Raw genomic sequence first — 57,671 nt, 5'->3', positions numbered from 1 at the left:
GTGGCACCGGCAAAGAGCTGGTCGCGGCGGCTATCCATCGTAGCAGTCCGCTGGCCGATTTTCCCTTGGTAACGGTCAACTGCGCGGCCCTGCCGGAACAGCTTTTAGAAAGCGAAATGTTTGGCCACGAGAAGGGAGCGTTCACCGGAGCAACCGCCGCGAAACCAGGGCTTTTCGAGGTCGCCGACGGGGGCACTTTGTTCATTGATGAGATCGGTGAACTCGCGTTACCGCTGCAAGCAAAGCTGTTGCGCGTGCTGGAAGATGGCTCTTTTCGGCGGGTTGGTTCCATTCAGGAACGCCGCGCCGACGTTCGCTTGATTGCTGCCACTAATCGCGATTTGGCTGCGGCGGCTCACGCCGGCCAGATTCGCGAAGACCTTTATTATCGCTTGAACGTCATCACGATTACCTTGCCTCCCCTGCGGCTGCGTCAGGGAGATTTGGCGTTGCTCGTGGCTCGCTTTGCTGGGCCAGAATGGACGCTAGAGCCCGGGCTGATCGAGGCCCTTTCGCGCTACGATTGGCCCGGCAACGTCCGGCAACTTCGCAATGCGGTGGAACGCGCCAAAATCTTAGCGGATGGCCAACAACTGGAACTGGCAAACTTCCCTGAGGAAGTCGCCCTGGCCGAGGAACACGCCACGGGTTCCGCCGAACTACCTGCCGACCTGGGACAACTCACGCGGCAACACATCGAGCAAGTTTATCAGGCCCATGCTGGCAATAAGACAAAAGCCGCCCAGGCGCTGGGAGTCAGCCGACGAACGCTGTACCGGCTGTTAGAGAAGTACGATATCGCCCATCTGTGATGCGCGCCTTTTCGCACGGTACCGTGCGGTTCTGTCACATTTTTGCGCAACCCTTCGTGGCACAAAGAAACTTATTCGAAAATTTCTACCCAAAATTCGCTTCGGTTTACCGTATCTGTTGCTGGTATGCGGGAAAGACCTGGAAGCGGTCTCTGCAAAAGACTACGTTTTGCCGAGGTATTTAGCATGGTGGCGATATCACGCGTCGCCCAACTTGAAGGTGCGACATTTTTGACAGCATGCATCTTCAAGTTCGGCACAATGGTTGCCAATAAGGGATTGCGTAGTCACCGCGATCAACTTTCTAGGGAACGTTCCGACGAGAACTCACAATGAGTGTGATTGGTAAAGAGCAGGACATGCCTGCGGATAATTCAGGTTCAATTAATTCCGGGCATCTGGAAACCTTTTCTTACGATGACAAGATCACCCGTCAGTTTTTGACGGCGACGGTCATCTGGGGAATGGTCGCCTTTTTGGTCGGCTTATTTGTCGCTGCCGAGTTGGTCATTCCCAACCTTTCGTTAGGACTCGAATTTCTAACTTTCGGTCGGCTGCGGCCGCTGCATACCAACGCAGCGATCTTTGCCTTCGCGGGGAACTCGATCTTCGCGGCGATTTACTACTCGACCCAGCGGCTGCTGAAAACTCGGATGTGGTCCGATACGCTCAGCCAGCTTCACTTCTGGGGGTGGCAGCTGATCATCGTGTTTGCTGCGGTGACCCTTCCCTTGGGGATCACGCAAAGTCGCGAATACGCCGAACTGGAATGGCCAATCGATATCTTGATCGCTTTGGTTTGGGCTGGTTTCTTCGGCGTTAACTTCTTCATGACGTTGGTGGTTCGCCGCGAACGCCATATTTATGTCGCGATCTGGTTTTACATTGCCACCATTATCACGGTTGCAATTCTGCACATCTTCAACAACTTGGTCTTTCCGACCGGGATTTTCAAAAGCTATTCCATCTACGCGGGCGTGCAAGACGCGTTCATGCAGTGGTGGTACGGGCACAACGCGGTGGCCTTCTTCCTGACAACGCCGTTCCTCGGTTTGATGTACTACTTCCTGCCGAAAGCCGCTAATCGCCCGATTTTCTCGTACAAGTTAAGTATTCTCCACTTCTGGTCGCTGGTGTTTATTTACATCTGGGCCGGTCCGCACCATTTGCATTACACGGCCTTGCCGGAATGGGCGTCGTCGTTAGGGATGATCTTTTCGATCATGCTGTGGATGCCGTCATGGGGCGGTATGATCAACGGTCTGCTGACGCTGCGTGGTGCGTGGCGAAAAGTGACCGAAGACCCAGTGCTGAAGTTCTTTGTGGTGGGCATTACCTTCTACGGTATGTCGACCTTTGAAGGGCCGATGCTCTCGGTCAAAGCGGTCAACTCCCTCTCGCACTATACCGACTGGACGATTGCTCACGTCCATAGTGGAGCGTTAGGTTGGAACGGCTTCATGACGTTCGGCATGATCTATTGGCTGTTGCCCCGAGTTTTCCAGACCCAGTTGTACAGCAAGAAACTTGCCGAATGGCACTTCTGGCTCGGCTTGATTGGGATTCTGTTGTACATCATTCCGATTTACGGCGTCGGTGTTTATCAAGGGCTGCTCTGGTTCGCGATGAACGACCAGGGACAGTTGATGTACCCCAACTTTATCCAAACGACGGAAAACCTTGCTCCGTTCTACATCATCCGCGTGCTTGGTGGCCTGTGCTACTTTGCCGGTGGCATGATGCTTTCGATCAACGTGTGGAAGACCTGGGCGGCTCGCCCGGCGGTGTACGAAGTGCCCGAATACCAAGCCGCTCCACTCAGCAAGAATTACGTCGAGCACCCGCTCGAAGAGTCGAAGCTTGCTCAGGTGCTGGGTATCGCCAAGATGTTGGATGTCTTTACCCGCTTGGGCTGGCATCGTAACTGGGAAGGTCGACCGCTGTACTTCAGCGTGTGGGTTGCGATTGCGGTGATCGTGGCTTCGCTGTTCGAGATCATCCCGACGTTCATGATTCGCTCGAACGTGCCGACGATTGCTTCGGTGCAACCGTACACCCCGCTGGAAATTGCAGGCCGCGATATTTATGTGGCCGAAGGGTGCTACAACTGCCACTCGCAAATGATCCGCCCAATTTTGGCCGAAACGATTCGCTACGGCGAATACTCGAAGGCAGGCGAGTTCGTGTACGACCACCCGTTCCAATGGGGATCACGCCGAATTGGTCCTGACTTGGCTCGTGAAGGGGGACGTCAATCGAGTGCTTGGCACGTGTTCCACTTCCGGGACCCAGGCGAGTTTATCCCTGGTTCGATTATGCCTGCTTATCCGCACTTCGAGCAGCAAGATCTGAATCTCAGCACGCTGCCTGAACGTGTTAAAGCTGCCTATTATCTGGGTGCTCCGTACTCAGACGAAGAGCTCGAAAACTCGATCGAAATCGCCCAGGCCCAGGCCAAGCAGATTGCAAAAGATATTGCCGATCAAAACGGCCCTGAAGGGCTCGAAAATAAGAAGGTCGTCGCGCTGATTGCCTACATTCAGCGACTTGGCGTCGACCTATTCAAGTCACCACCTCCGTCCGCCGAGGACGAAGAACCCACTGCGGCCAACTCGGACGAGGTGGCCCGCACGGCAGAAGAAGGAGAAGCGAAGTGATCCGTGACCTTCTGAACCACGCTACATATGGTTGGATTGCAACGGCAGCATTGGTTTTGTTCTTCGCTACGTTTGTGGCGGTGACCATCAAAACCATGCTGACAAGCAAGAAGACAATCGATTCCCAAGCTGATATTCCCCTTTCTGATGGCGAACGGAGCCACCACCAATGAGCAGCAATACGCAGCAAGATCCAATCAAGGAAGATGGCCACATCCCTGACGATCCGTTGACCGATCACTCGTACGACGGCATTCGCGAATTCGACAATCCGATGCCAGGTTGGTGGAAGGCATTGTTTTGGGGTTCGATTGTTTGGTCGGCCGTTTACTGGTTGTACTACGAAAACGGCCTGACGCCCGACCGTTCGGTAATCGCCGCTTACGATCGCGCGTTGGCCGCCAACATGGAAAAACAGTTTTCCGAGATCGGCGAATTGAAACCTGACCGGGCGACGATTCTCAAGTTCACGAAAGAGCCTAAGTGGCTTGCTTTCGGCAAGTCGGTTTTTCAAACGAACTGCGTCTCGTGCCATGGAAATAATGCCGAGGGAAAAATTGGCCCTAACCTAACCGACGACAAATGGAAGAATGTTAGTAAGGTCGAAGACATTCCTAAAATCATCGCCAATGGTGCCGGTGGTAACGCGATGCCGGCTTGGAAAGACAAGCTGAACGAGAATGAGATCGTGCTGCTGGCTTCGTACTTGTTGTCGGTGCATGGAACGGTTCCGCCAGGATCGGGCTTGGCCCCCATTAAAGGTGAAACCAAAGTCATTTCCGACTTAGATGAATCGGCGGACGCACCCGCCGGCGAAGAGCCTCAGCCAGGCGCGGAGCCTGGTAAGGACGAGACGACAAAAACCGACGCTGCGCCTCAGAGTGGCGAAGCGTCCAAGTAAATCGGACCAGTTTCATGAGCGACCCGCTGTTAGTCCCAGATGAGCATGTGCTTTCGACGTTAGAATCGGACGGTTCGCGTCGTTGGCTGTTTCCCCGCTTGTCGGCCGGCTTCTACTGGAAGGCCCGACGGATCGTCGGATACGCGTTAATCGCGCTGTTCGTCGCATTGCCTCATCTGCGGATTAACGGGAAGCCCAGCATTCTGCTGGATATCACGCAGCGTGAGTTCACGATTTTTGGAACCACGTTCCTGCCGACCGACACCTTGCTGTTAGCGTTGTTGATGCTCAGTGTTTTTCTGACCATCATTCTGCTAACCGCTTTGTTCGGACGGGTGTGGTGTGGTTGGGCTTGCCCGCAGACCGTTTATCTGGAATTCGTCTATCGTCCGATCGAGCGTTTCTTTATGGGAACCACCGGTCGAGGAGGCGTGCCGAGCAAGAAGCTACCGCAGATTCGCAGAGTGGCCATGTATGCGGTGTACTTGCTGTTGTCGATGGCTTTGGCCCATACCTTTTTGGCGTACTTCGTCGGGGTGGAACGGCTTCAGGTGTGGGTGACACAGTCCCCCTTCGAGCACCCGGCACCGTTCTTTGTGATGGCCCTGACGACCGGCTTGATGATGTTCGACTTTGTCTTCTTCCGCGAACAGCTTTGTTTGATCGCGTGCCCTTATGGACGCTTTCAATCGGTGCTGTTGGATCGTAACTCACTAATTGTGGCTTACGATCATGTCCGGGGCGAACCACGTGGCAAGCTGAAGCACGAACTGCCGATCGTCAACAACGAGCAGGGCGATTGCATCGATTGTCATTTGTGCGTCCGAACGTGTCCCACGGGAATCGATATCCGCGATGGGCTGCAGATGGAATGTGTCCACTGCACCCAATGTATCGATGCTTGTGACGAGATTATGACGCGAATCAACAAGCCAACCGGTTTGATTCGCTATTCGAGCCAAGACGCGATCGAAGGGGGCAAGCAGAAATTCCTGCGGGCCCGCGTGATCATTTATCCGGTGCTGCTGGCGATTGTCGTTTCGGTATTGGTCTTCAACTTAGCGAACAAGAAGTCGTTCGATACGACCTTGATTCGTGGCAACGGACTTCCCTTCTCGGTCAATCAGCAAGGGCTCGTTGATAACACCTTCCAAGTGAAGATCGTTAACCGGTTGGAAAAGAACGATACTTTCAAGTTCGCCATCGAGCCTGAGTTTCTCAATCTTAAAGTTCCAGATGACGTCACGTTGTCTCCGAAAGAAACGCAGTCGATCCCGGTGACCGTTACGGCAGAGAAAGCTGACTTCGAGGTCGGAAAAATTCACGCCAAGCTCACCATAACCAGTACAGATAATCAACAGACTCGGGTAATCAAATGTCAACTGTTCGGCCCTTAGATGTGTCCCAGACGCAGCCTGATAAAAGTGACAAAGAAGTACTTTCCGGAATTTTTTGGGGAGGAATGATCATCGGGCTGCTGGTGATGCAAATCTTCATGAGTGTGGGTGCGGCGATCTTCGCCGTTAATTCCGGCTCGAATGACGTGGTGCCGGACTATTACCAAAAAGCGATTCATTTCGACGAACTGAAGACTAGCGAGTCGATTTCGGTAACAAAGGAGTAAGTTGGCCATGGAGGCTATCTCGATCGCCCTGGTGGTACTCACCGCGAGTCTTGTGGGAAGCGGCCATTGCGTTGGCATGTGCGGTCCCTTCGCGCTGATTGCTGGACGATCGGAGTCCTCGTCTTGGCTGGCCGGTGCTTGGCAATTGGCCAGCTACCACGTGGGCCGCTTGATTACTTATTTGTTGTTGGGGCTTGTTGCCGGCTGGACCGGATCGTTGGTCGATCTAGGAGGCAGCATGCTCGGTTGGCAACGATTGGCGGCTTGGGTGACAGGCTTGGCCATGATCGCCTACGGGGTGTTCGCGTTGCTTCGCTTGTCGCGCGTCGGCTCGGTTCATTTCCCGCTATCCCCAGGTCTGGGAAATTTGGTCCAAAAAGGCTATCGCTGGAGCAGCAAGCTCAGCGGTGCGCGCCGCGCCTTGATGATTGGGGGCATCACCGCTTGGCTGCCGTGCGGTTGGTTGTATGCGTTTGTCTTGATTGCGTTGGGGACGTCGAATCCGCTGCTCGGTCCCGGGGTGATGCTGGTGTTCTGGATCGGCACACTCCCCTTGTTGTCGGTGTTTGTGTTGGGCATCCATCGCCTTTCGGAAAGTTGGAAGCGTTGGATCCCGACCGCAACGGCGGTGTTGTTGATTGTGAGTGGTTGTTTCACGATCACCGTGCGGGCGTCGGCCATGTTCGATGATCTGGCAGCCGACCTGACCGGAAAAGGATCGACCATCGAAGCGGTAAACGCGGCCAGCGAAGCAACGCTGCCTTGTTGTCATCCTGGGAACACGTGTGATTGATCATGGCTACCGCGCCGTCAGCAATCGAACCTCCCCCTGCCCAGGCCGAGTGTACGCACTGTGGATTGCCTGTTCCCGTAGAGTTGTTTGCCCCGCATCAGCAGGCACAATTTTGTTGCCATGGTTGCGAAACGGCTTATCTGATTCTGCAAGAAGATCAAGAACTACTCGAATCGCTCCAAGCCCGTCGCGAGGCCAGCGCGGCGGCACGGAGAGAACTGCAAAACTATACCTATCTCGATCACCCCACGTTCACCGCAGAGAATTGCCAAGACTTGGGAAACGGGGTCGTGCGGACAAGTTTTCTGTTGGAAGGAGTCCTTTGTGCGAGTTGCGTGTTTGCGGTGGAAAAGCTCCCTCGTTTTTTACCAGGGGTAATCCATTCGCAAATGAACTTGACCTCGTCGCAAGCAACCATTGAGTGGCGGCCCGACGAAATCAAGCTTTCTGATATCGCGCGTACTCTAGACCGACTTGGTTATCCGCCACATCCAGTAACCGAAGACGGGCAAGAGCGGCTGGAACGGCAAGAGTCGCATCGTCAATTGATTCGCCTGGCCGTGGCGGGGGCCTGTGCTGGCAATACGATGCTTATCGCCGTCACGCTTTACCTTGGTTTCTTCAGCGGGATGAGTAGTGAGTTTCTCCACTTGTTCCGCTGGACCAGCGCCGGTATTGCGGTGGTTTGCCTGGTTTGGCCTGGGTCGGTTTTCTTTCGTGGCGCCTGGCAAGCGTTTCGTTCTGGCACGCCACACATGGATTTGCCGGTCGCCCTAGGACTAGCCGCTGGGGCGGTGATGGGGTTGGTAAACACCATCTTAGGTCGCGGCGAAATTTATTTCGATTCGTTAACAGTGTTGATTTTTCTGTTGTTGGTGGGGCGTTATTTGCAATACGCACAGCAACGACGGGCCCTTCATAAGATTTCGCTACTGAGAACTTTACTGCCTCGATCCGTTTTTCGATTAACTGCGAAAGATCCGCAGGCCGAAGACGAATCGATTCCTCTAGAAGCAGTTCGGCCAGGTGACTGGATTCGTCTTCGGGCTGGGGACGTGGTTCCCTCGGATGGGACGATCGTTGACGGTTCGTCCCTGGTCGATCAATCGATGCTAACCGGCGAGTCGCGTGGTGTGCCGGTAGCAGTTGGCGACCGCGTGTTGAGCGGCGCCACAAACATGACCGGCGCTTTGGTGATCGAAGCTCAATCGATTGGCAGCGAAACGCGGCTGAGCAAGATCTTTGAACTGGTGGAAGATGGCCTTCGCAGTAAGACGCCGATCGTCCAGTTCGCCAATTGGATCGGTGGATACTTTGTGATTGCGGTGCTACTGTTGGCGGCGATCACGGTCGCCATTTGGGCTTCCACCGGCTGGGAACTGGCCATCAACCACGCGATGGCCTTGTTGATTGTCGCTTGTCCTTGCGCACTAGGATTGGCGACCCCCTTCACCGTGGCGATCGCCCAAGGGCGCGCGGCCTCGCGGGGGATTCTCATTAAGTCGGGCGACGTGTTTGAACGACTGGCCCACCCCGGGATTATTTGGCTCGATAAGACGGGCACGTTGACTCAAGGGAGAATGCAGGTCGTCTCGCTCTCGGGGGAGGAAAGCGTGATGCCTCTGGTCGCCCTGCTGGAACGGAGCGTCGTTCATCCGATTGCGGAAGCGATTGGAAGAAAATATACCGCTCCGGCCGATGTCTGCGTGGCCGATTTCGAGTCAATCCCGGGGGTCGGCCTGCGTGGGGTTATCGAGGGTGTGTCGTGGCAGATTGGCTCTGAAAAGATGCTGGCCAACAATGCGATCGATATTTCCGACCCACTTTGGCGGCAGCTTAACGCCTATCAATCCGAGGGCTACTCGACCGTTGTGGTTGTCCGCGAGGATGTGGTCGTCACCGTCTGTGCCTTGGGAGATCAGATTCGGACCGATTCCAAACCTACCGTTGAATGTTTGCAAGCGATGGGCTGGCAAGTTGGCATGCTCTCAGGCGATCATCAACGCGTCGCCGACAGTGTGGGGCGAGCCATTGGAATTGCCCCGGAACTGACGATGGGGGATCTTTCACCGGAAGACAAACTTAGCGTTATTCAGCAATCGGCTGCCGAAAAAACAACCGTGATGGTTGGTGACGGCGTGAACGATAGCATCGCTCTGGCGACCGCTTCGGTTGGGATTGCCGTGGATGGCGGGGCGGAAGTCAGCCTCAAAGCAGCCAACGTCTACTTGACGACCCACGGTATCAGCCCGATCTTAGAAGTGATCACCGGATCGAAGCAAACGTTGCGGACGATTCACTGCAACTTCGCTGTTTCGTTGTCGTATAACGGGGCTGCCGTGCTGTTGTGTATGCTCGGTTTGATCAATCCTATTGTGGCGGCTGTTTTGATGCCGATTAGCTCGCTGACGGTATTGGCCATTTCAGCATCCAATGGCGCATTTACACGCAACAAAACGACAGCACCGAACAAACCTTTAACCGAACCGGCCCTCTCATGAGCGTTATTTATATCGCCCTTCCGATCGCTCTTTTTTTGGCTGGCATGGCGGTGGCAGCGTTTGTGTGGTGTACCAAGCAGGGGCAGTTCGACGACCTGGAAACCCCTGCCGTCCGCATCTTGCAGGAAGACCGGGCGATAAGAAAGAAGGATTCTTAACGGCTAAGCTCGGGAATTCGCCTCGCAAGTGGGTTAGAATGACGCTGGCCACAAGGGCCTGACTTGTCATGCGGACTCTTCGATCGAGGTGCCAGGGATGCCGACCACTTCCGCTCTTCCATTTGCTTCTACCAAAGTCGTTGGTTGCCTCCACATCTTGCTGGTGGTTGCTGTTTGCCTGCTCCCTAGCACAGCTTTGGGCCAGTTTGCGAAGCGGATGCTGCCTCGCCCTGGCAAGCCCGGCATCAACATCAATGTTACCCAGACCAAGGTCGTGCGGGTAGTAAACGACCAGAACCAACCTATCGCCGAGGCTGAGGTGCGTGTGGGTTGGTGGGAAGATGCCGAGGGAGATAAGCTGCTGCAGGCAATCTTCAATCCGCCCATAACCAACGAGCAAGGGGAAGTCTTAATCGCGGTTCCCCAAGGGGCTGTCCGCGTGGAGATCTCGGCGACGGCTCCAGGCTACGTGGCGACGGGCACGCTATATTCTCTGTCTGGGGAACCGAAAATCGTGCTTCACCCAGGACAGATTATTTATGTGAAAGTGGTTGATGCAGACAACAAACCGATTGAGAAAGCGATTCCCCTACTCGAACGTTCGCGCGTCTGGCCCCACGAGTTCCAGCCCGTGGAAGGCAGGCCTGGCGTTTTTGTTTCACCGGTAGTCGATCCCGAGCGGCGTTGGATGCGGGTAGTCGACGCCAATGGCGATGGTCCGGCCCGTTTCAGTGAAATGATTGATGTTCGAAATCCGAAGAACTTCGACGAACAAGGGAATATTTTGGCGGTGTTACAGCCAGGAATTCGCCTGGAAGGTCGGCTTGACGCATCGGTCCCCCGCCCTGTTACTGGCGGCTGTGTCGAGCTTTGTATCTTGGAGGGGGAAGACCATCGCATTGAAGCAAACAACTGGACCTGGCAAGACACGACTATCGTTCGAGCAGACGGAACGTTTACGTTTGAATCGCTGCCGCGCGGCGGGCATGGGCAACTGGTCGCTCTGGTCGACGGCTATCAGTCCAAACGCCCAACCGCTGCTAGTTTGTCGACCTATCTGTTGGAGAATAACGCCGGAGAGCCGGAATTAGTTACGAAGCTTGTCGAGCGAAACGATGCCTTCTGGCCGCAGCTCTTTCCTTTGCCAGCCGAGCAAGACAAGGTTGAAGTTGAACTGCCTTGTATGCCCACAGCAACCGCGCGGATCAAAGTGGTGAATGCGCTCGGCCAGCCGATGCCAGGGGCGACGGTGAATCTGAATCCAAACGGCTGCTTTCTAGGGGGCGAAATGTTCATCCCTGGGATGCAAAGCTTTACCGAGGCGGACCGGCTGGACAAGAACACGCAGCAGAAATCGGCCATCCGTGCTTGGGCGGCCGAGACTTTTCTTAACGTGAAGACCAACGACGAGGGCATTGCCATGGTGCGCTGCTTGGCTGGTGACGCGCGGCACTCGTTTGTGGTAGCAGCGGATGGATACCAATTGCCTGTCTACCCACCATCAAGAAAAGACTTCCCGTCCCGTTCTGCTACTCTAGAAGTGAAACCAGGGGAAACGACCTTGCGAACTGTCACCTTGGAACGCCTGCGTGCCAGTGCTCCGCGCGAACTGTCGGTGCTTGATAGCGAAGGCCAACCTCTGGTGGGAATTACCGTGGTAGCAACCGACGTCGCCCTCGGCGGCGCGGAGGAAGATTGGAACCTTTGGTCGGTGGCGCGTTTGGGAGAAGTGATTGAAGCAACTTCCGATGAAGGAGGTCGCATTCAGATAACAACTCCTTTGGAACTGGAGGGGCAACGGATTGCAAAGTTGCGTTTGTTTCTGAAAGGCAACGTCGGTCGAGACGCCTCGGTGTTCGGGCAACGTCTCGAAGTTCCTGTTACGGACGACGGGCGTGTGATCGTGCTGACCGTATCCGCAGAACCACCTCGCAGCGAGCATGCATTGCGACAAGTCTTGGCACGCTATGTTCGGCCTGAGGAAGCCTTTCATCGGTCGCCGCAAGAGCTATTAGCTCAACTGATCAAGGAGCCGTCGGTGGTTGTTTTGAAACAGCTTCTGGCCGCCTCGAACTTTAGCGAGGCCATTCCCCTAGAGCTGGAACCTCGCTCGAGTTCACTGAACTTGAACGATCCTTCTCCGCTTGCGGTGGTCGAGACCGAGCAAGGCAAACGCGTTGTCGTGCTGTGCCGCGTGCAGTCAGCCGATGCCCCGGTGGACGCTTCCCGGCCGATCGGCCAAATGCCGGAAGCGGCGTTTGTGTTTGATGCCGCAGATGCTTCCTTCCAAGGAATGGTCGGCGGAAAGACTTCCCCAACGGGGCATCCATGCAATCTGAGCTTAACCGACTTGGGGCCAAGTGGGGATTACTTTTTTCAAGTGACCTGGTCGGAAGAGAACGGCTCGTTTCAACAGATTCAGCAGTGGATCCTCGTCGGCCAACTCGACGCTCCTGCCCTGACGGTCTACTCGCACCCGCGCGATCCGGCATGGAGTGCTGATTCGCATCAAGTAAAGACGCTTTCCGCTGAGTTCGGTTACTTGGAGTACAATGGAATCGCTCGAAAGCTTCCTCGGGAGGTCCCTGGTTGGATTGATAGCGGCGTGAAGTTGCCCCGCAAGATCTTCTGGGACGGCACGCGTAACAAGTTCATTGGGCTAGTGAGCATGTGGGTCGAGTCCGAGCCTGCTTACGAAGTTGACGTGGAACGCTCTTCCGCCTTCGAGCCGCTGCAGGTTTCTCCCAGCGACCTCGTGGCAGGCGGTGGCCGCCGCAGCTTCCAGAACTGGCATGCCTGGGATGTTGCTGTACCGCCCGGTAAGCCCGCACAACTGCAACTGCTGTTGGTGAAGCAGAGCGAGGATGGAGAAGTACAGGTCGTGAAGAAGTTTTCCGATTGGCCTCTTGCCAGTGGGATTCACTTTCTGCAGTTGCAGGTTCAAAACGGTGAGGAGTCGTCCACGCTTGTCGTGCAGCCGTTTGCTGTGGAAGGCGCCATCAAACAGCAGTTCACCGCCCCGCCAATTTTGTTTTCTACGCCCAGCTCAGTACCAGAGTCAGCAGTCTTTCGCGCAGGCACTAAGCAACTAGATCTACTTCGTCGCCCTACTAAGGACGAGGGCGTTTCACTTGTCTGGCGTTTGATTCAGTCGTAGGAACTGTTTGCAATTTGCCCTTTTTTGGGGCCATTCTGCTCTAGTGTGATTGATGGGTGCCGCATGCCCCTATTTAGTTGCGTGCCTATTTCAGAAGAGGGTTTGCAACTCGATAAGTGGTAATTCTTCGCCCAAGGAATTTTACGTGTCTGTGTGTAAATTGACAATTTGTCAAAATTCGGCGTTACGATAGTGGATAATCACAAAGACAATCGTTGTTGATTGATAAAGAATCGAAGAACCCTAGATGACAAATTCTCGCTATTGAGCGTTAAGAGTCTCTACATCATGCCCCAGCATCGTGCCCAACACGACTGCACGAATTTGTATTATTCCATTCTCGCATGATTCTTTTGGAGTATCAGGCCATGTTATTTGGTTCCTCGAACACCACGCGGCGAAATGCTTTTACGTTGGTGGAACTGTTGGTGGTGATTGCCATCATCGGTGTATTGATTGCGTTATTGTTGCCGGCAGTGCAGCAAGCCCGTGAAGCGGCTCGACGAATGTCTTGCAGCAACAACATGAAGCAGATGGGGCTGGCCCTGCACAACTATCACGACACCTATCGAACGTTTCCGCCGATTGCCATTGGCGAGTGGCCAGGGAGCAGCGGGTGGGTTCGCTACGCCTCGTGGATGACGCGAATCTTACCGTTTATCGAACAAAAAGCGGCTTACGATATGGTGAACGTTTCAGACAGCACCTACGACAACACCGACGCGGGCTATGCGGCTCCGGCGCGTGGTTGGAAAGCGATGGCTACGGCCCGCGTTGAAGGCTACTGGTGTCCTTCCAGCCCCTTGAAGAAAACCTCCAGCTATCCAACCTCTTCGGCTACCCAAAGTCTTGGTGCCCCGGCGACGATTGATATTCAAATCCCAGACTACGCTGCCAATGGCGGATCGGTTTACAAAGGTGGAACCGCATCGACGTTAAGCGATAAACAGGCATGGGGTTGGGGCGGTTACGTGGCTGACAATGGAGGCATGGGGATCGTCTTTCGCAAAGATGTTGGCCCAGCATTTCCTGGCCAGCCAACGAACTTTGCTTCGCTAACAGATGGTTCGAGCAATACAATCATGGTTGGCGAGCAGTCTAACTATCTCAACAAAGACCATGACGCTCGCGCTGGGTATGTCAACGGCGGGTTTTGGTCCGGCGGAACAGGGACCGACAGCAATGCGTTAAGCAATTACACTGCAACGCTCTATCCGATCAATGCCGTGAATGTCGCTTGGATGGGGATGGCCCCTGACTGGGGACTCGATACGTATGTGTTTAATAACACCGCGTTTCGTTCGGCTCATCCAGGCGGAGCTCAGTTTACGCTGGGCGACGGTTCGACACGCTTTATTGCCGAAACGATCAACTTCCCCACGTACACGGCTTTAATGGATCGCGCCGATGGCGTGCCGGTGGGTGATTTCTAAAGAGCGGGAAGCCAGTTCGTTTGCTAGGTGAATAGCGTAAAGATTGATCCGGCGAACCGACTTAAATCCCGAATCAGAAAAATAAGCGACCTTCGCTTCTCGCCAGGTCGCCCCCCAGCAAACTTGAAATCAGATACTTCGAAAACGGATCGTTATGATGAGTAGAAATTATGCCTGGACACCAGCAGGCATTTGCTTCGCAGTGCTGCTGACCTGCCAAGGCTGTTTTAGCAGCAGCAGCGTACCCTTGGCTGACGTGGCCGGGGTGGTCACGAAAGATGGCAAGCCTGTAGCTGACGCTACTGTGGTGTTTAGCCCAACCGAAGGTCGCCCATCGAGTGGGACAACCGACGAACAAGGCGTGTTCCATCTTCAGTTCACCGCAGAACACGAAGGAGCTGTTTTGGGGACGCATAATGTTACCATTAGTCTCCCAGGCGGCGGTCCTCCGAGCGGACCGGTTTCTTCCTCGAAACGCCCACCTCGGCCTCAAGGTTCTGGGATCCAAGAGATTCATTGGCCAGAACCGGTCACGGTCGAGAAGTCTGGCAACGACTTCAAATTCGAACTTTAATAAAGTCCGCGAAAAAGCATTTCAAAAACCAGTTATCTGGCCATCGCGCTTCGCCAGATAACGGTGCTTTCGGATCAAGTGCTGGGTGATGGCGCGAGACGGGCAGCTGGCCTTGCCTGTCTCGCGCCATCTTTTTTTGCGCCCAGCGTTTTTATCTCACATGAAGTTATTCTTCGTAAGAGCTGGTGTTTGGCTGACGATCACTGATCGCCGCCAACGTTTCTTCCCAAGGCTCTTCCTGGCTTGAGTGGTTGGCCGATTGATCAAGGAAGTTATCCTCGTTCAATATCGCGTCGATCAAGCGTGGATCGAACCGGTCGCCAGGCCCGAAGCCTTCGATCGGGAAGTCAACGGCAGCGAGTGTTTCGACAGCCAAGTCGCGTGAGCGGGAAACGTCGTTAAACACAGAACGCTCTGGTGCGGGGGTAAACACCACCGACGTCAAGCCAGGAGCAGCAGCGAAATGGTTTACTTCCGCCAGGCCGACGTTTATCGGTTGATAGGGAGTCTGCTCTAGGGGCTTGTTAAGTGAAAGTGGTTCCGCTTCGAGCGAGAGTGTAGATGTGGTTGCCGAGGGAAGAGGTTCACTGAGGCCTGGCATCAGGATATCTCGGTTGGCCGATTTCTTGGTGCCAAAGCATTGGACGAACAGTGCAAAATCGCTTAGCGAGACACGCCCGTCTCGGTCGTAGTCGAAGCGGTACGCATCGGGATTGGCAGCATTTGCCTTCTTGCCGAACGCAATCACAAAATCGGCAAAGTCGGCCAATCCGACGAGGCCATCTTCTGTGTGGTCGTAGATCACTGGGCCCAGGTTAGCCGCGATTTCAGGTTCGATGTTGAGAATCTTGCCGTTCACAATCGTCGCAGCATCCAAAGCGAAACCGACGTCGGTAGTGAGCGAGGCATACTCTCCAGGCAGGTCAGCAGACAAGCCCCGCCGATCCGTTGAATCGGGCTGGAACAGCAACGTGCCGAGAAGTACGCGATCGCCGACCTGGTACGTGGAAAGATCGACACCTGATAACGTTAGCGTGGTGGAACGAGCATCGCCATCGGTGCTGTTTTCCAGCGTGGCCGAGGTTCCTAAGTGGCTAGAGATCTCTGGATCGATGAAGTAAGTCGTTGAGGAAGTCAAGTGAATCACGACATCAACCGGTGGCTCGGAAGCGACCTCTTCAACATCGAGCCACACATGCCCCGCAATTTTTTGCCATTCATGGAAGAACGGGGTGGCCGTGTTATCGACCTCGTTGAGTGAAGGCAGCAAACCATTGCGAACCAACGTTACCGTGACCAAGCTGGAGCTTGTATTTTCCGCGACAAACACTTCAACCGTCGCCGTCGCTTCTTCACCGTTGCCATCGGAAATGGTGTACGTAAAGCTATCGTTACCTGTCACCAGGGCATCGGGGGTGTAGGTGATTGTGCCGTCGGCATTGATTTGCACGGAACCTTGCCCTGGTTCGCTGGTCGCCGAAACGGTGAGCGTGTCGCCATCGATGTCCGAATCGTTGGCCAGAACATGGATGATTACCGGCGTATTTTGTTTGGTCTCGGCGGAATCGTTTACCGCAACGGGGGCATCGTTGGTCGGGCCGACGGTAACCACCACGGTAGCTGTGCGAGTCTTGCCGCTGCCGTCGTCGATGGTGTAGGTGAAACTATCGGAGCCGTGGAAGTCGGCAACTGGGGTATAGAGAATCTTTTCCGTGCTTGTAACCTCGACGGTGCCATGCGTGGGCGTTGAGACTGCAGTAATGCTTAGCGGGTCGTCTTCGACATCGCTATCGTTAAGCAGAACATCAATTTCAACGGCCGTGTCTTCGTCGGTCGAAGCTTCATCGTCCACAGGCGACGGCGGGTCGTTCACCGGGGCGACATGAATGACAATGGTAGCCGTATTGGTGCCACCATGGCCATCGCTAACTTCGTAAGTGAGAGTTTCGGTTCCATAGAAGTTGAGATCCGGCAGATAGATCCAGCCAGCCGACCGTTCCTCGGTGCGGCCATGAACGGGAGAGCTTACGTTAAGTACGATCAACTCATCGCCGTCGATGTCGATGTCATTATCGACCAGATGCAGCAGGTAACCATGGTCTTCGAGGAATTCAAAGGTATCGTCGACAGCCACGGGCGGATCATTCGTGGGGGTAACGGTTACCGTGATCGATGAGGTCGCCGTTGCTCCGTTGCCATCGCTGACGGTGTACGAAAAGGTATCGTTGCCGTTGTAGTTTGCGTTGGGTGTATAGGTGATCGTTCCGTCGGCGTTGACCTGGGTGGTGCCGTTGGGGGCTTCGCCGACCGAGATTACCGATAAGGTATCGCCATCAATGTCTTGGTCATTGTCCAAGACGGCAATGGTGATCGGGGTATCTTCGTCGGTCCAGACGATATCGACGACAGGGCTGGGGGGATCGTTGACTGGAGTGATCGTGATTTCGATAGTCGCCCATTCGCTCACACCGTTGCCATCGGAAACTCGATACGCAATTCTTTCGGTACCATTAAAATCTTTCTGCGGCGTAAACGTGATCGTACCATTTCCGTTGTCGATCACGGTGCCATGCGGAGGCGTGCTGATTTGGTCGATTGAAAGTGGATCGCCATCAAGCTCGATATCGTTGGCCAGCAGGTTAATCGTTACTGGCGTGTCTTCATCAGTGGTGGCGGAATCGTTCACGGCAATTGGGGCATCGTCGACCGGCTTAACGGTGATGGTCACCGTGGCCGTGCTGGACCCGCCCGCTCCATCTTCCACCGTATAGGTAAAGCTATCGCTGCCAAAATAATCCTTGTTGGGGATATAAGAGATCTGACCATCTTCCTGCGAGATCAATGTCCCATGCTGAGGAATGGTCGAGTCGACAACTTTTAATAGCGGCCCGTCGACATCCCAATCGTTGTCCAGAATATTATAGTTAAGAATTTTTTGGTCTTCGTCGACTTCGAGCACATCGTCTGTTAGGACCGGAGGATCATTCACGGCAGCTACATTCACCGTGACGCTGGCCGAGCGCGTTATGCCGTTGCCATCCGAGACATCGTAATAGAAGATATCAGAGCCAAAGTAGTTTTCCGCCGGGGTGTACGTTACGGTTTGGTCTGCATTTAGAATTGCGGTGCCATTCCGCGGATTGGTGACAAACGTGACTTGTAAGGTATCTCCATCCAAGTCGCTATCGTTGGCTAAAATATCGATCACAACCGACGTGTCTTCGTTGGTCGCAGCGATGTCGTTAACTGCCTCGGGGGCATCGTTCGCACCGGTTACGGTCAGGCTAACCGTCGCTGTGTCAAAGCCACCTTGCCCATCGCTAATGGTGTACGTGAAACTATCTTCGCCTTGGAAGTTTGAATTGGGCGTGTAGGTGAAAGAACCATCTGCTTCGAGAACAACGGTTCCGTGCGCGGCTTGGGTGGTTAAGCTTGCGGTAAGAGGATCGCCATCAGGGTCGTAATCGTTGGCTAGAAGTGGATCAGCCGTGCTGCCCGACCCTATATGGGTACGAAAACGTAAGTCGTAGTCGTTTTGGGCGGGGGTAAGGCGAATGTTTCCATCTACATAGAGCGAGCCGGCGGCATAGTTGTCGCCGTTTAATAGATCGGAGTTGGTGGCGTAGAAGAATAGGGTGGCAGACGAGTTGGCTACCGTGCCGATGGTGAACGTTTCCCCTGCGCTTAACTCGAAGTTGCCCGCAGAGACATTGATGGTGATCCAATTGTTGATATCGGACTCTTGAATGATGTACTGCGTTTGAAAAGATTTCACTCCGGTTCGCCAAGGAGCACCACGCGTCACGAAGAAGTCGAGCACCGCTCCGGCTTCGGTGTTTTGTCCCACGAAGAGATCGACCGAGCTAAGCTGACCTGCTTGACCGGCGACGACTTGTTGTTGTAGGTTCAGATATTTCGCATTAAACACATGCATCCCGTCCTCGCGATCGTTTACTTGATCGAGTGAACCGGAAGCAACAGCTGAGACCGTCAGCGGAGTATCTTCTTTCAAGGTGTAGCTATCGTCCTGGGCAACCGGTGGCGTACGGACGAGGCCGATTTGAATGGTCACAGTTGCAACATCGGTGAAGCCGGTTCCATCGTTGACCGTATAGGTGAAGCTGTCTTGTCCTTCATAATCGGGGTCAGGCAAATAGGTCACGGTGCCGTCGGCGTTGATGGTCACCGTGCCATGGGTGCCTTGGGTGACACTCTCGACTTGAAGTTGATCGCCATCTTGATCGCTGTCGTTCGCCAAAACCGGTATCACGACCGTTTGATTGGTTTGGGTGGCGGCAGAATCATCCACCGCGATCGGAGCAACATCTTCTCGTTCGAAGGCACCGATATCGACGGCCAAGCCTTGTGGACGGGCGACACCTCGTTGATCTGTCGCTGGGGCAAGACTCGTGTTGCCAGAGTCGATCGCCAAGCTATCGATCAGCAGTGCGTGCGTGAATGTAGGGCCTCCATGATCGCCTAAGGGACCGAGTCTGGGATCGAGCGGGTTTTCTGCGGTGCCCGTTAAATCGCCCGTCCCGATAAACCCTGAGGCGCCGGTTACATCGCCAACGAGATTATAGCCGAGGCTCAAAGCCGCCCCGACCACATCACGCCCACGGGCCGGGCCAGAATTATTGGCGACAATCGTATTGGCAAACGTAATCGCAGCGCCTGAACCGTTCGTGTAAATCGCGGTGCCTGTGTTTTTGACGAAAGTGCTGGAAGTAATTGAGAACTTGTCTTGGGTTGCGCTCCGGCTGAGGTTATTAATTATGGCGCCACCGAAGACTGCCTCGTTGGCAGAAAACGTCGAATTGGTGATCGACATTTTGCTGTAGGGACCATCTTGCGCCTCTATAGCGCCACCTTGGCCAGAGCTGCCGATGGCGCGTTTGGAAGTATTATGATCGAACGTGGAACCATGGATGGTAGTCGGTACGGCAACGCTCAGCGCACCGCCGCCAAAACGAGCATCGTTCCCGGTAAACGTTGTATCGAAGACCTCAAGCGTTACCCCGTCGGCCACACCGGTTAGATTGCCTGCCGAGTAAATCGCGCCACCGGAATTGCTGGCGTAGTTGCCTTCAAATCGGCTCTCACGGATTTCCAATTTACCCGTCGAGCTAATCGCGCCACCCAGCCCATAGTACGAACTGCCTTCGTTGACCGGTGCCTGGTTATCCAAAAAATGGGTGTCGGTAATCAGCACATTGTTGTAGAACTCAATGCGCATTGCCCCACCGATTTGCTCGGAGTAGGTCGAGCCTATCGCGCGGCCTCCGGTAAGGGTCATCCCGTGGAATTCAATAGATAACGCCGCTTTTTTGGGCATATCAAAGATGCGTTCACCCAAGCCCCGATCGCCTGCGGCATCGATGATCGTCTCTCCGGAACCTGCCCCGAAAATGGTTAGCCCATCGGTAATATCAAGATCGCCGTTTACCGCCGTATCGTCTGCAGCGCCAGAACGGGTTAACGTGTACGTGCCAGCTGGTAAGGTAATCGTATCGTTGCCCGACAAGGCATTCGCTTCCATGATCGCCGCACGTAAGCTGGTGTTCCCCTGGGCGTCGGCGGCGATGCCATCTCCCGGGGTGATGTCGACCGTATCGAGGGTCGTGTTCACCACAAAGTGGGCCGCCAGCATCGACCGGTTTTCTAATTGGTCGAAACGCAAAACGCGATCTGAGCGACGTTGACGAGCAGAACGTGTGCGGCGGGACTTTTTCGGTTGTCGAGACATGATTTGCGCAATCGGAGGAAGAGGGATTCGCTGGCCAAGCAGGAGTGAAGCGTTGTGACCTTGATCAAGGGAACGCGTGTTCCAGCAAAGCTGTTCAGGCATTCCCTTTTTGCCCAAAGAAAGAGCTCGCTGAAACTCGCATAAGTAAAGTTGATTGCGTATGCTATGTCAAGTTAATATATGCGCACAAATGAAACTCTTTCCTTGTTCAATTTCGGGGTGTTTCTCCGGTCTGCACTTATCCAAAGACAACAAGGCGAATGTTCTCTTTCGGTACGACGAAACGAATGAGTACGCAGTACCGAACCACGACGCTGTTCAAGCTATGTTTCGCCTCGGCCCTGGCAGCTACGTTTTATGGAAATGCGTCGATTCTCTGGTTCGTGATGCTGCAAAGCTTGCTAGGAGCGTATGTGGGTGCCGGCAAAGCAATGCAAACGAAGCAGTCTGGCCTGCTTTTATCCCGTCGCTGGCTTTCACCTGGCTGGTTGGCCTAGTCGTGCAGATACACAGCTATAGCGAAGCCATCGAGTTCCATCGGACCACAGGCTACCCGATCTTCGAGGACGGGGTGGTGATGGAACTGTTGGTGATGTTGCCCACGTTGTTCTTAATCTACGGTAGCATCGGGGCGGTTGTGGCAATTCTGAGCTCTCTTGTTGGTCAGCACATGCGCGAATTCGTTATGAATACAGTTCGTTATTGACCAATTCAATGGCTGACAGCGAGAGGAATTGTCAGCGTTCAAACAGCTCAAAAGCTTTCTCCGAAAAAACATTGACGACAGGTGTCGGCATCGCTATGATCTGCGTGTCGACACCTGTCGTAAATGTCTCGTGGCGACATTTCGTAACGAGCGAACGTTTCAAGGAATAGCTCATGGCAGAAAGCCCGGAAGGGTCACTAACCCCAGCCCAGTTCGAGATCTTGCAGCTTCTATGGGAAGCGGAACGCGGATTGAGTGCGGCGGAAATCTGGGAAGCAATTCGTGAAAATCGCGACGTGAGTCGGACGACGATCTCGAATTTGGTCGATCGCCTGGAGAAGCGAAACTGGTTAGTCCGCAGCAAGGAAGACGGCGTGTTTCGCTACGTGCCGAGTATTGATCGCGAGGTGGCCGAAGGGAAATTGGCCGCAGAGTTCGTCGGCGATTTCTTCAATGGATCGGCTGCTAACATCGTGTTGAGCTTACTGGGATCGAATCAGATTTCCACGACCGAGCTCCAACGACTGAAGGCGATTCTTAACGAATCCAAGTCTCGTAAGAAGTAAGGGCCTGTCATGTCATTCTTTTCACCGCTGATCGTGTTTGCCTTGAATCTGGCGATCGCGGCGTCGCTGTGTCTGGGCGTAGCATTGCTGCTGTCGCGCCGCTTTGCTTCGTTGCCGAAACGCTACGGGACCCTTTCCGCTGGCCTAGCGGGCTGTCTACTGGCTCCAGCGGCGGTCGCGCTGGGAACGTGGCTTTCGTTGGGGATGCTGCCCAGTATGGACGTGGTCGCCAGCCGGTCGCCTGCAACGAACACTTTACCTGTGGAGTCAACGCCGAAGCCGAACTTGCCGCCAGTCAGGCAACCGATGGCAAAGACGGAGGCTGCCGCATACGCTGAAGATCGGCCTCGCACGGCCTCCCCTGCTCCGGTAGTTCGTGAGCCAGCCAGGCTCGTTGCTGCCAGTTCTCAGCCTAAGCAAAGGGAAATCCCGCCAGTGCTTTCGCAGTCAGCACCCCGTGCAGAGCCTGTCGCCGATGCCAATGCTTGGCTGAAATGGACTTGGCTGACCGGGCTAACGTTGATACTGGCCTGGTTGCTCGGCTGTGCCATCATGATCGCGCGTCAGCTACGCAATATCCTGCGTTGCCGGGCTTTCCTCAGCAGTTGCCAACCGGTGGCAGACGAAACCGTTCAGGCGCTGCTTGCTGAGCAATGTCAGCAACTGGGGATTGCCAATGACGTTCGCTTGCTCGAATCAAACAGCCTGCCGGCGCCGCTGGTGGTGGCTTGGTGGCGACCGACGGTCGTGCTGCCGACCGATATCAACTTGGAATTGTCTTCCTGCCAGTTTCGCAGTGTGCTGGCTCATGAGTTGGCTCACATCCAGCGGCGCGACCACTGGACAACCACCGCCCAAGCAATTGCCGTCATCTTGTATTGGTGGAACCCGCTGGTGCATGGGACCGTCGCCCGTATGAACGGGCTGCGCGAGATGATCTGCGACGATATCGCCACGTCGCTCAATCTGCAAAATGAAAACCGCGTCGAGCCCACCGACTATGCCGAGTCGCTGGTGAAGATGGCCGAGCGGGCCGTACGGTATCAGCAAATGGCTGGTTCGCTGGGAATCAGCCTGTCGTCTTACAGCGAAATGGAACGACGCATTCGTCGAATTCTTTCTGAAAGGACTAGTCCCGTGGAACTGAGAATCACCAAACGTTTCCTGGCGGGGCTCACGGCCCTCTCGCTGCTGCTGGTCGTTGGCCTGGCCTTCGCCCAGGTTCCTGCCGAAAAGCCACCGGTTAGCGAGTCCAAAGAAACTGCGCCAGCAAAGGCCGCCCAAGAAGAAAAGAAGGACGAAACCAAGTCCGCCAAGAACGACCAGAAGCCCAAGAAGACGCACAAGCTCGAAGGCGTCGTCCTCGACCAGGACGGCAAACCGGTAGCTGGGGCGACCGTGCATGTGGTCAGCGCCCAGTTCGGTCATGACGAGCAGCTTACAACCGACAAGCAAGGACACTATCAAACAGATGCCGAAATCGGTTTGGGTTATCGCCGCATCTATGCCATGTCGCCCGATGGAAAGCGGATGGGGTTTTATAAGCCCCCAGGTGTCGTCAAGGAAGGGGATTCCCAGGTTGCGGAAATTCGCTTGGAGCCGATCAAGACTGCCCAAGTGAAGGTGGTCGACGGCGAAGGGGCACCGATCGAAGCTGCACAAGTCGCCCTCCAGCTTGGTCATCCCAGCATGGCTGGCCCGGCGACAACGAATGCGGAAGGAATCGCTACGCTCACTTTTCCAGAGTCGGAGCAAATTCAATCCGCGATTGCCTGGAAGGATCACGCCGGGTTCGATTACAAGCTCTATTCGCTTCCCTACCAGCAAGCTGGCGACCAACTGACCAAGAAGCCAGAATTTCCGCTCGACGGGATCGAGACGCTCGAGCTTACCGGAGCCAAACCTTTGACGGTGCATGTTACCGATACTGATGGAAAACCACTGCCGAAGGTTAAGACCCATGTGTGGCTGCTGAAGAAGGAGCAAGAAAGCGATCAACTGAATTTCAGTTATTACCTTGATTGCTTTACTCGGAATACCGACGCGACCGGTAGCGTAGCGTTCAACTGGTTTCCGGCATGGCAGAAAGAGGCGACGACCGTTTGGCCCAAAATCGAAGGTTATGTGCGTGCCCGCGGCATGTACGAGCCTGTCGCGGACGCAGGGACGCTTAACGTGAAGCTCGATCGTCTCGTCCCGCTGCGTGGGAAGGTGACCTTGCCTGACGGTAAGCCAGCCGCAGATATCTATGTCAGTGCGATCGGGGATGGCTATTCTTTTGATGACTTTCGTGGTGGAGGAAAGACCGACGAAAACGGGCGGTACGAAATCTTCGTCTCTCCGAACCAGATTTATATGCTCTCGATCTATGGAAAAGAGTGGTCTGCCCCAGCCCAGTCCGGTTTTGCGGTACTGCCAGGCGAAGAGGTACCGGAGCACGATTTTGTGCTGGCACCTTCGACCAGGGTCTACGGACAAGTGCTGAACAAAGCCACCGGCAAACCGGTCGCCGGCGAGTTACTATACCTGACACAAAAAGGGAAAAGCCTTAACGACATCGGGAAAGAAATCTTGCCGAACCCCGAGAAATCGAACCGATGGGTCAGCCCTTTTCATCAGCTCAATCGAAAAAGCGGGGACGAGGGGGAATTTGAATTCTTCGTCGGCGAGGGGGAATACAGTTTGTTCATCTCGGGGTACGATGCCGAGAAATTCACCCTGGCCGGGGAAGCCGAAAAGAAGGTGAACTTATCCATCGAAGTCGATGAGAAGGTTCTCTTCACCGGGAAAGTGCTCGACGACCAGACCGGCAAGCCAATCGCCGGCGCCAAGATTCACGCTGTTTCGCGCAATTTCAATCGCCACAATGATTGGCAGGCCTCGACCACCAACGATGGAAAGTTCCAGGTCGAACGCTATGCCGAGGCGACGTACCTTTACGTGACCGACGGTACGCGCACACTCGGCACGATCGCCGAAATCGATGCCAATGAAACCAACGCGACGTTTCGCTTAAAGAAGCTAGGCAGCGCCACTGGCCGTTTAATGACCGAGGATGGTTCGCAAGTCGCCGCCGGAGTGAAGCTTTACTATGGCTACCGCATTCAGGACATTACCAAAGTCTATTCATCCAATCGGTTTGGTGCCCTCATCACGACCGATGAAAAGGGCCAGTTTACCATGCCAGCGCTCGCGCCCGGCTGGGAATACGAATGTGCGTTGCATGATCACCCGTCTGGCTACGTCTTGAACGTCGCCAAGGTTACCGTCGAGCCAGGACAAACCGTGGACCTCGGTAAGGTGAACACGCCGGAAGCTCCCAAACCGTATGTACCGCCGACCTTAGCCGAGCGTACCCAAAGCGCCTTCGAAATCAAAGGAACACCGCTTGAACGTTTGGCCAGTGGCAAGCGCAATATCAAGATCGTCAACCAAAATCTGCTGATTGTCTTTGCCGATCCGACCGATCCGCGGGTGAAGTCGCTCATGCAAATTCGGTTTGAAGATGAAGACTTCAGGGCCTATCGTGACGACTTCCGTTTCATGGCCATTCCGACCGATCAAGATCGATTGGAAGCGGCCCAGACGCTGGCCCAGGAACTCAAACTTCCGCCGCTTAGCAATGACGAACTCTTGCTGGTGATTGTCAATCGAGAGGGTGAACTTGCCGGCAAGATCACCGCCGGCCAGATTTGCGAAGGGGAAGCCGTGGCGAAAACCAACCTCTTCAGCCAGCTCGATCACTACAAGATCAAGCCGCACGACGCCCGCCAGTTGCTGGACGAGGCCTTGGCCAAAGCGGCGCGGGAAAACAAGCGGGTTCTCGTGCAAGAGACCGCCACGTGGTGCGGACCTTGCCTTCGTTTGAGTCGCTTGCTGCTGGAAAAGAAGCAGTGGGAAAAGGACTATGTCTGGGTCAAGATGGATCATCGCTGGACCGGGGCGGCCGAGATCATGAAAGAGATGCGAGGTGAGGCCAGCGGCGGGATTCCGTGGTTTGCGATTCTCGATGCGGAAGGGAACAAGCTGGCGACCTCGAACCTGCCGGACTCTGGCAATAACATCGGTTTTCCCTCGGAAGCCACCGGCCAGGAACACTTCGCCAACATGCTGAAAGCAACCCGTCAGCGAATGACCGACCAGGAAATCGCCGACCTGGCTGCGGCTGCTGGCGAGAAATAAACGGTCAGGCCTGGGGCGTTGGTTCGATCTTGGTTACCAATTCCTCTAGCAGTGAAACCTGAGCCGGATTGATCTTCTGCTTGGCGGTGGCCAAGTTGAAGAATTCGGCTCGGTCGATTTCGGGGAAGTCTTGCTGGCGGCCTGATTTTGGTGGCCACTCGATTGTGAACGTGTTGCTGGTCAAGCGGCTCGGATCGCAGGTTCCTTCCACGGCCCAGGCATGCACGACCTTGCCTCCCTTTTGTTTGATTGGTGTCAGCGCGATCAAGTCGCCGAGAGGCACGACACCGGTTTCTTCGGCGAACTCCCGCAAAGCTGCTTGCTGGGCGCCTTCCGCTTCGTGGACTTCTCCTTTGGGAATTGTCCACGCGCCGGCATCTTTCTGGCGAAAGAACGGCCCGCCGGGATGGGCCAACAGGACTTGCAACTCGCCAGCTTCGCGACGAAACATGAGCAGCCCGGCACTGATTTTGGAAATCGCCATCGGTTACCTCGAAAACAGCCGAACCAGCCACATCACGCCAGTTAACATTAAGCTAAGCACGATGCAGGTCGCTAAGGGAAAATAGAAATGGAAGTTGCCTCGGTCGACGGCAATATCCCCTGGAAGTTTGCCCAACCAAGGAAGCGAACCGCCCCACAGCCAAACAACGCCGACACCGACCATAAGCAAACCAACGAGAATCAAAAGCCAACCAGGATGCGACATGACGGTGTACTTCGTAAGTTGGGAAGAAAGGAGAACACGCGGTCCCCTTTTGAAGCATCATTCAACAAGACCTTACGTGGGGCAACCCGGCTGAGGTCAGCAAACGTCGTTATTCCTGTCTCGGCTATTGCTGGCTCAATGGGGGACGCTGTTGGCAGTACAAAAAGAAGCCGCAGGCATGCCTGCGGCTTCTTTTTGATTTGACGCTCGATGGAATCGGGGCAACTCAGGGAAGCCCCGGTGCGTGTGATAAAACGCCAATCTCGGGATCGCTCAATTGCTTCGAGATTAAGACATCTTGATCTCGTAGCCCTTGCGGTTCTCGCGCGAGAGGAACGTGTTGGCTTCGGCGTCGCCAACGATTTCTCGCTTTTCTGGATCCCAGTTCAGCGGGCGCCCTAGACGCATGGCGATGTTCGAGAGGTGACAGATTTCGAGCATGCGGTTATGCGACCAAACGTCCGAAACCGGCGTCTCTCGTGAGTTCATACACTCGATGAAGTTGACGCTGTGGTTCGCCGGAACCGGGCCGCCGTAAACCGCTTCGATAGCGCCTTCTGGCAACGGGTTGCTGGACAGGTCTTCAACCGGTTTGCCGACGATCTTGCCACGGTTGACAAAGAAGCGTCCCTTGGTGCCCTCGAACAGGATACCGTTGTCCCCTTCGCTGGTCACAATCATTTCAACATTCTTAGGCATGTCGACCTGAATGTTAAACTGCGTGGCGACATTGTAGCGATCGTGGACGACCGGGTAGCCCTTTTCGTATTCGCAGCCCAGCTTGTAATCGAGCGGGGTAATTTTGCTTGGGCCGGTATCGGTCGCTCCGAGTGCCCAGCAGGCGATATCGACGTGGTGAGCACCCCAGTCGGTTAGCTTGCCGCCAGCGTATTCGTGCCAATCGCGGAACGAGTAGTGACAGTTGCTGTACAGCGGCACACCGCCGCCGTAACCTTGACGCATCTCGGGCAACGCGCGGTAATCGCATTTCGGGGCTGGGCCGAGCCAGAAATCCCAATCGAGCCCCTTAGGCACTGCGGTTACCGGAATCTCAGGCGAAGGCGACATGCCGTTGATACCGCAAGTCACTTTCTGCACGTCGCCAATTCGCCCGTCTTGAACCATGGCTATCGCTTGTAGGAAGCGGTTATCGCATTCGCTGCGCTGCATGGTGCCGACTTGGAAGACGCGACCGGTCTCTTTGACGACCTTTTCAATCAGCTTTCCTTCGTCGATGGTCAACGTCAGCGGCTTTTCGCAGTAGACGTCTTTGCCGGCGTACATTGCTTCGACGGCGACCTTGGTGTGCCAGTGATCAGGCGTGGCGATCATCACAGCGTCGATATCGTTCCGGTCGAGCACTTTGCGGTAGTCGCCGTAAGCATCGGGGGCTTTACCGTTTTGACGTTTCTTGACCTTTTCGACATTGTCGGCCAGGACATTTTCGTCGACATCGGCCAAAGCGACGAAGTCGGCATAGGGTGTCGTCTTCGAGGTGATTGTCCAGCCTTGGTTTCGCAAGCCGATGGTGGCGAAAGCAGGCCGATCGTTCGCGTTTTGGTAACCGAACGCTCGATTGGCCGAAGGAATAATGACGGCGGCGGTACCCACCGCAGCAACGCCTTGCAGAAAGCGGCGACGAGTCGTTTGAGGAGCACGCGACATAAGGTCAGATCCTATATGGGGTGAAATAAAGATAGAGGGTGGGGATAGGGACGCGATGCGCGGACACCCGCCAGCGAGGAAATGGAAGTCAACCCCTTATTGATGTCTACACTAGCCATCTAAAATGGTTCAGGCGTTTAGTACCCAAACTCTGAGGCTTCCGTTGGTCGCCCACTTCGATTAGCTACGCAGATCCCAATAAGACGAGACATCCAATAATACGCACTTGGGGAGTCGATTTTTACCCTTACATGATAACATAATCGTGATCCCTGCGAGAATAATCCTTCTGAAGTCGCTTTGCAGAGGGGAAAGGTAGTGCTATTTGGGGTTGGGTTAGGGCATGGCCTTGGAAATCATCCGTTGAAAACGGTCAGGCAGGAAGAGAACAATTCATGAAGATTACCATCGTGGGCACGGGCAAAGTCGGTTCGGCAATAGCCTTCGCGGCGACCGTCAACCCGCCTGCAAGCGAACTATTACTGGTGAATCGAAACCGCGACAAGGCCGAAGGGGACGCGATCGACTTGGCCAATGCCAGCGCCATGCGGAACAGTAATATGCGAATTCGGGCTGGGGACATCGCTGACTCGGCGGGCTCGGATATTCTTATTTTTACGGCGTCGGTCCCCTATGGCGACCCGAACCGTAAGCGCTCGGAATTGGCTGCGGATAATCGAGCGATCCTTGAGCAGTGGATTCCTCCCTTGGCCAAGGCCAGCCCCGATGCCATTTTGCTGATGGTCAGCAATCCGGTCGATGCGCTGACGTACGCCGCGCTGAAACTTTCCGGCTTTCCGCCAGAGCGGGTGATTGGCACTGGTACGCTGTTAGATAGCGTGCGTTACCGGGCACTGCTTTCGGCTGAACTGGAAATACATCCCGACGACATCCGGGCCTATATTTTAGGCGAGCATGGCGACACGCAGTTCGCCGCGCATTCGGTTGCGATGACGGGAGGAGAAAGATTCTATCCGAGTGATACGTCGGCCAGGCTGTTTCGAAAGACGGTCAACATGGGCTACGAAGTTTCCGCGATGAAAGGATTCACCAATTACGGAATCGCCTTAGCCACGATGACGATTGTCGATAGCATTGTTTACGATCTTCGCCACACCATGCCGGTTAGTGTGCTGATCGATGGCTTCTTGGATGTCGACGAGGTATGCTTGTCGCTGCCGGCGGTTATCGGGCGGCAAGGAGTAACTCGGGTTCTACATCCCCTGCTCTCCGATGAAGAACAAGCTGCGTTCCGTCACTCGGCAGACGCGGTAAAGTCGTGCATTGCTTCGTTGGGAACGTTTTAAGCGAAGCAGGTGAATCGCTCGTCTGACACTTGGACCGACGAGCGATTTCCCTGATAGATTCTATTTGGTTAGGTCGAACGTTAGCTCGTTTTCGCCTGCTTGGATCGAACAAGTCAGCCCGCTGGTGGCTGGGTTAGCGTAACGCGCCGGCAAGGCTCGCTCAGTAATGACCATGCCTGATGGCCCGCCAGGTGCTGAGGCCGAGGTGGGGGCATCTTTTTGCGGCTTAGCCGGAGGCTTAAAGGCATTGATCGCGACCGATGCTTCACCAATGGGAGCCCCATCCCCTTGTTCAAATGTTGAAACGTTAAGGATCTTCCCGTTTTCAATCACGCCAAATGCACTGCGTTGCCCGGGAACCTCGAAAATGATTTTCCCCTCTTCAATGGGTTTCCCTTCGTAAGTGACCGTGCCGGTGACCTGAGCCAAGTTGTTGCCAGAACCACAACCCAATGCTAGTGGAAGCAGGGTCATAGCGATGAGATACCCTGCTGATGTTGGCCACGTGCGAGCCCAACTACAAGACATAGAGACTGCCATCGATATTACTTTTCCTATCCAAGGTCGTTGGAAAAAGAACAGATTCACCAATTTAAACCTTAAGCGATACGGCTGCGATTAAGGCAAATTGCCCGTTTCGCCACCACTCTTGGAAGCCGCCGCGCGATAGGTCACGCCATCGATGGTTTCCGGCAGAAAGCGTACCGAACCATCGCACAGCAGAAAGTTCGCTCCGCCTGGGTGAAAGCTGCGAAAGACAATGTTCTCTTGCCAGTGAGAAACCGTGGGACCAAGCGTACCGTTGAGAAAATCTCGGTTGCGATGATTGATTGGATAGGCCGTGTTCGAGAAGCAGGCCGAACCCCAGTTTTGCCAGTGGCTCCAGGCTCCGACGACTTCGCCTAAGAGAATCGTATGCGATAGACCATCGGTGATATCGGCAAACCGGGCCGAGTAATCACGGCAGCCAATGACCCCTCGGACCATTAGCTCGGAATTGCCTGCACCGCTATGGGTGACGCCGACGCCACCGATACCAGTAGAGTTGTTGTAATCGCCGATGTTGGCGGCATAGTCGCACTGAGACAATTCCCAACTGGCCGAGAAGTGATCTTCAACCGCCGGTTCCCCCCCTTGCGAATTCGAAGGGCAAAGGAATTGCGGATGCACCATGCGGACAAATTTGTAGTTACAAATTACGCTCGGATCATCCATCATCGCGTTGTTCCAGCTACTTGGCCGGTCGTACGACGGCTTGGAAAAATCGATGTTGTCGTAGATGGCGCTTCCTTCCATGAAGGCCAGCAGGCGAGGTGCCCAGCCCCATTCACGACGTGGTTGGCCTAGTTGCTCTATTTCGGAATTACCGGGGGGTAGCTTTTTAAAAGTATCGTGATAGTTGTGCATCGCGATACCTAGCTGTTTCATTTGATTGGTGCATTGCATACGACGAGCCGCTTCGCGAGCTTGTTGTACCGCAGGTAACAAGAGAGCAATTAAGACACCAATAATTGCGATCACAACGAGTAGCTCTACCAAAGTAAAGCCGTTCCTATTAACGGAGATACGCACGGAGCTGCGGCCTTTCAAACGGATAGGAATGTAGGAGAGAAAAAGGAATTTGAGGAGGGGTGATGGTGGACTATCTATTTCTCAACCGACTCTTGAAAAGACAGCGAGCGAAATTTAGGAATCCAAATCGAGTTGGCGTAGCGAAACAAACTGTGGTAGTCGCCTGATCTGCGAAAGTACTATAGCTGATCGGGCGATTGAATTGCAATAAGTTTGATGTTTTTTTATTGCTAAGTAGAAGTTTGTCAAAAAATAAGGTGTTGATTGCTATTGGCAGACATCAATTATTTAAAAACCAGTAGAGGTTAATGTGGTACGCTTTGCTGTCTCTGCGACAAGGAATTGAGAATGCTGCGGACGGCACCGCCAATCGATCAGAGCGACCAACGAAAGCTGCGGTGCCTGTGAAAGAACGCTCGCTTGGACTTAGGTTACCCGCGCGGACATCCATAAAAGTTCTGCTTTCACTTGGTTGGGGTTCGCGGCTGGTTAAGCGTAACCCCATTCGCGTCGCAATGCTTGTAGGTAAGTTAAGCGGACGATGACGGCGGCGGCGATGATTCCGACACCTGCGACACCATAAAGCCCCGGAGCTTGTTGCTCGAATGGAATGCCAAGCGAGTCGAGTATCAGGGCCAAGACGAATATCAGTACGAACGGAGCCAAGATCATGGCGATAAAGTAGCCAACCAATACCCAGACTTGGCGGATGGCAAAGACCGACGTGCTTAACGCGTAGCCCCACACCATGGCGAGCAGTGGCAAGGGAATAAACGGGCGGATATCGATCTCTGGACTTTCTTGGGGAAGGATAAACAGTTGATAGCCAATCCCGATCACTACTGGGATGATCGTCCAGCTTTGATCGCGGGCCAACGCGGCAAACAATTGTTGGGTGAATTCTGGGCGGCTTACCGGCCGAAGCGATTCGGTTTGTAGACTACGGCAACGCCGATACCAAACGCTTAATGGCATGAAGAGGGCCATGGCCTCCATTTGAAAGAGGAAACCCAGGTAAATCGAACTGTTCACTCGATTTTGCGAGATGATGTAGGAAACAACTAAAAAGCCGAATCCTATAGCCAGCATCGTGCCAAAAGGGCGAAAGATGTTGCCCATTTGCCACAGCTTGGCTTGCTGCCAGAGAGAGCTACCGGCGAGTTGAGGATAGGGCCGCGTACGATCCCATAGCGATTGCCACCAGTTTTTGGTGCTGAACGCGGCTCGTCGTTGTTGCTGCGGATCCCACGGCGAGAAGCCAGGGTGCATCGCCGATACTTCGTAAATCCGTCGCGTCATCTGGGGAAGTTGTTGAAAACAAATTGCCAGTAGGCTCCCTTCGACGAGCAACAGTGTCAGGGCCAGCACCCAGGTAGTTCCTAAGAAAAACCACTCCATTTCGCCGGCAATCGTGGGAGAAACGTAGCTGCCCAAAGCGGGAAGCCAAATCATCACGCCGGAGAAAATCCCTATCGGAATACAAATGCCGCGGATTAGCGAAGACCGCGACAGCGACCCGACGAGCACCACCATTATCAAGGCAGGAATGCCTAACGAAAGAACAACTGCCGGAAGCAGCGCGGTGCCGGCGTTGATTAGCACCAACATGGTAACGAAGCTACCTCCCAGTATAACCAACAGTGCCGCCAACTGATGAGGGCGATGGTAGTCAGGGATGATCACACTATGCTGCGTGGCGAAATGGGCCCATATTTGTAAAGCCACGATGATACTGATCAGCGCCGAGAAATAGACCGAATACATCAAAATTATTTGTTGGGACCTTGAGTTGGTCGCGTGGTAAAGCACGACGCCAGGAAGTACCGCAGTGGTGCGTGCCAACGGATAAGGTTGGCTCACGAAGATCGAACGCAGGTGCGGTTGATCGCGGAGCGGGGCCAGTTGCGCCGGATCCCAGGCCGGGGTAGGAGGCGTCACCTCGGCTCCAGGGTGGCGATCAACCACCGCCGAACTCAGCACAAGCGTTTCCAGGTTCGGTATTTTGGCGACGACCGATAAGGTGTTTGGGTTCAACGCGTCCCGTTCGATACGCAGCACACGAAGCCGCGTGAGTTGCGACATCTCGTCGGCATGCTCTACGAGCAAACGCGAAGGAACATCGAGCATCTCTAGCCGCGATCCGAGCACCGTCCAGGTTCCGCTGGGGATTTTTCGGGCATGGAGCTCCAACTCTTGCAGCTTGGTTAACGATTCGATTTGTGTGAGTCGCTCGGCGGTTAGCTCTTGGGTAGAAAGTTCGAGGGTGGAAGCCTGGGTGAAAAGAGTCAAGTCAACCAGAGGCTGATCAGGTGAATCGCTGAGGTAAATGCTATCAACCCAGGTGAGAGGATGCCCTTCTAGATCATTTTTCCAATCGTCGTTGTAGATGAAAACGTTCTGCCGCGAAAGCTGGATGGAAGGCGCGATTTCGTAGCCGCTTTCTCGCCAGAACGTCCCTACCAGAAACAGGGGCACTGCTAACAAGAGAGCAATTCCTCCCAGCAGCAGGACGATCTTGCGTTGCCAATAGGTGCGTAGTACCTGGTATAGCTGCTTGTTCACGCCATCACCTCGTCGGCTGGATTGTCTAGGCGGCCGGTCCATTCCAGGAAGATCTCTTCCAGGTTCAAATCCTCGACCTGAACATCGGCTTGCCACTGTTGGGCGAGCGTGTCGCGTAGTTGGTCGTTCATGTGGACGACTGAAACCAGGGCATGCTGGCCATTGATTTCGTAGCGGATCGCACCGGGAACGACAAAGTGAGTTGGTAGTGGCTTTTGGCTGTAGATTCGCAGCCGCTTGCAACCTTCTTTCAAGGTATCGAGCGGACCATACCAAGCGAGTTGGCCATCGCGGAGGATAGCAACATGCGATGCAATTCGTTCCAGATCGGAGGTGATGTGCGTGGAAAAGAGAACCGTGTTTTGTTCCGATTCCGTGAACTGGACCAACGATTGCAGGAATTGGCGGCGGGCGAATGGGTCGAGACTGGCGACCGGTTCGTCCAGCATAAGTAGTTCCGGCTGGTGCCCCAGCGCTAAGATGACGGCCAGCTTCTGCCGCTGCCCAACCGACAAGGCCCCGACACGTTTATCGCGAGGAAGTTGCCACTCTGTTAGTAAGTGACCGACACGGTCTGGCTGCCACTGCGGGTAGAACGCCCCGGTGTAGTCGCACATGCTTTGCACGGTCATCCACGGCAGTAGCTCGAAGTCCTGCGAGACGTACCCGATGCGAGCCTTGGTTTTGCCGCTCAGGTTCCACGAGTCTTCCCCCAGAAGGCTGCACGAACCACTGGTCGCTTGTAACAAGCCCAGCAGACATTTGATCAGGGTCGTCTTCCCGGCAGCGTTGGTGCCGATCAGGCCGACAATCTGGCCAGTCTCGATCGTCAAGTCGATCCCTCTGAGAACCGAATCGGCGTCGAAACGCTTGGTCAGTTGTTTCGTTTGTATGGCAGCAGTGCTCACTCGGGGATCTCCTGAAGAATTTGGCGAACCAGTTCCATAATCTGCTGATCGGACAGGCCAAGCTGGCGGCCATGCACGACGGCGGCACGGACGCTAGGGCGGACTTCTTCCATCCGCTGCGACTTGCTGCCCTGGAGCGTTTGGGGACGAACCATCATGCCCCTGCCCCGCACACGTTCGACAATGTTGTCGGCTTCAAGCCGGGCATAGGCTTTGGAGATGGTCATCGGATTCACTCCTAGCGAAGTGGCCATTTCCCGTACACTCGGTAGCATTTCGCCTTCCTTGAGCCGCGCGCCGACGATCATCGCCTCGACCTGGTTGATGATCTGGCGATAGATCGGCACCCCGGACGATGGATGAACTTCAAATTGGGTTGGCTCGATGGTCATGCGTTATGCCTTGTTGTGTATTACTACAGTGATACACTTCTTGCCTGGAAGGTGTCAAGTCTCTTTTTTTTCTGGTGAACGAAAAGAGATCGGCAGCGTAACGAGAGGCAAGTTCTTCCGTGTGGAAAACGAGTCAGGCAATGCCAGCAATAGCGATAGCGGCGCAAACCAACTTGGTTATGATTCTATAAATCTGCGCAAGTTGCTTTCCTTAGATTCGTCAGTAGATGTATAATCGCCGTCAAACTATTCGCTTTGAACCATTGCCCTCTCTCCAACATTGCTTGTCTTGCGGTTCAGGGTTTTTTCAAGGATCGGTTGCAAAACCACTTTCTGAAGGAGAATTGAGATGTCGCGTTTCCTTGGTGCTGGCTGGATATTGCTGGCCACATTTATGGCGACCAATCTGTGGGCACAATTGGAGGTTGAACCTGCGCCGGCAAGTGAAGAGCCGATCAATATCGATGAAAAGGCCACGCACGAGCAGGTCAAGCTGATCGAAATTTCGAAAGAAACGCCGGTCAATGCGTTTTGTCTCGACACGAAAGGCCAAATCTTGGCTGCTTGCGGAACTGGCCCAGGCGAGGTGCGGGTGCTCGACGCCGACGGCGAAGCGGTCGCCTCGTGGAAAGTTGACATCAAGCCGGAAGCGATCAACACGGCACCAGACGGAACCATTCTGGTAGCTGGGCACGGCAAGCTGCTGCGATTCTCGCCGGAAGGCAAGCTACTGGCCCAAGCCGCAGCACCCCACGCCGCCGAGTTGGAAAAGCATAATGCCGAATTACGCAAGCAGGCCGAAGATCAAGTCAATAACCCAGGCCTGGCGATGTCGCTCGATTCGATCATCAAGGCCTACCAGCAAATGATTGATCAGCTAGAAGAAAAGCAAAAGACCGAAGAGCTGAACGATCAGGAAGTTCGCTTGCTACAAATCTTGCCAGAGAACTTAGAGCGTTTCAAAAAGCAGAAGGAAGAAGAGGACGCCGCCCAGAAAAACACCAAAAAAGGAGAGAAGCCAGATAACTCGGCCAAAATCGAACAGGCCTTGAAAGCGATCAAAGCCTCGAAGCTGAGTGTCGCTTCGATCAGTACCGATGGCAAACACGTTTATGTGGCGACCCCTTCGCCAACTGGCTACACGTTTGATGTTTGGCAAACTTCGACCGACTTCACCAATCCAGAGAAAGTAGTGAAAGAACTGCGCGGCTGCTGTGGTCATATGGATGTACAAGCATGTACTTCCGGGATTTACGTAGCCGAAAACGCTCGGCATCGCGTCGCTTGCTTTCAGCCAGATGGCAAAATGGTGAAAGAATGGGGCAAGCGAGATCGGACCGGCGCCGACGGTTTTACGAGTTGCTGCAACCCGATGAACGTTTGCTTTGATAAATCTGGCGACGTCTACACGGCAGAAGCAAACACCGGACGGATTAAGCGTTTTGCCGCTGACGGTACCTTCAAAGACTACATTGGCGATGTCAAGTTGGTCCCTGGCTGCAACAACGTTTCGATCGCGATTTCTCCTGATAACGATTTGGTTTATATGCTCGACATCACCCGCAATCATATCGTGTTGATGAAGCGGAAAGCAGCCTCGGCGCAGCAAGACGCTCCCAAAGCTACCGAAGAGACTTAATTGAGTGCCACCTGAATCAATCCAGCGAGTGCCATGCTTACGTCCGCGTAAGCATGCAAAGCTGTGAAAAGCATGCCGACGAAGCCGACGGCATGGCACCTGTCGCCTTCGTTTGTAAAGGATGGCGGCTTATATGTGGATTGAATCGTTGATCAAGTTTGGGTGAACGCATAATCCCATAATTCACAACCGCTCCCTTTGAGGAGAAATACTCGATGCAAATATTCTTTCGCCGCGTAACTTTCTGCGCGGCTTTGTTGCTGCTAAATGGTTTGGCTGGGATCGTTTCCGCCGAAGAAAAACCGCTGACTCTTGTCGTGATGGACCCGTTGGCCGCGCCCCTTTCCTGCCCCTGTGTGGAAGGTTACGCTCAGCGGAAGTACGAACACTTAGAAGCGTTTTTAGAAAAACAGCTAGGACGCTCGGTCCATTTGCTCTTTTCGGAATCGTTGCAGACGCTCAAAGAGGAAGACCTCGCTGGTGGCACCGTCGACCTGATCATCGGCAAGGACTCGGTTGCGCGTTACGACGCAAAATTGAAAAAGATGACGGTCACACCGCTCGGGCGGTTAACCGACAAAGAAGGCGGCACCATGCAGTTTGGGATGATCGTGGTTCCGCAAGACGACGCAGCCCAGAGCCCGGCCGATTTGAAAGGGTACCAGATTTACTTCGGCGCGATCGACGCCCAAGAAAAGCACGAGGCGGCGATCGATCTGCTGACCAAAGCAGGCATCGAGCTTCCCAAGAAGCTGGAAATTTCCCAGGCTTGCAGCGACGGCGCTTGCAAGATCTTGGAACTGGAAGGCCCCACCAAGGGAGCAGCGGTTATCTCCAGTTACGCTGCGCCTCTGCTGGAAGGTTGTGGAACGATCAAGAAGGGAGACCTGCGCGTGATTGGTAAGACCAAAGAGGTTCCCTTTATCACGGCGTTCGCAACCAATCATGTTTCGTCTGCCGACCAACAGAAGGTGCGCGACGCGCTGATGATGGTCGCGACCGAGCCCGAGCTTTGTGCTCAGTTGGAAACGCTGGTCGGGTTTTTGCCGGTGGAAGAGGCTGAGGTAAAAAAAAAGTAACTGACCAAGCGTCGCCTGCTTGGAATGGCTGGCGCGGCCCGAACCGCGACGGTCATTACCCCCAGTTGCCCGATGCCTTGCCAGCCAAGCCGCAGCTTATTTGGAAAACACTGCTTCCCAGCGGCGGTTTGGGAGGCATCGCGGCCAATGACAAGTATGTGATTCTGGGGCATCGCGACTTCAGCGATTTCCAAGACGTGTTTCATTGCCTGGATGCGGCAACGGGCAAATCGTTGTGGAAGATCGAATACCTGGCCGTCGATGGCCTCGACTACGGCCAGTCTCCCCGCGCGACCCCCTGCATTGTCGCTGACCGTGTTATCTTTCTGGGCGCGATGGGGGACTTGCACTGTGTGCAGCTTGAGACCGGCAAGATTCTATGGCACCACAACCTGAAATCAATGTTTGCCGTGAAGGCCGACATGCCGTGGGGATACTGTGGTTCCCCTTTGATCGTGGGCGATAAGGTGGTTGTTCAAGCAGGCGGCAAGGAAGCTTCGCTGGTTGCTTTTGATTTGCAAACGGGCGAGGTCGTGTGGCAGACGGCGGGTGCGGCGCCTTCTTATGGTTCGCTTAACATTGGCCAACTTGGCGGGCGATGGCAGATTGTCGGGCACGATGTCACCACACTTGGCGGCTGGGATGCCGCAACCGGCAAACGTTTGTGGAGCCTAACACCGCCGATTGAAGGTGATTTCAACGTCCCCACGCCACTGATTCTCGATGGCAAGCTGCTAATCGCGACAGAGAACAACGGGACGCGGCTATATCAATTTCAAGCCGACGGCACGATCGACCCGACGCCGGTTATGCAAAACAAAAAGCTGACGCCAGATATGAGCACGCCGGTTGTGGTTGGCAATCGCTTGCTTTGCGTAAACCGATTTTTGTATTGCCTGGATGTCGCGAATCAGCTGAAAGAACTCTCGCGTCAGCGCGATAAAGCTTTGGGGGATTACGCCGCAATGATCGCTGACGAGCAGCGTGTGCTGATTTTCGGCGATGGCGAAATCTTGTTGGTCGACGCTACCAAGGACGCCTGCCCCATTCTCGCTCGGCAGAAAATCTCGGATACCAAGGTCGATGTCTTCTCGCATCCAGCGCTGGTCGGTGATCGCTTATTCTTGCGCAACGGCCCCGTTCTGCAATGCTGGTCGTTGGCTGACGAGGCAGCGGCAAATTCTTCGCAGTCCGAAAGCGTCTCCCCTACTCTACCGTAGCTTGGCGGCTGCTAGCGGACGTTGCCAGGCATGTTTCCCGTAAATGAAAGGGGGAACCAAGTAATTTGCCGTTTGAAGTCAATGCAGATCATTCCCCACGCCGAAAAACTATCTAGGTGATTTCTGAGAAATAGGCTGTCGTGGGAAAAGGTGAATGAATCGAGTTTGCTTTCTGATCATTGCCAGCTTGGTTGTTTGTGCAACCGGCTGTGCCAGCAGCGGCGGGCATCCTGCGCAGCCACCTGAAAGCGAATACTCGGCTCCTGTAGTTGAAATGGCCACCCAAGCTAGCGCTGAGTTGCCTGTTCTATTGCCTCAAGCGGAAACGCCCCCAGTCTTACGCACCATCGCCTATAACGCTCATTTGTTGCCAAGTGTGGCACTGCCCATTGCTGGCAAGCGAAGTGGTGGCGACTACCGTGCCGAGAAGATCGGCGAGCAAGTGGCTTCGTACGATTTGATTGGCTTGACGGAAGTTTTTGACGCCACGTATCGTGAATCGTTGATCGATCAGGTCCAATCGCAGGCCGAGCAAGAGTTTCATGTTGCCCTTGGTCCCGAGCGATCTGGCAGGCACATGGTCGGCGGCGGGCTGCTCTTGCTTTCTAAGTATCCGATTCTAGAAACCCATACCGTCACGTACCAAAACGCCACGTGGTTTTTCACGCACGGCTTCAGGGCCGACGGCTTCGCTGCCAAAGGGGCGTTGCATGTTCGCATTCTTGTGGACGAGCAAACAGGCTCTGCGGTCGATTGCTTCTTGACCCATCTCGATAGCCGCTCGGCCAACGTGCGACGCGAGCAGTTGCAAGAGTTCTGTACGTTCATCGCCGAGTATCAGCAGAAAGAGAACCCGGTGCTGTTGCTGGGTGATTTCAATATCGCCGCGACCGAACCGACTAGCTACAACACCGAGTACGATAATTTGCTGGCCCAAATCGATCGTCTGCGTGTGCAGCGTTTTGTCGACGTGGGCAGTTCGTTGTCAGGTGGCCCTACCGGCAGCAGCGATGCGTTGGCGTCTGGCGGGGGGCGAAGAATCGATTACATCTTCGCTGCGAATCCCGTTGCTACCCAGGGATTACGCCTCGTGCCTCAAGCGGCGCGGCACCTTCCTTTTCGGGACGAGCAAGTCCCTGAGGGGTCCCTTTCTGATCATCTAGCCGTTGCCTGCGAGTTCGCCCTGACGCGCTAAGCTCGCAAGATCTGCCCAGCGACTAGCATTTTCAAAGGCAAGCGTCTGAGAGAATTTGCTTGCGCATAGCCAAGCCGTTAAATCTTCTCTAATCGGTCAAGTTTCGTGCAGGCGTGCCAGCATCGCGGTCGATGGTAAAGGTTGAGTAGATTTTAACGGTCAGAGGCAACACGTCTCCCTTACGCGGGGAAGCGGTCTCTGTTTACGCTTCTTGCCTTGCTTACCTTTTTGCCCGCGATGCCCAACTTGTTCGACAATAAGCTTCCTCGCATCGCTTTTAAGCAGCGATGGTTGTGGCTTGTCGTGTTGTTGGTCTTTTGCGGAAGTGCTTTGCCGCTTCCCAATTTGCTGGCAGAATCGAATGAGTTGGCACTCGTCGATGAAGATTGGCTGGCCTGCCCGGTTGAGCCCTGTCCGACGTTGACGCCGTTTGCCGAACTGTTGACGCTGAAGCTGACCGAAGGCAGCGCTGAAAACTGGGCTCAAGAGATCACCCCGCTAGGAACCGGCAGCTTGGCCGGTACCGCCAGGTTGGTGGATGCTCCGTTTGATTGGAACGCCGGAGTGCGGGCAGGCATCGAGCGCGCGTGGCCCGCAGAAGGGACCGGCACGCGCTTGTACTATACCTATTTCGGCACGCAAGCAACCAATCAGGCTGCCGGCGAAGTCTATTCCGCGTTTCTCGGCAACTTCTTTGCCGACAACCCCGACGGAACTAGCTTCGGACCAAAATATCAATATGCCACGGTCGATTGGGATGTGCAGTTCCATACCATCGATGTGGAATTTCAGCGTACATTCTTAATCAGCCCAGCACTTGCCCTTCGTCCGTTCGTGGGCGTGAAATCGGCGATCATCCGGCAAGATATCGACTCGCGGTGGTATCGCCCCATCGATTCGACGTCGCACAATTACCAGTTCAACTCGGCCACGGAAACGCTCAAGCAAGATTTCTGGGGTATCGGCCCATCGGTTGGCGTCGAGGCGTTCATACCGCTGTCGGTATCGCCCACACATTCGCTGCAAGCCTACTTCGCGCCGTCCGGGGCATTGATGTACGGCAATTGGAATTTCAGCGAGGTCTATCAAACCGACGGCCCGACCTCGATGACGATTGTCACCCCTTCGACGATCGCGATTAACTCGGATCCCATTCACGGGGCAGCCACCATGTTGCGGTTGGCTTTGGGCTTGGAATGGGAGCAGCCTGGGCAACGCGTGACAACCCGCGTTCGCCTCGGTTACGAAGCCCAGGTGTGGCTCAATCAGATGCAGTTTTATTCCTACAACATGGGTCGCTTGAACAATCTAATGTCGCTGCAAGGTGGCGTGCTTGAAATTGGTTTTTGCTTTTAGTTTGGTTTAGAAACCTTCAATGATTCGTAACTTCACATGCCTGTTCTTCCTTCTGCTGAGCGCGGCTTCGGCTGCTGCCGAAGGGGTGACGCCGTTCGCCGAAGCGATCGTCTGGCATGCGTCGGCAGAAACGTCGTCGGTTTGGGCCAGTGAAGTGCCGCTGCTTGCGCGCGAATTTGAAGCGAACAATCTTGAATTTGGCTGGAATACGGGCTTCCGGGCAGGAATCGAGTTCAAACCGACTGAGTGGTTGTGGGACGTACGGTTTACGGTGACGCACTTTGCCACCTCGCAAGATGCTTCCATTGCCGATGGTTTGAACCTGGTGATTCCGGAATTCTTTAGCGGCTTCTTGAGTGGAGACTCGTTCGACTTTACCACGGCTTCGGTCGATTGGTCGATTAAATACACGACTTTCGACTGGGATATTGGGCACGATATTGAAGTAGCACCGACCTGCGTCATCCGGCCCACCTTTGGTTTGAAGGCCGCTATCATCAATCAAAATATTCACTCGAACTGGGCCGATTTTTTTGGGGTGTCGGCAGTCGAGAACGTTCGTCACGAGTTCTTTGGTATCGGCCCAAGTGCGGGTGTGGGCGCGCGATGGAATCCTGGAATGGGAAACCTGAGCTTGGTGGGGGATCTTTCCGGAGCACTTCTGTATGGGGTGTGGAATGTTGAGGACGACTTTCGACGGACCGATGGCGGCGCGCCTTCGTCCTCGTACGAAGCGTTTTCGACCAGCATGAACGATTCTAAGTTGGGAACGGTCATGCTGCGTTCTTTCTTCGGTGCCGAATGGCGACTTCCTTGCCGGGCAACGGTTGTGGGCCGCGTTGGTTACGAGATGCAGTGGTGGGCCAATCAACAACGGTTACTTACGTTTCAGCAATTGCCAATGCATGGGGATCTGACGTTTCAAGGTGGTGTATGCGGTATTGCGGTCTCTTACTAATCTGCTGCCTAGGCTGGGCAACGCCGATACAAGCGGCCGAGTTATTCGGTGAGTTCTTGTATTGGAAAGCCACCGAACCAGTCGATTGGGTGCTCAATACCAACCGCTTGCCGGCGAACCAATACATTAACTACGAGCAAACCGTCTACGACTTCGCGCCCGGGTTTCGTGTGGGAATGTCGCTCGACGGTACGTGGAATACGAACTTGACTTGGACCCATTTTCGCAACCAAACCGAAGACACCGCCACCGGTAAATTGACAGCCGCTTTCCTGGGAGGGAAAGAGTCGCAGCCCCCTGCCCCGCAGCTTTATTTTGATCGGGGGGAATTAGAAGCGACGATCAACTACGACGTGATCGACCTCGACTTGAGTCGCTCGATGGAGATGACAAACGGTTTACGAATTCGCCCTGTCGTTGGCATGCGGGCGGGAATCATTCGCCAGTCGTTCATCACGTCGTTCGAGGCCAGCTATGTCAGTGGCATGACAACCTCGCAGCGAAATATCGTCGAGACGGCAGAGAGCAATTTCTGGGGTATCGGCCCCAAGGTGGGCATCGACGGCGAGTACGCTTTGCTCCGTTCGTCACAGTTCGAGATGAACTTGACCGCTGGTTTTTTCGTTTCGTATTTGCTGGGGGATTGGAGCCTGCCAGACGAAACCAGAATTACGCAAATCAATAACGGAATGACGTCGATCACTTCGCAAACCATTCAGGTCGATTCCCGCGATTTCGCTTCGTTGTCGTTTCAGTCGATGGTGGGCTTGAACGTTCGTCGGGGGCCCTGGTCGGCGGCGGTTGGCTACGAGATCAACGACTGGCTGAACCAATGTCAGATCTTTACCGACGCAAGCGGCCCGCAAAATAACGATCTGTTGTTGCAAGGGCTGACCGCCAATCTGGTGTGGCAATTCTAGCCGCTAGCTCAATCGGCAGACGAAATGCGTTTAGCCGTTTGACGAATGCCGTTTTGAAACAGGACGACCGAATCGCATTGGCCGTTCTTGTCGAGATGAAACGTCAGGGTCGCATCGACCACTTTATAGAACCACTCGGTTTCGCTACGAGGGAATACACGGAAAGTCGATTGCCCGGTCAGGCCGACCAGCAGTTTGTTGTCTTCTCTCGTAACGGTAAAGACTGCCCCAGGGGCAAGTTGGTATTGGCCGACATAGCGCTGCATTATTTCTGCTGGCACTTCTACTAATTTCGGAAACTGTCGCGGCTTCTCTGGGACGCCGACCAGCATTCGCACGAGTTGTTCGGCCAGGGCGTCGATCTCTTCGGTTGCGGTATTGGCCAGAATGACCACGGCAACGTTTTGCTGGCGATTGACGAAGATCGCACTGTGGTAGCCGCCCGTTTGGCCGGTGTGCCAACGCGTTTCGCCGTCGCGGGCCACGTGCCAACCGAGCCCCTTGGCGAAGTCGTTGGTGTTGAGCGGTTGTTGATGGATTTGCCAGGCCAGGTCAATCGCCGTACCAAGTTTGCCCTCGGGAGGATGCAGTTGAGCTTGCGCGAATTTAAGCATGTCGTCCATGTCGCTTCGGATACCGCCAGCACCGGCCAGGCTATCGAAATCCCAATTGCCGCTGGGGCTTCCTCCGGCAACGTGAGGCCCTGCCAGGCGAGCTTTCTGGGGCGACTGAAGCTTGATTGTTGTATCGGCCATGTCGAGCGGTGCGGTGATGCGTTGCCGTAGCAACGTCTCGTAATCGACCTGCCGTTCGCGTGCCAACAGATTGCCCAGCAGACCCACACCCAAATTAGAATAGGCCATCGCTTCACCGGGCCGTTTACGGGGCTGATGTTTGGCCAGAAACTGGGTGAGACGTTCCTCGTTGTAGTCGGCATAGGGGTTTTCTGGATTGGCTGGCTGCAGGTTGTCAGGCAAACGTGGCAGCCCGGAAGTATGCGTTGATAAGTGCCATAGCCGAATCGGTTGCGATGGTTCGCGGCGCGGCATGCGGGTGCCGTGGGGCAGCAGTTGGTCAACCGGCGTTACGAGAGAGACGCGGCCAGCGACCATGGCATCGGCCAAAAGAATGCCGGTGAACACCTTCGAGATCGAACCGATTTCATAGACGGTTTGACCGTTCGGCACGCTGGTATCTTTCGCCGAGATTTGCCCATAGCCGCGCACCAGAGTCTGGTCTTGGTGGAGGATGCCGATGGTCATTCCGACAACGGTTTGACTCTCGACGTACGGTCGGGCAAGCGGATCGACCTTGTCGGCCAACTCGTCGGCGTAGGCAAACGAACTGGTTAGGAAGGCAATCAGGGCAGCCAGTGCGAACGTCTTCATTGGCTGTTTCTCCGCTAGAAACATACTGTAATTCGAGAACACCCCACCCACGCGTGAACGCTATTGTAAGGTAGTTCGACACGTGTGAGGCATGTTTGCTGCCAAATCGCCGAAGATAAGGAAGAGGAAGTCCGCCAACAAAAAAAGCCAGCCCACACTATTAAAATTAGCGTGAGCCGGCTTAAAGGGGGCGGTTTAAAGCGGTAAGTTTACCTTGCCGCTACTTCATTTCTGGGGCCTGGTAATTCAATAAGAACTCGCGGCGTTTCTTCAGGAAGTCGAGCAACGAACCTTCGCCGGGATCTTTGACGTTCGTGGCTTGCTCAAAACCTTCCAGCGTGTCGAGCTTGCGAGTATCGCTGGCAACATCTTGGGCGATCAACTCGGCATGCTTTTGGATTACCGGCTCGACCTGATCTGGGGCAAACGACTTTTCCGCGATCTCGCGGACGTACGCCAAGTATTTCTCGCGCAGATGCGGCAAAGCTAACAAGCGACTACGTAGGGGCATGCGTGGGTTCTCGACGGAAACTAGCGGATCGAGTTCCACGCCGCCGTGCCCACCAGGACCGCCGGGACCGCCGGGACCGCCGAACATGGGACCACCAGGTCCGCCGAAGCCACCGAATCCACCACGACCTCGTGGCGGACGTCCCCCTTCTTCTCCGCCCCGGCCGAAGCCACCACGACCGCGATCCTCTGGACGTTGATTGGGCGGGCGTTGCTCTGGTCGGTTGTTCTCACCTTCTGGCGGCCTTGGGCCACGCGGAGGTCCGAAGTCGCCAGGAGGTCCGAAGCGGCCGGGGCCACCCATCCCCGGAGGTGGTCCACCAAATCCGCCTGGTCCCCGGCTAGGCCCTCGGCCACCTTGAAACGCTTCGTTCATGTCGTGCGGGATGATGTGAAACTTTTTGTCGTTATCGAGGAAGATGTAGTAATCGCTCGCCCGCGTCCAATAGCCGTCGCTGTTGACTAGCGCGACATCTAAGGCCAGAAACTTCAGGGTTTCGTCGATGTCGAGCAGTGGTTCCAGTTCCTTTTCTAGCTTGTCGAGCGGTGTTTCGTTCAGCGTGCGACAAAGCCGAACCAGAGCTGCCCAGGCCTTCGTGCCGTCGTTCGACTTCATGTCGAAGCGGCTCTTATATTCGGAGAGTTCTTCCCCCAGGTAACGCAGGCCACCATCGGCGCCTGGGTTCCCGCTGACTTTCCAACGCGTTCCCTTGGACGAAGGATAGTTTTCCTTGAGGAACTCTTTGTCGAATTGCTGCACGTTCGTATAGACGCCCCAGCTTTCGCCGTTGATTACCACCCGCACGTGATTTGCCTTCGGCACGGGAATGTATTGGCTGGCGATGTGCGAGTAAAGCACCGTGCTCATGAACGAGGGATCGCTGGCGCAGTTAAGCAGGTTCAACGTTTTGTAACCGTACAATCGCTGATCTTTATCGGCCAAGTCTAACGAAACGTTGAACGAGCGCTTGTAGCCGGAGGGGATCATGCCGTACGACGACATCCCGCGAAAACGGATGCCAACGTGGGGGTACTTTTGACCATCGACGGTCAGCGTTGCCGGGACTTCTACGTCGGTGCCGTGGAAATCTTCCAGCTCTTTTTCCCAGTCTTCGTTCTCGAATTCCATGAAGATGGTCCGCACGACATCGGCATCGTACATTCCGGCATCTGGGTACAGCTTCACTTCATCTGGAGAAAGCGATGGGCCTGGTTCCGGGGCAGGCCGGTTGCCACCACGTCCGCGCGGACCTCCTGGGCCCCCAAAGCCGCCTCGGTTGTTACCCTCGGCTTTCGCTTCTTCGCGTGCTAGGGCGCGTTCTTTTTGATCGAGCCAGCCGTTCTCGTCGCGGTCGAACTTCTTCACTAGTTTGCGGTCTTCTCGGTTCCCAGGTCCAAAGCCACGTGGCCCTCCTGGTCCGCCGAAGCCTCCAAATCCACCGGGGCCACCGCGACCGCCAAATCCACCTGGGCCACCAAAGCCTTCCGGTGGTTGGGCATAGATCGCCGACGAGAAGACGGCAAAAACGATGATCAAACTTAATTGACGTGAAAGTCGCGTCATTTTGAATGCTCGCATGTGATGAGTGAAACGTGAGGACGCGCCTAATTGGCCGCCTGTGATTTACGATTGGGGGGGAACATGAGGTTCGCTTGGTTTAATCCAAATGGTCAGGGTTGCCTTCTTTTGTGGGAGGTCGATCGTTTTGATCTCGTAGTCCACCACGTTTAAGCCGGTCCGTTCCTTTAGGTCGGCCAGTAGTTGTTCGCGGCGGGCGTCTCCTAGCCATTCAAGACGGTCGTATTCAAGAGCGTATTTCTCGAACTTTTCCTTCTTGCCGTTCTTCTCTTTCGTTTTTCCGTTGCCATTGCTCGTTTCGCCTGGGAGCTCTTCGGCTTTTTCTTTTTTCTTATCCGGGGTCGCTCCGACGAATCTTTCTTTCAGCATCGTGCTGGCGAAGATGACCGTGTTGACCAAGACGACCTCGGCGTAGCTGGTCTTGCGGTTGGAAAGCGAGTTGATCACCGCGATTCCAATCACAATAAACAGGTAAGTCATCTCCTTAGGGCGGATCGCATCGGTGCGATAGCGGAGCACGCCAAACACCGCGAAGAGCCCCAGGGCCAAGCCCAGGTCGAGTTCCAGCTTCTTCATCGTGAAGCAAATGAAGAAGACTACGATGTTGAGCATCACCGCCGTAAAAGCGAACTCGCGCTGACGCTGACTCGGATAAATCCCGAAAACCACAATCAGGGTCAGAAACAGGAGGTTGATTCCAAACCGGACGAGCAGCTTGAAAATGTCGGTATCGAAGAGAGGGACTTCGAGAAATTCCATCGTGGTGCTTGTTTCTAGGCTGTTCGCTCGCGAAAGAGCTGGGCTGTTTTCAAAGAAAAGGGACCAGTGCCGTGCCGACTGCAAATTGGCGATAGTCAGGCAGCGAGGCTGGTTATCAACCAATGCGAAATTGGCTCAGACAACGTGCCAGAAATGTGAAGAAAAAAAGAAGATTCAGGGGCCAGCCAAGTTCAAGATAGCGTTTCACCCAAAACAAATGGGTTGGTTTGGGCTTTTCGCTAGGTTTTGTCATTGCCGGGAATGCTTGAGACCGATATGGTTAATCGTAGATCAACGATAAAGGTTTTCTCATGAGCAAATGTACTCCCAACGATGCGGCCTGCGACAGTTCGCCGGTGAAGGTATTGCCGGATGCGAATGCCGATAAGCTGGCAGACTTGGCTTGGGCTTTGGCTCACCCGGCCCGAGTGCAAATTTTGCGGCTCTTGATTCAGCGCGAGACCTGCGTTTGTGGCGAGATTGTGGGCCAATTGCCGTTGGCTCAAAGTACCGTTTCGCAGCACTTAAAGATCCTCAAAAAGTCGGGCTTGGTGCAGGGTGAAGTGGATGGACCGAAGATGTGTTACTGTGTGAACCGAGAAACTTTGCTAGAATTGAAAGCGTTGGTCGCCGCGTTATAAACGCTTTTTTTTGAACTGAATGATCGTCGTTCGACGATAGACGATATAAGCGAAATTACATTGCCCTAGGCAAAGGAGAAAGCGATGAGCCACGTTCAAGTTTTCGACAAACCGATGTGTTGTTCCACGGGCGTTTGCGGACCTCAGGTCGATCCGGTGTTGCCTCAATTTGCAGCCGATTTGGATTGGCTGAAGAGCCAAGGCCATCAGGTCGATCGCTTCAATCTGGCGCAGCAGCCAGAGGCGTTCGCCCAGAATGCCGACGTCCAACAAATTTTGGCTGCTCAGGGTGTCGAGTGTCTGCCATTGGTGATGATCGATGGTCAGCAAGTAAGCGCCGGCGAGTATCCTAGCCGCGAGAAGTTAACGGAGTGGACAGGAACGGTCAAAAAGACGACCTCCCTTCCTCTTTCCTCCTCTGGCGGATGTTGCGGCGGCGGAGGTGGTGGCTGCTGCGAGTAAGCGGCAGCTGATTGCCCCTTAGGATGTGAACCGCTGACAGAAGGAGAACGGTGATGAGATTCTTACAAGACCCTCCGCGTAATCTGTTTTTCACCGGCAAAGGGGGCGTCGGCAAGACCTCGCTCGCCTGTGCGGCTGCGGTTCAATTGAGCGATCAGGGGAAGCGTGTGCTATTGGTCTCGACCGATCCGGCTTCCAATTTGGACGAGGTGCTGGGAACGAAGCTGGCAAATCGTCCGACGTCGGTCGAAAAAGTAGAGAACCTCTGGGGGATGAACATCGACCCAGAAGCCGCCGCCGGCGCGTATCGAGAACGCATGGTCGGACCGTATCGGGGAGTCTTGCCTGATGCGGCAGTGGCCAGCATGGAAGAGCAGTTCTCAGGCTCTTGTACGTTGGAAATTGCGGCTTTCGACGAATTCGCCCGGCTGCTGGGCGATCGACAGGCGACCGAGCAGTTCGACCATATCCTCTTCGATACTGCCCCCACGGGGCACACGCTGCGCCTGCTCACGCTCCCTTCGGCATGGTCCGGCTACATCGAAAACAATACGACCGGGACTTCCTGCTTAGGGCCGTTAGCTGGCTTGCAGGCCCAGCAAGAGATCTACCGGCAAACGGTTGCTTCGCTGCAAAGCCACGAGGTAACACGGTTGGTCTTGGTGGCTCGTCCCGAGCTTTCTTCTTTGAAAGAAGCGGCCAGGTCAAGCGAAGAATTGCAAGCGTTGGGGGTGGCCAATCAGCATTTGGTGGTCAACGGTTTGTTCACCGCCACGGACACGGAAGATGAGTTTGCCGTCGCGATGGAACAGCGTTGCCAAGCGGCGCTGGCCAGCATGCCGATCGCGATCGCCTCGTTTCCACGCACTACGATTCCACTGGCGGGCAGCAGCGTGCTAGGTGTCGAGGCACTTCGCGGCCTGGGGGAAGATATGGCCGCTACGATGTCTGAGGCTTCCCACGAGCAGGAGGCAGAAAGTGGGATATCGGTGTCCTCGAATTGGGAGACCGTCCTTGATGAGCTAGCGAGGCAAGGACGCGGTGTTGTGCTCACGATGGGAAAAGGAGGTGTCGGCAAAACAACGATTGCTTCTGCGGTGGCTGTCGGCCTAGCGGAACGTGGCTTCGAGGTCAATCTTTCGACGACCGATCCTGCCGCGCACCTGGCCGCCACGTTCGCAGCGGAATGCTTGCCAGGATTGACCGTGGGGCGGATTGATCCGCAGCAAGAAACGGCCGACTACCGAGCCGAAGTACTGCAAACCGCCGGCGCTCAGCTCGACGAACAAGGGCGAGCCCTCTTGGAAGAAGACTTGCGCTCTCCTTGTACCGAAGAAATTGCCGTGTTTCGTGCCTTTGCGAAAGCGGTGGCTGATGGGGAAGATCGGTTTGTCGTGCTCGATACCGCACCGACTGGGCATACCATCTTATTGCTTGACTCGGCCTTGGCTTATCACCGTGAGGTCACACGGCAGGCAAGTCAGATGCCGGCAGCGGTCGAGAATTTGTTGCCACGTTTGCGTGATCCTTCGTTCACCCACGTGCTGGTCGTAACATTGCCGGAAGCTACGCCGGTTCATGAAGCAGCGCGTCTGCAGGAAGACTTGCGGCGAGCCGAGATTGAGCCGTTTGCTTGGGTGGTGAATCAAAGCCTGACGCCGCTTGCAGTGCACGATCCTATCTTGCGCCAACGAAGGTTGAACGAACGCTTCTTTATTGAAGAAGTGGAGTCACTTGCTCAGCGTGTGTTGCTAACCGCTTGGCAGAAGGGCCCCCCCATGGGAATCGATAGTTTGCGACATCTGGTCGCACCGGATCAAAGAATCGACATCGCTTGATCGCCCGCTGAGGTCGTTTGGCAGGCAGGATGGGCTGGGCGGAGGCTTATGACGATCGTAGCGGATCCTCTTGCGGACTTCCGTAAGCTTAGGCATTTGTGTGCCGTTGTTGCACATTCTATCCTTCAACAAGAATGTGTACTTCTGGAGCCTAAGTGAATGTTAAGAAATGCCTAGAACACGAAGATTGAAGCAAATCTCATTCAACTTTCTTCTGACGTTACTCGGAATTGTGAGCGTCGCCTATGTTTTTCTGCTAGGGGCAGTGTCGCATGAGCATTTCAACTGGATGCCCCAGTTTTTTGGGACTTACAACGAATCCGCGATCATGCTGCTGATCCTGGCTGGCATTTTCCTCATCATTGCTTGGGTTTGGCGACTGCATAGAGAAATCGAACGTTGCGAAGCAGCGCTGCAAGCAGAGGAGAAACTGCGAGAGGAAAAGCAAAGAAGTGCCGCTCAGATTAAAGGGTTGATGTTGGCCTCACCAGATCCGTTGATCACGATGGACCATCATGGCATCGTGCAGGTGGCGAGTTACTCGGTCGAGACCGTTCTGGGATGGAAGCCACACGAAATTGTGGGACAGAATGCAAGAGTGTTACTTCCCGAGTCGGATTACCCACAATTTGAAGAGCTTCTTGATCATATTAAGACTTCGGGAAAATTAAATCAGCTGGGTGCGCCACGCGACTGTTTCGCGAAAAGACGGGATGGTAGCGAACTTCCGGCGACGGTCAGTCTGTGGGAAATTGAACAGGAAGGTAGCGATTCATTATTCATTTGTATGATTCGCGACATTTCGGAGCGGGTCGAGTCGTTAGCCAAGCTGCGTCTTTATTACGAGGCACTAAACGCTACTGCCGATTCTATTTCGTTGGTCGATATCGAGACATTCCAAGTTTTGTATGTGAACGCCGCCTCTTGCAAGGCCTTGGGATATACGCGTGAAGAGATGATGACGATGGACGTGCGAAAAAGAGTCTCTGATCTGCGGATTGATAACCGTTCCTATACGCCGGAAGAAGTTGCTCAGATCTTGCTCGATCAGGGTGGAATAGACTCAATTGAAATCTATCGTCACCGCAAGGATGGAACCAAATTTCCGGCCGAAGCGAATATGCGTGTGTTTTCGTCACAAGGTAGACAGATTCTAGTGACGACCGCGCGCGATCTGACAGAGAGGCGAAAGCTTCTTGCAGAACTTGAGTGGATGGCTTTTCACGACTCGCTAACGGGGCTGGCTAATCGTACATCTATCCTACGTTCCATTCAAAAATCTCTCGATAAAAAGGCACCCCACTGCTTTGCGCTTCTGTTTATCGATTTCGATCGCTTTAAGTTGGTCAACGACAGTTTAGGGCATGAAGCTGGAGACGATCTGCTCAAACAGATCTCGCAGCGAATTCGTAAATCTCTGCGCGGTAACGACATCACTCCTGCCCGGCTCGGAGGGGATGAATTTCTGGTGCTGCTAGAAAATCTCAATTGCCCAGAAGATGCCATTCGGGTCGCAGAACGATTGGAGGATATTCTTTGGCCCGCTTATCAAATTGGTCCCCATTCGGTGATCTCGACTGCCAGTATTGGGATTGTGACGAATCAGCACCATTTCGAGACCGCCAGTGAAATGCTCCGCGATGCCGACTTGGCCATGTATGCGGCGAAATCTTCTGGCAAGGCGTGTTATCGTGTGTTTGATGAAACCATGCGCGAGCGGGCCGAATTGCACATGCAGCTTGAAGAGCAATTGAACGTTGCCATCGAGCGTGATGAACTGGTCATCGCATACCAGCCAATCGTTAGCCTTACCTCAGGACAGCTTGATGGCGTCGAGGCTTTAATTCGTTGGCAGCATCCCGATTACGGGCTGATAATGCCTGACCGTTTTATCCCGATCGCGGAAGAGTCGGATTTGATCATTCAGATTGAAAGTTGGGTTCTCGACCGAGCTTGCCAACAATGGGTCGACTGGCAAAAGAACCTGGGCGATAAAGCACCAAAATGTGTGCACGTCAATCTCTCGCGAAAACAACTGCTGCTACCAGAAATGGTGCAGCGAGTCGCAGACGTTCTTGCCAAGTATCGAATGCCACCAGGCTCGCTTCATCTAGAAGTGACCGAGAGCATGATCATGGAAGAGATGGAGACCGGCATCGCCAAGCTGAAAGAGCTACGGCAGCTAGGCGTGCGAATCGATATGGATGACTTCGGAACCGGGCATTCTTCGCTTTCGTGCTTACACGAGTTTCCGATTGATGTACTTAAGGTCGATCGTTCGTTTGTGGCGAATCTGAAGAATGTCAAAGACTATGCCGCGTTGTTGGAAGCGGTGCTGGTCCTGGCAGACAACTTAGGATTGAAAGTGGTTGCCGAAGGGATCGAAACCAAAGAACAACTCGTGTTGTTGCAATCGCTTGATTGTGAATTAGGACAAGGATACTTCTTCGCCAAGCCGTTGTTTGCCGAGGACTTAGAGAACTTTGTTCATGACTTTCACCAGCGAATCGGCAATAAGACCGAACGTGTAACGGTAGGAGGTTATTGATCGCCGCAGAGGAAATGCCGCTACAGAAAGAAGCACAATAGGCTGAGTTCTGACGTGGCCAACTTACCCTTTCATTGGATTGCCTGCGAGGAATGCAAGTAACAAAGCCTCAAATCGGCTTGTTGTGTTCCGCGTGACAATAGACATATTATGAATCAAATCGTCTCAGCTCCCGTGATCGTCCTCGATGCGATCCAGCGCGTTCGAAATATTGCGACGCTCCCGGAAGTGGCCAGCAAAGTCCGCCAGCTTGTGGACGATCCGGAATGCACGGCTGATGACGTCGATCGAGTGGTTCGCAACGATCCAGCTCTTAGCACGCGGATCTTGCGAGTGGTCAACTCGTCGTTCTATGGCATGCCAGGCCAGTTCAGCTCGGTGAAGCGGGCGATCGTGTTTCTCGGTTTAAACGCAATCAAGAACATTACGATTGCTGCCAGCTTGAACAAGATTTTCCGTCCGCAATCGATCCAACCTCCATTCAAAGTCGAGAATCTTTGGAATCATTCCATTGCCGTGGCGGCGATTTCTCGCCAGCTAGCTAACCAAGCTGGCACGGTGTCCAGCGACGATGCGTTTCTCGCCGGGTTGATTCACGATGTCGGTATCATTGTTGAACTGCAAGCGTGTCGGGCCGAGTTTGGTGACGTTCTGCAGCGATTTACCAAAGATCCAGATTTGTCTTTATGCGATGCCGAACGGCAGGTGTTTGGCGTGACTCATGAAGCTTTTGGAGCTGAACTGTGTCGAGCATGGATGTTTCCAGAGCAATTAGTTGATGTTACCGGGAATCATCACGATCCGTCGGCTTTGCCTGAGCAGCGCCGCACTATGCCCCGGATTGTTCATCTGGCCGATATCTTGGCAGACAAAGCTGGGATGCCAGCGGCGATGCGTTCGGATTCTAAGAAGCTCGATCCGGAACTCTTGGAAGACATTGGCGTTACGACGACAGACCTCGCTGCGATCGCCCAACATCTGCCTGCCGAGATCGCTGAAGTTAAGCAGGTATTTGCGATTTGAATTCGCAAGGATGACCAGCTGCTGCGGTTCGCCCAGCCTCTATTCCCTGTCTGGGAAGTGTAAACGTTGTGTAACGATTGAAAGTTTTGCTAGTTCGTGCGTATCCATGTGCCGAATCAAGAGATACAATATCTGTATCTACTAAAATGGAATCTCTGGCTCACTTTGGAAAAACAAGGGCAAGGTAAACAAAATGGCGAGCGTAAAAATAACACGCAGTGCGTTTCTGGCTGATCGGCAGGGAAACAAGTTTGCCGATGTCGTGAACGACGCGGAGCAGCCGTTCGAGACCGTCCTTGAGTTCTTTAGCGATGCCGATCGGCAGCGACGCATGGAGGAATCGGAATTGCATCACGATCGAGCCCCGCTCGCTGGTGTGATTCGCGAGTTAGAAGCTCAGCCAGAGGTCGATCAATTTCTGGCAGGCATCCATGTAAAACGGTCGACCCGTTTGCGGCAAGCGATTGGTGTGCTAGTTCGCATGATCATGGAACGCCGGGGTTGGCAGAAGACGGGCAAAAAAGGCTCGCTTGGTGTCCGTGCTGCCGCTTTGAACGATACCCCAAAGCACAATTCGGGTGGCTTGGCATTTTGGTTCGTACGGGCCGAACGTTACGAACGCACCGAAGGGACACCCTTTAAGACCGTCCAACAACGTTGCCAAGAGTATCCCACCGCCCAGAAGACCAAAAGCTCGGCCAACGGAAAGAAACGCGTGAAGGAAGGGATGGTCGGATGAGTGCTTTTAGATGGATCGCAAGCTATTTTGCCAAAGGGGATAAGGCCACTTCGCTTTATAAGCGAGGCATGCTGAAAGCCAAGAAGCACGATCACCAAGGCGCGATCGACGACTATTCGTTAGCGCTCGAAGTGCCAGGGCTTTCCCCCGAAATGATGGCGATGATTCGCTATAACCGTGGCTTGGTTTATGTCGCTTGTGGCATGGCGAAAAAAGGTGCGGACGATCTTAACGAAGTGATCGCTATGGATGGGGCCGCACTTAATGTGAAGTCGGCCGCCCAGCGAAAACTGGCCAGGATCGAATCGCGAACGAGCCGCCATAGCGCCTAGAAAATTTGGCCAATCCCGAAGGAACCAACAGGACGCCGGTTGGTTCCTTGGCGAAGTGCTCGCGTTGCTTTCGTACGTGATTTCTGTCTTTCTGTGACGTACGAATCGTGAAATCGAATGCGCATCCGTTGATGTGCGAAAGCGAATCAAAATGATCGTATTCTGGGGCGTTATCTTCGCGGCGTTGATCGTCGTTGGGCTGAGTCTTCTTTTGTTCTGGTATTTCCAGTTGTGGTTGCAAGCTTACTCGACCGGAACCCGTATTGGCTTTCTCGACTTGATATTCATGTCGCTGCGCGGGGTTCGTCCCCAGGCAATCGTGCAGTGCAAGGTCATGGCCGTTCAATCCGGCCTAGAGCCGATCAAGACAAGCACACTCGAAGCGCAGTACCTCGCCGGAGGTGATATTCGTCGTGTCACGTTGGCTGTCATCGCTGCGGCTCGCGCCGGCATTGACCTCGATTGGGATACTGCCGCCGCGATTGATCTCGCGGGCCGAGATATCTTGGATGCCGTAAAAACCAGTGTTTACCCGCGAGTTATTTTCTGCCCCGACCCCGACGACCCGACCAGCGATGCCCTGTATGGGGTTGCGCGGGATGGGATTCAACTTAAAGTTTGTATTCGGGTAACCGTTCGTACAAACTTGCTCCAACTTATTGGTGGAGCAACCGAGTCAACGGTCGTGGCGCGCGTAGGGCAGAGCGTGATTTCAGCGATTGGTTCTTGTGATAGCTATCAAGAGGCTCTTCGTGATCCAATGCTCATTACGCGGCATGTTCTTGCGCAAGGTCTCGATGTGCAGACTGCGTTTACGATTGTTTCCATCGATATCGCCGAAATTGATGTTGGCCGTAACATTGGTGCCAAGCTGCAGCTTGATCAGGCCGATGCCGACTTTCGGGTGGCCTTGGCTTTGGCGGAAAAGCGACGTGCCATGGGTGTTGCCAAAGAGCAAGAAATGGTCGCCAAACGCGTCAAAAGCCGCGCTGGTCTCGTTCACGCAGAAGCGGAAATCCCGGTCGCGATTGCCCAGGCATTTCGGCGAGGCAAAGTGAATCGGAAGCGTGACACGAAACCATCCTCGAAGCCACGGCAACTCTTCCCGCATCTTGCCCATCTGACAATTTTGGAATCGCCAGAAGCAACCGCTTCTCGTTTAGGTTCCTGATACATGGCTTGAAAATTGGAAAAGCCAAGTGACCTTGTTGCTGAAACCTGATGCGTGTAACGTCATTCATAGTTAGCGCAACAACAATAAAACGACAGATACCGAGTATTCTTCTGAGAACCTTAACACGCTTGCTGACTGTTCTGGTGGCTTATGCCTTTGCCGGATTGTTGTGGATATTGTTTCGAACGCTAAGAATCAAGATCGTCACAGGGACTCCAGAAACGAGCCCTTTCAATCGTGATTCTCACGAACGCTATTTGTATTGCGTTTGGCACGATTCAATTGTTTTGCCGGTGTTTGGCGGACGACATTGGTGTACGACGGCGCTTACCAGTTCGCATCGTGACGGGTCGTTTGTGGCCAGTATCTTAGGGCTGCGAAATATCCAAACGGTACGCGGGTCTACCAATCGCATTCGTACCACCGCCCTACGACAGCTATTGCAAACCGTTCAATCACGCCATTTGGTGATTACGCCCGATGGTCCGCGTGGTCCGAACCGTACCATGAGTTCGGGGATTGTTTACCTTGCTTCGCGGACGGGGCGTGGGATAGTGCCGACCGCATTTGCTTGCTCCAACTGTTGGCGCTGGCAGGGAACGTGGTCGGAATTGATCATTCCCAAACCGTTCTCGACGATCGTCATGCTCGCAGGACAACCCATATTCGTGCCAGCGGATGCCACACGGGATGACTTACACGCCTACGTGGAAGAAGTGCAAACAGTCATGAATCAGATGGACTTAGACTCCCAAGCGTTAGCCAACGGCCAAACAGCCGATTCGCACCAAGAGGTGGCATCGCTGGAATCGAACGTCGCAAAGGAACGAATTCGTTAAAGGTGCGAATTCCAAGGCGAAAAGCACTATCATGAATTCCTCAGAAAGTGTAAGATACGTGCGGTTGGTCAGTCGATCGTGACTACGCTTTCAGCTCTTTTAATTTGGGCTGTCCCCCGACGCTCTTTCGCCCGTCCCGCCTTGTAGGTCGTGTTTTATCGACCGCTTCTTTTTTTCTATCGGGCGCGGCGTTTCGCCATTCCCAGAGTGTTTTTCAATTTAGGATTAGAACGTTGGGTAAGAAGCTTTATTGCGGAAATCTCTCCTACGACATTTCAACCGCCGACCTCGAACAATTGTTCGGTGCTTATGGTGAAGTTCGTGATGTTCAGGTGATCGTCGACCGCGATACCGGCCGCAGCAAGGGATTCGGTTTTGTGGAAATGGGTTCAGACGCGGAAGCACAAGCCGCGATTGAAGGCCTGAACGAATCGATGCAAAACGGTCGTAACTTGACTGTCAACGAAGCCAAACCACGCGAAAATCGCGGCGGTGGCGGTGGTGGTCGCGGCGGCTACGGCGGCGGCGGCGGTGGTGGTTACGCAGG

The 57,671-nt window shown here is 54.4% G+C and carries 46 protein-coding genes (1 of these 46 running past the window's edge); 34 read left to right on the top strand and 12 right to left on the bottom strand.

Annotated elements, in window-relative coordinates; translation table 11 throughout:
• The 12 genes from DTL42_RS13745 to DTL42_RS13695 form a co-directional block, all read left to right on the top strand.
• Positions 1 to 812, top strand: partial view of a sigma-54-dependent transcriptional regulator gene (locus DTL42_RS13745; protein WP_114369308.1) — the 3' portion only. The gene continues 535 nt to the left of window position 1, outside the view; 812 of the gene's 1,347 nt are visible here — the last part of the coding sequence; its start codon lies beyond the left edge, outside the window; it ends in the stop codon at positions 810 to 812.
• Positions 813 to 1,144: 332 nt separating this feature from the next.
• Positions 1,145 to 3,469 carry a cytochrome-c oxidase, cbb3-type subunit I gene (gene ccoN, locus DTL42_RS13740; RefSeq protein WP_114369307.1) on the top strand — a complete coding sequence of 775 codons (2,325 nt, stop codon included), beginning with the start codon at positions 1,145 to 1,147 and terminating at the stop codon, positions 3,467 to 3,469.
• On the top strand, positions 3,466 to 3,642 hold the full coding sequence (locus DTL42_RS26315) for a hypothetical protein (RefSeq protein WP_158545373.1): 177 nt from the start codon (positions 3,466 to 3,468) through the stop codon (positions 3,640 to 3,642). Before ccoN ends, DTL42_RS26315 begins: the two co-directional genes overlap by 4 nt.
• Complete coding sequence (locus DTL42_RS13735; protein ID WP_114369306.1) at positions 3,639 to 4,370, top strand: cbb3-type cytochrome c oxidase N-terminal domain-containing protein; 732 nt, start codon at positions 3,639 to 3,641, stop codon at positions 4,368 to 4,370. The genes DTL42_RS26315 and DTL42_RS13735 overlap by 4 nt, the downstream gene beginning before the upstream one ends.
• A 14-nt stretch (positions 4,371 to 4,384) precedes the next feature.
• Positions 4,385 to 5,767, top strand: coding sequence for a cytochrome c oxidase accessory protein CcoG (gene ccoG / locus DTL42_RS13730; protein ID WP_114369305.1), 1,383 nt, complete (start codon positions 4,385 to 4,387; stop codon positions 5,765 to 5,767).
• Positions 5,746 to 5,994 carry a FixH family protein gene (locus DTL42_RS13725; RefSeq protein ID WP_114369304.1) on the top strand — a complete coding sequence of 83 codons (249 nt, stop codon included), beginning with the start codon at positions 5,746 to 5,748 and terminating at the stop codon, positions 5,992 to 5,994. Before ccoG ends, DTL42_RS13725 begins: the two co-directional genes overlap by 22 nt.
• 7 nt (positions 5,995 to 6,001) lie before the next feature.
• Positions 6,002 to 6,787 (top strand): sulfite exporter TauE/SafE family protein, encoded by a 786-nt coding sequence (locus tag DTL42_RS13720; RefSeq protein WP_114369303.1) that lies wholly within the window; start codon positions 6,002 to 6,004, stop codon positions 6,785 to 6,787.
• A gap of 2 nt (positions 6,788 to 6,789) precedes the next feature.
• Positions 6,790 to 9,288 (top strand): heavy metal translocating P-type ATPase, encoded by a 2,499-nt coding sequence (locus tag DTL42_RS13715; RefSeq protein ID WP_114369302.1) that lies wholly within the window; start codon positions 6,790 to 6,792, stop codon positions 9,286 to 9,288.
• Positions 9,285 to 9,446: a cbb3-type cytochrome oxidase assembly protein CcoS gene (gene ccoS / locus DTL42_RS13710; protein WP_114369301.1), complete on the top strand. Its 162-nt coding sequence runs from the start codon at positions 9,285 to 9,287 to the stop codon at positions 9,444 to 9,446. The genes DTL42_RS13715 and ccoS overlap by 4 nt, the downstream gene beginning before the upstream one ends.
• Positions 9,447 to 9,543: 97 nt before the next feature.
• A complete protein-coding gene (locus DTL42_RS13705) occupies positions 9,544 to 12,603 on the top strand; it encodes a hypothetical protein (protein WP_114369300.1) in 3,060 nt (1,019 codons plus the stop codon).
• Between the two features lie 368 nt (positions 12,604 to 12,971).
• Positions 12,972 to 14,036 (top strand): DUF1559 domain-containing protein, encoded by a 1,065-nt coding sequence (locus DTL42_RS13700; protein ID WP_114369322.1) that lies wholly within the window; start codon positions 12,972 to 12,974, stop codon positions 14,034 to 14,036.
• 154 nt (positions 14,037 to 14,190) lie between these two features.
• A complete protein-coding gene (locus DTL42_RS13695; RefSeq protein ID WP_114369299.1) occupies positions 14,191 to 14,610 on the top strand; it encodes an Ig-like domain-containing protein in 420 nt (139 codons plus the stop codon).
• Between the two features lie 166 nt (positions 14,611 to 14,776).
• On the opposite strand, the gene DTL42_RS13690 is transcribed toward DTL42_RS13695, so the two are convergent.
• Positions 14,777 to 20,356, bottom strand: a complete 5,580-nt coding sequence (locus DTL42_RS13690) for an Ig-like domain-containing protein (RefSeq protein WP_158545372.1) — start codon at positions 20,354 to 20,356, stop codon at positions 14,777 to 14,779.
• Between the two features lie 287 nt (positions 20,357 to 20,643).
• Between DTL42_RS13690 and DTL42_RS26025 the strand changes: the two genes are divergently transcribed.
• The 4 genes from DTL42_RS26025 to DTL42_RS13675 all read left to right on the top strand — a co-directional run bounded on the left by DTL42_RS26025 (position 20,644) and on the right by DTL42_RS13675 (position 25,810).
• Positions 20,644 to 20,853, top strand: a complete 210-nt coding sequence (locus DTL42_RS26025) for a hypothetical protein (protein ID WP_147274278.1) — start codon at positions 20,644 to 20,646, stop codon at positions 20,851 to 20,853.
• A gap of 2 nt (positions 20,854 to 20,855) precedes the next feature.
• Positions 20,856 to 21,062, top strand: coding sequence for a hypothetical protein (locus DTL42_RS26020; protein WP_147274277.1), 207 nt, complete (start codon positions 20,856 to 20,858; stop codon positions 21,060 to 21,062).
• 173 nt (positions 21,063 to 21,235) lie between these two features.
• Positions 21,236 to 21,628 carry a BlaI/MecI/CopY family transcriptional regulator gene (locus DTL42_RS13680; protein WP_114369296.1) on the top strand — a complete coding sequence of 131 codons (393 nt, stop codon included), beginning with the start codon at positions 21,236 to 21,238 and terminating at the stop codon, positions 21,626 to 21,628.
• A 9-nt stretch (positions 21,629 to 21,637) separates the two neighbouring features.
• Positions 21,638 to 25,810, top strand: coding sequence for a M56 family metallopeptidase (locus DTL42_RS13675; RefSeq protein ID WP_114369295.1), 4,173 nt, complete (start codon positions 21,638 to 21,640; stop codon positions 25,808 to 25,810).
• A gap of 4 nt (positions 25,811 to 25,814) precedes the next feature.
• Here DTL42_RS13675 and DTL42_RS13670 read toward each other — a convergent pair whose 3' ends face one another.
• The 3 genes from DTL42_RS13670 to DTL42_RS13660 form a co-directional block, all read right to left on the bottom strand.
• Complete coding sequence (locus DTL42_RS13670) at positions 25,815 to 26,294, bottom strand: NUDIX domain-containing protein (protein ID WP_199590137.1); 480 nt, start codon at positions 26,292 to 26,294, stop codon at positions 25,815 to 25,817.
• Positions 26,295 to 26,297: 3 nt separating this feature from the next.
• Complete coding sequence (locus tag DTL42_RS13665) at positions 26,298 to 26,519, bottom strand: DUF2905 domain-containing protein (RefSeq protein ID WP_114369294.1); 222 nt, start codon at positions 26,517 to 26,519, stop codon at positions 26,298 to 26,300.
• 288 nt (positions 26,520 to 26,807) lie between these two features.
• Positions 26,808 to 28,184, bottom strand: a complete 1,377-nt coding sequence (locus tag DTL42_RS13660) for a Gfo/Idh/MocA family oxidoreductase (RefSeq protein ID WP_114369293.1) — start codon at positions 28,182 to 28,184, stop codon at positions 26,808 to 26,810.
• A gap of 395 nt (positions 28,185 to 28,579) precedes the next feature.
• Between DTL42_RS13660 and DTL42_RS13655 the strand changes: the two genes are divergently transcribed.
• Entirely contained in the window at positions 28,580 to 29,491 is a 912-nt protein-coding gene (locus tag DTL42_RS13655; RefSeq protein WP_114369292.1) for a lactate/malate dehydrogenase family protein, read from the top strand.
• Positions 29,492 to 29,551: 60 nt separating this feature from the next.
• On the opposite strand, the gene DTL42_RS13650 is transcribed toward DTL42_RS13655, so the two are convergent.
• The 5 genes from DTL42_RS13650 to DTL42_RS13630 all read right to left on the bottom strand — a co-directional run bounded on the left by DTL42_RS13650 (position 29,552) and on the right by DTL42_RS13630 (position 34,925).
• Complete coding sequence (locus tag DTL42_RS13650; RefSeq protein ID WP_114369291.1) at positions 29,552 to 29,965, bottom strand: hypothetical protein; 414 nt, start codon at positions 29,963 to 29,965, stop codon at positions 29,552 to 29,554.
• Positions 29,966 to 30,109: 144 nt separating this feature from the next.
• Positions 30,110 to 31,063: a DUF1559 domain-containing protein gene (locus DTL42_RS13645; RefSeq protein WP_147274276.1), complete on the bottom strand. Its 954-nt coding sequence runs from the start codon at positions 31,061 to 31,063 to the stop codon at positions 30,110 to 30,112.
• A gap of 489 nt (positions 31,064 to 31,552) precedes the next feature.
• Positions 31,553 to 33,625, bottom strand: coding sequence for a hypothetical protein (locus tag DTL42_RS13640; protein WP_114369289.1), 2,073 nt, complete (start codon positions 33,623 to 33,625; stop codon positions 31,553 to 31,555).
• Positions 33,622 to 34,533: an ABC transporter ATP-binding protein gene (locus DTL42_RS13635; protein ID WP_114369288.1), complete on the bottom strand. Its 912-nt coding sequence runs from the start codon at positions 34,531 to 34,533 to the stop codon at positions 33,622 to 33,624. Before DTL42_RS13635 ends, DTL42_RS13640 begins: the two co-directional genes overlap by 4 nt.
• Complete coding sequence (locus DTL42_RS13630; protein WP_114369287.1) at positions 34,530 to 34,925, bottom strand: GntR family transcriptional regulator; 396 nt, start codon at positions 34,923 to 34,925, stop codon at positions 34,530 to 34,532. Before DTL42_RS13630 ends, DTL42_RS13635 begins: the two co-directional genes overlap by 4 nt.
• A 349-nt stretch (positions 34,926 to 35,274) precedes the next feature.
• On the opposite strand from DTL42_RS13630, the gene DTL42_RS13625 reads away from it, so the two are divergent.
• From DTL42_RS13625 to DTL42_RS13595, 7 genes are all read left to right on the top strand, one after another.
• Positions 35,275 to 36,564: a hypothetical protein gene (locus tag DTL42_RS13625; protein WP_114369286.1), complete on the top strand. Its 1,290-nt coding sequence runs from the start codon at positions 35,275 to 35,277 to the stop codon at positions 36,562 to 36,564.
• Between the two features lie 215 nt (positions 36,565 to 36,779).
• Positions 36,780 to 37,643: a PhnD/SsuA/transferrin family substrate-binding protein gene (locus tag DTL42_RS13620; protein WP_114369285.1), complete on the top strand. Its 864-nt coding sequence runs from the start codon at positions 36,780 to 36,782 to the stop codon at positions 37,641 to 37,643.
• Positions 37,644 to 37,708: 65 nt separating this feature from the next.
• A complete protein-coding gene (locus DTL42_RS13615; RefSeq protein WP_114369284.1) occupies positions 37,709 to 38,863 on the top strand; it encodes a PQQ-binding-like beta-propeller repeat protein in 1,155 nt (384 codons plus the stop codon).
• Positions 38,864 to 39,017: 154 nt separating this feature from the next.
• On the top strand, positions 39,018 to 40,058 hold the full coding sequence (locus tag DTL42_RS13610; protein WP_114369283.1) for a sphingomyelin phosphodiesterase: 1,041 nt from the start codon (positions 39,018 to 39,020) through the stop codon (positions 40,056 to 40,058).
• Between the two features lie 246 nt (positions 40,059 to 40,304).
• Positions 40,305 to 41,414, top strand: coding sequence for an Lpg1974 family pore-forming outer membrane protein (locus DTL42_RS13605; protein WP_147274275.1), 1,110 nt, complete (start codon positions 40,305 to 40,307; stop codon positions 41,412 to 41,414).
• Positions 41,415 to 41,433: 19 nt separating this feature from the next.
• The gene (locus tag DTL42_RS13600; protein WP_114369281.1) at positions 41,434 to 42,372 is read left to right on the top strand and encodes an Lpg1974 family pore-forming outer membrane protein; all 939 of its coding nucleotides are present in this window, start codon (positions 41,434 to 41,436) and stop codon (positions 42,370 to 42,372) included.
• A complete protein-coding gene (locus DTL42_RS13595) occupies positions 42,348 to 43,292 on the top strand; it encodes an Lpg1974 family pore-forming outer membrane protein (protein WP_114369280.1) in 945 nt (314 codons plus the stop codon). Before DTL42_RS13600 ends, DTL42_RS13595 begins: the two co-directional genes overlap by 25 nt.
• An 8-nt stretch (positions 43,293 to 43,300) precedes the next feature.
• On the opposite strand, the gene DTL42_RS13590 is transcribed toward DTL42_RS13595, so the two are convergent.
• The 3 genes from DTL42_RS13590 to DTL42_RS13580 all read right to left on the bottom strand — a co-directional run bounded on the left by DTL42_RS13590 (position 43,301) and on the right by DTL42_RS13580 (position 47,528).
• A complete protein-coding gene (locus DTL42_RS13590) occupies positions 43,301 to 44,680 on the bottom strand; it encodes a serine hydrolase (protein WP_158545371.1) in 1,380 nt (459 codons plus the stop codon).
• A gap of 220 nt (positions 44,681 to 44,900) precedes the next feature.
• Positions 44,901 to 46,754 carry a CotH kinase family protein gene (locus tag DTL42_RS13585; RefSeq protein WP_234824207.1) on the bottom strand — a complete coding sequence of 618 codons (1,854 nt, stop codon included), beginning with the start codon at positions 46,752 to 46,754 and terminating at the stop codon, positions 44,901 to 44,903.
• Between the two features lie 60 nt (positions 46,755 to 46,814).
• A complete protein-coding gene (locus DTL42_RS13580; protein ID WP_114369278.1) occupies positions 46,815 to 47,528 on the bottom strand; it encodes a DUF4956 domain-containing protein in 714 nt (237 codons plus the stop codon).
• A 311-nt stretch (positions 47,529 to 47,839) separates the two neighbouring features.
• Between DTL42_RS13580 and DTL42_RS13570 the strand changes: the two genes are divergently transcribed.
• The 10 genes from DTL42_RS13570 to DTL42_RS13525 all read left to right on the top strand — a co-directional run.
• A complete protein-coding gene (locus tag DTL42_RS13570; RefSeq protein WP_114369276.1) occupies positions 47,840 to 48,169 on the top strand; it encodes an ArsR/SmtB family transcription factor in 330 nt (109 codons plus the stop codon).
• 84 nt (positions 48,170 to 48,253) lie between these two features.
• Positions 48,254 to 48,631 (top strand): arsenite efflux transporter metallochaperone ArsD, encoded by a 378-nt coding sequence (gene arsD, locus DTL42_RS13565; RefSeq protein ID WP_114369275.1) that lies wholly within the window; start codon positions 48,254 to 48,256, stop codon positions 48,629 to 48,631.
• Positions 48,632 to 48,684: 53 nt separating this feature from the next.
• Positions 48,685 to 50,469 (top strand): arsenical pump-driving ATPase, encoded by a 1,785-nt coding sequence (arsA, locus tag DTL42_RS13560; RefSeq protein WP_114369274.1) that lies wholly within the window; start codon positions 48,685 to 48,687, stop codon positions 50,467 to 50,469.
• A 289-nt stretch (positions 50,470 to 50,758) separates the two neighbouring features.
• On the top strand, positions 50,759 to 53,017 hold the full coding sequence (locus tag DTL42_RS13555; RefSeq protein ID WP_158545369.1) for a putative bifunctional diguanylate cyclase/phosphodiesterase: 2,259 nt from the start codon (positions 50,759 to 50,761) through the stop codon (positions 53,015 to 53,017).
• Between the two features lie 150 nt (positions 53,018 to 53,167).
• Positions 53,168 to 54,040 carry an HDOD domain-containing protein gene (locus DTL42_RS13550; RefSeq protein ID WP_114369272.1) on the top strand — a complete coding sequence of 291 codons (873 nt, stop codon included), beginning with the start codon at positions 53,168 to 53,170 and terminating at the stop codon, positions 54,038 to 54,040.
• Positions 54,041 to 54,233: 193 nt separating this feature from the next.
• Positions 54,234 to 54,779 carry a hypothetical protein gene (locus DTL42_RS13545; protein WP_114369271.1) on the top strand — a complete coding sequence of 182 codons (546 nt, stop codon included), beginning with the start codon at positions 54,234 to 54,236 and terminating at the stop codon, positions 54,777 to 54,779.
• Positions 54,776 to 55,111, top strand: a complete 336-nt coding sequence (locus tag DTL42_RS13540; RefSeq protein WP_114369270.1) for a hypothetical protein — start codon at positions 54,776 to 54,778, stop codon at positions 55,109 to 55,111. The genes DTL42_RS13545 and DTL42_RS13540 overlap by 4 nt, the downstream gene beginning before the upstream one ends.
• A gap of 151 nt (positions 55,112 to 55,262) precedes the next feature.
• Positions 55,263 to 56,282, top strand: a complete 1,020-nt coding sequence (locus DTL42_RS13535) for a flotillin-like FloA family protein (protein ID WP_114369269.1) — start codon at positions 55,263 to 55,265, stop codon at positions 56,280 to 56,282.
• Between the two features lie 131 nt (positions 56,283 to 56,413).
• Positions 56,414 to 57,124 carry a lysophospholipid acyltransferase family protein gene (locus tag DTL42_RS13530; RefSeq protein ID WP_158545368.1) on the top strand — a complete coding sequence of 237 codons (711 nt, stop codon included), beginning with the start codon at positions 56,414 to 56,416 and terminating at the stop codon, positions 57,122 to 57,124.
• 233 nt (positions 57,125 to 57,357) lie between these two features.
• The coding region (locus tag DTL42_RS13525; protein WP_147274274.1) for an RNA recognition motif domain-containing protein at positions 57,358 to 57,671 on the top strand (314 nt) is incomplete at its 3' end.

The sequence above is a fragment of the Bremerella cremea genome, from assembly GCF_003335505.1.
Classification (GTDB): Bacteria; Planctomycetota; Planctomycetia; order Pirellulales; family Pirellulaceae; genus Bremerella; species Bremerella cremea_A.
This window is presented reverse-complemented; position numbering and strand designations above follow the sequence as displayed.

Excerpts from the sequence above, each read along its gene's own strand:
- ccoN (WP_114369307.1), top strand. The coding sequence starts at position 1,145 with ATGAGTGTGATTGGTAAAGAGCAGGACATGCCTGCGGATAATTCAGGT.
- DTL42_RS13735 (WP_114369306.1), top strand. The coding sequence starts at position 3,639 with ATGAGCAGCAATACGCAGCAAGATCCAATCAAGGAAGATGGCCACATC.
- ccoG (WP_114369305.1), top strand. The coding sequence starts at position 4,385 with ATGAGCGACCCGCTGTTAGTCCCAGATGAGCATGTGCTTTCGACGTTA.
- DTL42_RS13725 (WP_114369304.1), top strand. The coding sequence starts at position 5,746 with ATGTCAACTGTTCGGCCCTTAGATGTGTCCCAGACGCAGCCTGATAAA.
- DTL42_RS13720 (WP_114369303.1), top strand. The coding sequence starts at position 6,002 with ATGGAGGCTATCTCGATCGCCCTGGTGGTACTCACCGCGAGTCTTGTG.
- DTL42_RS13715 (WP_114369302.1), top strand. The coding sequence starts at position 6,790 with ATGGCTACCGCGCCGTCAGCAATCGAACCTCCCCCTGCCCAGGCCGAG.
- ccoS (WP_114369301.1), top strand. The coding sequence starts at position 9,285 with ATGAGCGTTATTTATATCGCCCTTCCGATCGCTCTTTTTTTGGCTGGC.
- DTL42_RS13705 (WP_114369300.1), top strand. The coding sequence starts at position 9,544 with ATGCCGACCACTTCCGCTCTTCCATTTGCTTCTACCAAAGTCGTTGGT.
- DTL42_RS13700 (WP_114369322.1), top strand. The coding sequence starts at position 12,972 with ATGTTATTTGGTTCCTCGAACACCACGCGGCGAAATGCTTTTACGTTG.
- DTL42_RS13695 (WP_114369299.1), top strand. The coding sequence starts at position 14,191 with ATGATGAGTAGAAATTATGCCTGGACACCAGCAGGCATTTGCTTCGCA.
- DTL42_RS13690 (WP_158545372.1), bottom strand. The coding sequence starts at position 20,356 with ATGTCTCGACAACCGAAAAAGTCCCGCCGCACACGTTCTGCTCGTCAA.
- DTL42_RS26025 (WP_147274278.1), top strand. The coding sequence starts at position 20,644 with ATGAGTACGCAGTACCGAACCACGACGCTGTTCAAGCTATGTTTCGCC.
- DTL42_RS13680 (WP_114369296.1), top strand. The coding sequence starts at position 21,236 with ATGGCAGAAAGCCCGGAAGGGTCACTAACCCCAGCCCAGTTCGAGATC.
- DTL42_RS13675 (WP_114369295.1), top strand. The coding sequence starts at position 21,638 with ATGTCATTCTTTTCACCGCTGATCGTGTTTGCCTTGAATCTGGCGATC.
- DTL42_RS13670 (WP_199590137.1), bottom strand. The coding sequence starts at position 26,294 with ATGGCGATTTCCAAAATCAGTGCCGGGCTGCTCATGTTTCGTCGCGAA.
- DTL42_RS13665 (WP_114369294.1), bottom strand. The coding sequence starts at position 26,519 with ATGTCGCATCCTGGTTGGCTTTTGATTCTCGTTGGTTTGCTTATGGTC.
- DTL42_RS13660 (WP_114369293.1), bottom strand. The coding sequence starts at position 28,184 with ATGTCGCGTGCTCCTCAAACGACTCGTCGCCGCTTTCTGCAAGGCGTT.
- DTL42_RS13655 (WP_114369292.1), top strand. The coding sequence starts at position 28,580 with ATGAAGATTACCATCGTGGGCACGGGCAAAGTCGGTTCGGCAATAGCC.
- DTL42_RS13650 (WP_114369291.1), bottom strand. The coding sequence starts at position 29,965 with ATGACCCTGCTTCCACTAGCATTGGGTTGTGGTTCTGGCAACAACTTG.
- DTL42_RS13630 (WP_114369287.1), bottom strand. The coding sequence starts at position 34,925 with ATGACCATCGAGCCAACCCAATTTGAAGTTCATCCATCGTCCGGGGTG.
- DTL42_RS13625 (WP_114369286.1), top strand. The coding sequence starts at position 35,275 with ATGTCGCGTTTCCTTGGTGCTGGCTGGATATTGCTGGCCACATTTATG.
- DTL42_RS13620 (WP_114369285.1), top strand. The coding sequence starts at position 36,780 with ATGCAAATATTCTTTCGCCGCGTAACTTTCTGCGCGGCTTTGTTGCTG.
- DTL42_RS13610 (WP_114369283.1), top strand. The coding sequence starts at position 39,018 with ATGAATCGAGTTTGCTTTCTGATCATTGCCAGCTTGGTTGTTTGTGCA.
- DTL42_RS13600 (WP_114369281.1), top strand. The coding sequence starts at position 41,434 with ATGATTCGTAACTTCACATGCCTGTTCTTCCTTCTGCTGAGCGCGGCT.
- DTL42_RS13595 (WP_114369280.1), top strand. The coding sequence starts at position 42,348 with ATGCGGTATTGCGGTCTCTTACTAATCTGCTGCCTAGGCTGGGCAACG.
- DTL42_RS13590 (WP_158545371.1), bottom strand. The coding sequence starts at position 44,680 with ATGAAGACGTTCGCACTGGCTGCCCTGATTGCCTTCCTAACCAGTTCG.
- DTL42_RS13585 (WP_234824207.1), bottom strand. The coding sequence starts at position 46,754 with ATGACGCGACTTTCACGTCAATTAAGTTTGATCATCGTTTTTGCCGTC.
- DTL42_RS13580 (WP_114369278.1), bottom strand. The coding sequence starts at position 47,528 with ATGGAATTTCTCGAAGTCCCTCTCTTCGATACCGACATTTTCAAGCTG.
- DTL42_RS13570 (WP_114369276.1), top strand. The coding sequence starts at position 47,840 with ATGAGCAAATGTACTCCCAACGATGCGGCCTGCGACAGTTCGCCGGTG.
- arsD (WP_114369275.1), top strand. The coding sequence starts at position 48,254 with ATGAGCCACGTTCAAGTTTTCGACAAACCGATGTGTTGTTCCACGGGC.
- arsA (WP_114369274.1), top strand. The coding sequence starts at position 48,685 with ATGAGATTCTTACAAGACCCTCCGCGTAATCTGTTTTTCACCGGCAAA.
- DTL42_RS13555 (WP_158545369.1), top strand. The coding sequence starts at position 50,759 with ATGCCCCAGTTTTTTGGGACTTACAACGAATCCGCGATCATGCTGCTG.
- DTL42_RS13550 (WP_114369272.1), top strand. The coding sequence starts at position 53,168 with ATGAATCAAATCGTCTCAGCTCCCGTGATCGTCCTCGATGCGATCCAG.
- DTL42_RS13545 (WP_114369271.1), top strand. The coding sequence starts at position 54,234 with ATGGCGAGCGTAAAAATAACACGCAGTGCGTTTCTGGCTGATCGGCAG.
- DTL42_RS13540 (WP_114369270.1), top strand. The coding sequence starts at position 54,776 with ATGAGTGCTTTTAGATGGATCGCAAGCTATTTTGCCAAAGGGGATAAG.
- DTL42_RS13535 (WP_114369269.1), top strand. The coding sequence starts at position 55,263 with ATGATCGTATTCTGGGGCGTTATCTTCGCGGCGTTGATCGTCGTTGGG.